The organism is Pseudomonas sp. UBA6699 (assembly GCF_002454615.1).
Classification (GTDB): Bacteria; Pseudomonadota; Gammaproteobacteria; order Pseudomonadales; family Pseudomonadaceae; genus Aquipseudomonas; species Aquipseudomonas juntendi.
In genome coordinates this window covers 1-56,392 of the sequence record NZ_DKJF01000020.1, presented here as the reverse complement: position 1 = coordinate 56,392, position 56,392 = coordinate 1, and the positions used below count along the sequence as shown (strand labels likewise).

52 protein-coding genes, 1 other RNA gene and 1 pseudogene (1 of these 54 cut by a window edge) are annotated in these 56,392 nt (G+C 62.8%); 41 read left to right on the top strand and 13 right to left on the bottom strand.

Annotation, left to right across the window (positions count from 1 at the left end; translation table 11 throughout):
• The 6 genes from rpsI to B3361_RS03740 all read left to right on the top strand — a co-directional run.
• Window positions 1-249: the 3' portion of a 30S ribosomal protein S9 gene (gene rpsI / locus B3361_RS03765; protein ID WP_003260797.1), read on the top strand. The gene continues 144 nt to the left of window position 1, outside the view; the window shows 249 of its 393 coding nt (coding positions 145-393); the start codon falls outside the window, past its left edge; its stop codon occupies window positions 247-249.
• 262 nt (window positions 250-511) lie between these two features.
• The gene (gene petA, locus B3361_RS03760) at window positions 512-1,105 is read left to right on the top strand and encodes a ubiquinol-cytochrome c reductase iron-sulfur subunit (protein ID WP_009684434.1); all 594 of its coding nucleotides are present in this window, start codon (window positions 512-514) and stop codon (window positions 1,103-1,105) included.
• Window positions 1,105-2,316 carry a cytochrome b gene (locus B3361_RS03755; protein ID WP_029886541.1) on the top strand — a complete coding sequence of 404 codons (1,212 nt, stop codon included), beginning with the start codon at window positions 1,105-1,107 and terminating at the stop codon, window positions 2,314-2,316. The genes petA and B3361_RS03755 overlap by 1 nt, the downstream gene beginning before the upstream one ends.
• Window positions 2,316-3,095: a cytochrome c1 gene (locus B3361_RS03750; protein ID WP_029886542.1), complete on the top strand. Its 780-nt coding sequence runs from the start codon at window positions 2,316-2,318 to the stop codon at window positions 3,093-3,095. The genes B3361_RS03755 and B3361_RS03750 overlap by 1 nt, the downstream gene beginning before the upstream one ends.
• A gap of 115 nt (window positions 3,096-3,210) precedes the next feature.
• On the top strand, window positions 3,211-3,834 hold the full coding sequence (locus B3361_RS03745; RefSeq protein ID WP_054905343.1) for a glutathione S-transferase N-terminal domain-containing protein: 624 nt from the start codon (window positions 3,211-3,213) through the stop codon (window positions 3,832-3,834).
• Between the two features lie 10 nt (window positions 3,835-3,844).
• Window positions 3,845-4,276, top strand: a complete 432-nt coding sequence (locus B3361_RS03740) for a ClpXP protease specificity-enhancing factor (RefSeq protein ID WP_054905342.1) — start codon at window positions 3,845-3,847, stop codon at window positions 4,274-4,276.
• 147 nt (window positions 4,277-4,423) lie between these two features.
• Here the strand turns inward: B3361_RS03740 and B3361_RS03735 are convergent, their stop codons facing one another.
• The 4 genes from B3361_RS03735 to B3361_RS03720 form a co-directional block, all read right to left on the bottom strand.
• Window positions 4,424-5,002, bottom strand: a complete 579-nt coding sequence (locus B3361_RS03735; RefSeq protein WP_009684429.1) for a BON domain-containing protein — start codon at window positions 5,000-5,002, stop codon at window positions 4,424-4,426.
• Window positions 4,999-5,592 carry a phosphoheptose isomerase gene (locus B3361_RS03730; RefSeq protein WP_029887793.1) on the bottom strand — a complete coding sequence of 198 codons (594 nt, stop codon included), beginning with the start codon at window positions 5,590-5,592 and terminating at the stop codon, window positions 4,999-5,001. Before B3361_RS03730 ends, B3361_RS03735 begins: the two co-directional genes overlap by 4 nt.
• Window positions 5,593-5,678: 86 nt before the next feature.
• Window positions 5,679-6,050, bottom strand: a complete 372-nt coding sequence (locus B3361_RS03725) for a YraN family protein (RefSeq protein WP_286920113.1) — start codon at window positions 6,048-6,050, stop codon at window positions 5,679-5,681.
• Window positions 6,050-7,867: a penicillin-binding protein activator gene (locus B3361_RS03720; RefSeq protein WP_009684425.1), complete on the bottom strand. Its 1,818-nt coding sequence runs from the start codon at window positions 7,865-7,867 to the stop codon at window positions 6,050-6,052. Before B3361_RS03720 ends, B3361_RS03725 begins: the two co-directional genes overlap by 1 nt.
• 186 nt (window positions 7,868-8,053) lie before the next feature.
• Between B3361_RS03720 and rsmI the strand changes: the two genes are divergently transcribed.
• From rsmI to lpxC, 18 genes are all read left to right on the top strand, one after another.
• Window positions 8,054-8,929, top strand: coding sequence for a 16S rRNA (cytidine(1402)-2'-O)-methyltransferase (rsmI, locus tag B3361_RS03715; RefSeq protein WP_054905341.1), 876 nt, complete (start codon window positions 8,054-8,056; stop codon window positions 8,927-8,929).
• A gap of 67 nt (window positions 8,930-8,996) precedes the next feature.
• Window positions 8,997-9,357: RNase P RNA component class A (rnpB, locus tag B3361_RS03710), an RNA gene on the top strand.
• A 308-nt stretch (window positions 9,358-9,665) separates the two neighbouring features.
• Window positions 9,666-10,121: a division/cell wall cluster transcriptional repressor MraZ gene (gene mraZ / locus B3361_RS03705; protein ID WP_004575120.1), complete on the top strand. Its 456-nt coding sequence runs from the start codon at window positions 9,666-9,668 to the stop codon at window positions 10,119-10,121.
• Complete coding sequence (gene rsmH / locus B3361_RS03700) at window positions 10,118-11,065, top strand: 16S rRNA (cytosine(1402)-N(4))-methyltransferase RsmH (RefSeq protein WP_009684422.1); 948 nt, start codon at window positions 10,118-10,120, stop codon at window positions 11,063-11,065. Before mraZ ends, rsmH begins: the two co-directional genes overlap by 4 nt.
• The gene (gene ftsL / locus B3361_RS03695) at window positions 11,062-11,355 is read left to right on the top strand and encodes a cell division protein FtsL (RefSeq protein WP_009684421.1); all 294 of its coding nucleotides are present in this window, start codon (window positions 11,062-11,064) and stop codon (window positions 11,353-11,355) included. Before rsmH ends, ftsL begins: the two co-directional genes overlap by 4 nt.
• Window positions 11,355-13,103 (top strand): peptidoglycan D,D-transpeptidase FtsI family protein, encoded by a 1,749-nt coding sequence (locus B3361_RS03690; protein WP_166524950.1) that lies wholly within the window; start codon window positions 11,355-11,357, stop codon window positions 13,101-13,103. Before ftsL ends, B3361_RS03690 begins: the two co-directional genes overlap by 1 nt.
• The gene (locus tag B3361_RS03685) at window positions 13,103-14,590 is read left to right on the top strand and encodes a UDP-N-acetylmuramoyl-L-alanyl-D-glutamate--2,6-diaminopimelate ligase (RefSeq protein ID WP_154211298.1); all 1,488 of its coding nucleotides are present in this window, start codon (window positions 13,103-13,105) and stop codon (window positions 14,588-14,590) included. Before B3361_RS03690 ends, B3361_RS03685 begins: the two co-directional genes overlap by 1 nt.
• Window positions 14,583-15,950 (top strand): UDP-N-acetylmuramoyl-tripeptide--D-alanyl-D-alanine ligase, encoded by a 1,368-nt coding sequence (locus B3361_RS03680; RefSeq protein ID WP_054905338.1) that lies wholly within the window; start codon window positions 14,583-14,585, stop codon window positions 15,948-15,950. The genes B3361_RS03685 and B3361_RS03680 overlap by 8 nt, the downstream gene beginning before the upstream one ends.
• On the top strand, window positions 15,950-17,032 hold the full coding sequence (mraY, locus tag B3361_RS03675; protein ID WP_003251852.1) for a phospho-N-acetylmuramoyl-pentapeptide-transferase: 1,083 nt from the start codon (window positions 15,950-15,952) through the stop codon (window positions 17,030-17,032). The genes B3361_RS03680 and mraY overlap by 1 nt, the downstream gene beginning before the upstream one ends.
• Before the next feature lie 6 nt (window positions 17,033-17,038).
• Window positions 17,039-18,385: a UDP-N-acetylmuramoyl-L-alanine--D-glutamate ligase gene (gene murD / locus B3361_RS03670; RefSeq protein WP_054905348.1), complete on the top strand. Its 1,347-nt coding sequence runs from the start codon at window positions 17,039-17,041 to the stop codon at window positions 18,383-18,385.
• On the top strand, window positions 18,385-19,596 hold the full coding sequence (ftsW, locus tag B3361_RS03665) for a putative lipid II flippase FtsW (protein ID WP_177331337.1): 1,212 nt from the start codon (window positions 18,385-18,387) through the stop codon (window positions 19,594-19,596). The genes murD and ftsW overlap by 1 nt, the downstream gene beginning before the upstream one ends.
• Window positions 19,586-20,665 carry an undecaprenyldiphospho-muramoylpentapeptide beta-N-acetylglucosaminyltransferase gene (gene murG, locus B3361_RS03660; protein WP_029886558.1) on the top strand — a complete coding sequence of 360 codons (1,080 nt, stop codon included), beginning with the start codon at window positions 19,586-19,588 and terminating at the stop codon, window positions 20,663-20,665. The genes ftsW and murG overlap by 11 nt, the downstream gene beginning before the upstream one ends.
• Window positions 20,658-22,106 carry a UDP-N-acetylmuramate--L-alanine ligase gene (gene murC, locus B3361_RS03655; protein ID WP_054905336.1) on the top strand — a complete coding sequence of 483 codons (1,449 nt, stop codon included), beginning with the start codon at window positions 20,658-20,660 and terminating at the stop codon, window positions 22,104-22,106. The genes murG and murC overlap by 8 nt, the downstream gene beginning before the upstream one ends.
• The gene (locus tag B3361_RS03650) at window positions 22,103-23,059 is read left to right on the top strand and encodes a D-alanine--D-alanine ligase (RefSeq protein WP_029886560.1); all 957 of its coding nucleotides are present in this window, start codon (window positions 22,103-22,105) and stop codon (window positions 23,057-23,059) included. Before murC ends, B3361_RS03650 begins: the two co-directional genes overlap by 4 nt.
• A gap of 5 nt (window positions 23,060-23,064) precedes the next feature.
• Window positions 23,065-23,934 (top strand): cell division protein FtsQ/DivIB, encoded by an 870-nt coding sequence (locus B3361_RS03645; protein WP_029886561.1) that lies wholly within the window; start codon window positions 23,065-23,067, stop codon window positions 23,932-23,934.
• 14 nt (window positions 23,935-23,948) lie between these two features.
• A complete protein-coding gene (ftsA, locus tag B3361_RS03640; RefSeq protein ID WP_009684408.1) occupies window positions 23,949-25,211 on the top strand; it encodes a cell division protein FtsA in 1,263 nt (420 codons plus the stop codon).
• A gap of 55 nt (window positions 25,212-25,266) precedes the next feature.
• The gene (gene ftsZ, locus B3361_RS03635; protein WP_009684407.1) at window positions 25,267-26,463 is read left to right on the top strand and encodes a cell division protein FtsZ; all 1,197 of its coding nucleotides are present in this window, start codon (window positions 25,267-25,269) and stop codon (window positions 26,461-26,463) included.
• Window positions 26,464-26,575: 112 nt separating this feature from the next.
• Window positions 26,576-27,487 carry a UDP-3-O-acyl-N-acetylglucosamine deacetylase gene (lpxC, locus tag B3361_RS03630; protein ID WP_003260771.1) on the top strand — a complete coding sequence of 304 codons (912 nt, stop codon included), beginning with the start codon at window positions 26,576-26,578 and terminating at the stop codon, window positions 27,485-27,487.
• Between the two features lie 53 nt (window positions 27,488-27,540).
• On the opposite strand, the gene B3361_RS03625 is transcribed toward lpxC, so the two are convergent.
• Window positions 27,541-27,996 carry a DUF721 domain-containing protein gene (locus tag B3361_RS03625; RefSeq protein WP_054905335.1) on the bottom strand — a complete coding sequence of 152 codons (456 nt, stop codon included), beginning with the start codon at window positions 27,994-27,996 and terminating at the stop codon, window positions 27,541-27,543.
• 390 nt (window positions 27,997-28,386) lie between these two features.
• Between B3361_RS03625 and secA the strand changes: the two genes are divergently transcribed.
• From secA to B3361_RS03610, 3 genes are all read left to right on the top strand, one after another.
• A complete protein-coding gene (secA, locus tag B3361_RS03620; protein WP_154211657.1) occupies window positions 28,387-31,122 on the top strand; it encodes a preprotein translocase subunit SecA in 2,736 nt (911 codons plus the stop codon).
• A 90-nt stretch (window positions 31,123-31,212) separates the two neighbouring features.
• Window positions 31,213-32,430, top strand: a complete 1,218-nt coding sequence (argJ, locus tag B3361_RS03615; protein WP_009684404.1) for a bifunctional glutamate N-acetyltransferase/amino-acid acetyltransferase ArgJ — start codon at window positions 31,213-31,215, stop codon at window positions 32,428-32,430.
• Between the two features lie 125 nt (window positions 32,431-32,555).
• Window positions 32,556-33,500, top strand: coding sequence for a Nudix family hydrolase (locus tag B3361_RS03610; RefSeq protein WP_054905818.1), 945 nt, complete (start codon window positions 32,556-32,558; stop codon window positions 33,498-33,500).
• 48 nt (window positions 33,501-33,548) lie between these two features.
• Here B3361_RS03610 and B3361_RS03605 read toward each other — a convergent pair whose 3' ends face one another.
• From B3361_RS03605 to B3361_RS03595, 3 genes are read right to left on the bottom strand one after another with little or no spacing between them, the layout of a single operon-like run.
• A complete protein-coding gene (locus B3361_RS03605) occupies window positions 33,549-34,115 on the bottom strand; it encodes a cob(I)yrinic acid a,c-diamide adenosyltransferase (RefSeq protein WP_054905817.1) in 567 nt (188 codons plus the stop codon).
• 1 nt (window position 34,116) lies between these two features.
• The gene (locus B3361_RS03600) at window positions 34,117-36,147 is read right to left on the bottom strand and encodes a sensor histidine kinase (RefSeq protein WP_054905816.1); all 2,031 of its coding nucleotides are present in this window, start codon (window positions 36,145-36,147) and stop codon (window positions 34,117-34,119) included.
• A 38-nt stretch (window positions 36,148-36,185) separates the two neighbouring features.
• Window positions 36,186-37,103 carry a putative 2-dehydropantoate 2-reductase gene (locus B3361_RS03595; RefSeq protein WP_054905815.1) on the bottom strand — a complete coding sequence of 306 codons (918 nt, stop codon included), beginning with the start codon at window positions 37,101-37,103 and terminating at the stop codon, window positions 36,186-36,188.
• 100 nt (window positions 37,104-37,203) lie between these two features.
• On the opposite strand from B3361_RS03595, the gene B3361_RS03590 reads away from it, so the two are divergent.
• The 4 genes and pseudogenes from B3361_RS03590 to B3361_RS03575 all read left to right on the top strand — a co-directional run.
• A complete protein-coding gene (locus tag B3361_RS03590; protein WP_009682794.1) occupies window positions 37,204-37,689 on the top strand; it encodes a YajQ family cyclic di-GMP-binding protein in 486 nt (161 codons plus the stop codon).
• A 112-nt stretch (window positions 37,690-37,801) separates the two neighbouring features.
• Entirely contained in the window at window positions 37,802-38,644 is an 843-nt protein-coding gene (locus B3361_RS03585; protein WP_009682793.1) for a mechanosensitive ion channel family protein, read from the top strand.
• Window positions 38,645-38,771: 127 nt separating this feature from the next.
• On the top strand, window positions 38,772-40,016 hold the full coding sequence (locus tag B3361_RS03580; RefSeq protein ID WP_009682792.1) for an MFS transporter: 1,245 nt from the start codon (window positions 38,772-38,774) through the stop codon (window positions 40,014-40,016).
• 34 nt (window positions 40,017-40,050) lie between these two features.
• Window positions 40,051-40,164: pseudogene (locus B3361_RS03575) on the top strand (IS110 family transposase); the annotation flags it as partial.
• Window positions 40,165-40,414: 250 nt separating this feature from the next.
• On the opposite strand, the gene B3361_RS03570 reads toward B3361_RS03575, so the two are convergent.
• Window positions 40,415-41,953 (bottom strand): AmpG family muropeptide MFS transporter, encoded by a 1,539-nt coding sequence (locus tag B3361_RS03570; protein WP_054905814.1) that lies wholly within the window; start codon window positions 41,951-41,953, stop codon window positions 40,415-40,417.
• Window positions 41,954-41,996: 43 nt separating this feature from the next.
• On the bottom strand, window positions 41,997-42,350 hold the full coding sequence (locus tag B3361_RS03565) for an MGMT family protein (RefSeq protein ID WP_029887494.1): 354 nt from the start codon (window positions 42,348-42,350) through the stop codon (window positions 41,997-41,999).
• Between the two features lie 151 nt (window positions 42,351-42,501).
• On the opposite strand from B3361_RS03565, the gene B3361_RS03560 reads away from it, so the two are divergent.
• The 5 genes from B3361_RS03560 to groL all read left to right on the top strand — a co-directional run bounded on the left by B3361_RS03560 (window position 42,502) and on the right by groL (window position 47,100).
• Window positions 42,502-43,512, top strand: a complete 1,011-nt coding sequence (locus B3361_RS03560; RefSeq protein ID WP_054905813.1) for a DUF481 domain-containing protein — start codon at window positions 42,502-42,504, stop codon at window positions 43,510-43,512.
• Between the two features lie 90 nt (window positions 43,513-43,602).
• On the top strand, window positions 43,603-44,334 hold the full coding sequence (locus tag B3361_RS03555; RefSeq protein ID WP_047149985.1) for a HugZ family protein: 732 nt from the start codon (window positions 43,603-43,605) through the stop codon (window positions 44,332-44,334).
• A 67-nt stretch (window positions 44,335-44,401) separates the two neighbouring features.
• Window positions 44,402-44,863, top strand: coding sequence for an FxsA family protein (locus tag B3361_RS03550; RefSeq protein ID WP_009684395.1), 462 nt, complete (start codon window positions 44,402-44,404; stop codon window positions 44,861-44,863).
• A 253-nt stretch (window positions 44,864-45,116) separates the two neighbouring features.
• On the top strand, window positions 45,117-45,410 hold the full coding sequence (locus B3361_RS03545; protein WP_009684394.1) for a co-chaperone GroES: 294 nt from the start codon (window positions 45,117-45,119) through the stop codon (window positions 45,408-45,410).
• Window positions 45,411-45,459: 49 nt separating this feature from the next.
• On the top strand, window positions 45,460-47,100 hold the full coding sequence (gene groL, locus B3361_RS03540; protein ID WP_054905812.1) for a chaperonin GroEL: 1,641 nt from the start codon (window positions 45,460-45,462) through the stop codon (window positions 47,098-47,100).
• A 102-nt stretch (window positions 47,101-47,202) separates the two neighbouring features.
• Here the strand turns inward: groL and B3361_RS03535 are convergent, their stop codons facing one another.
• Window positions 47,203-47,931: a phosphatase PAP2 family protein gene (locus B3361_RS03535; RefSeq protein ID WP_054905811.1), complete on the bottom strand. Its 729-nt coding sequence runs from the start codon at window positions 47,929-47,931 to the stop codon at window positions 47,203-47,205.
• 183 nt (window positions 47,932-48,114) lie between these two features.
• Here B3361_RS03535 and colR point away from each other — a divergent pair, with 183 nt between their 5' ends.
• From colR to B3361_RS03510, 5 genes are all read left to right on the top strand, one after another.
• Entirely contained in the window at window positions 48,115-48,798 is a 684-nt protein-coding gene (colR, locus tag B3361_RS03530) for a two-component system response regulator ColR (RefSeq protein ID WP_009684391.1), read from the top strand.
• A complete protein-coding gene (locus tag B3361_RS03525) occupies window positions 48,788-50,098 on the top strand; it encodes a sensor histidine kinase (protein ID WP_054905810.1) in 1,311 nt (436 codons plus the stop codon). Before colR ends, B3361_RS03525 begins: the two co-directional genes overlap by 11 nt.
• Before the next feature lie 107 nt (window positions 50,099-50,205).
• Window positions 50,206-50,886 (top strand): class I SAM-dependent methyltransferase, encoded by a 681-nt coding sequence (locus tag B3361_RS03520; RefSeq protein WP_009684389.1) that lies wholly within the window; start codon window positions 50,206-50,208, stop codon window positions 50,884-50,886.
• A gap of 6 nt (window positions 50,887-50,892) precedes the next feature.
• Window positions 50,893-51,591, top strand: coding sequence for a lipopolysaccharide kinase InaA family protein (locus B3361_RS03515; RefSeq protein WP_009684388.1), 699 nt, complete (start codon window positions 50,893-50,895; stop codon window positions 51,589-51,591).
• The gene (locus tag B3361_RS03510; RefSeq protein ID WP_029887498.1) at window positions 51,591-51,824 is read left to right on the top strand and encodes a hypothetical protein; all 234 of its coding nucleotides are present in this window, start codon (window positions 51,591-51,593) and stop codon (window positions 51,822-51,824) included. Before B3361_RS03515 ends, B3361_RS03510 begins: the two co-directional genes overlap by 1 nt.
• Before the next feature lie 82 nt (window positions 51,825-51,906).
• Here B3361_RS03510 and B3361_RS03505 read toward each other — a convergent pair whose 3' ends face one another.
• Complete coding sequence (locus tag B3361_RS03505) at window positions 51,907-54,951, bottom strand: multidrug efflux RND transporter permease subunit (protein ID WP_054905809.1); 3,045 nt, start codon at window positions 54,949-54,951, stop codon at window positions 51,907-51,909.
• Window positions 54,952-54,963: 12 nt separating this feature from the next.
• Window positions 54,964-56,112, bottom strand: coding sequence for an efflux RND transporter periplasmic adaptor subunit (locus B3361_RS03500; RefSeq protein WP_054905808.1), 1,149 nt, complete (start codon window positions 56,110-56,112; stop codon window positions 54,964-54,966).
• Window positions 56,113-56,392: the final 280 nt, after the last annotated feature.

The following is a 56,392-nucleotide window of genomic DNA, read 5'->3' as shown; positions in this document are numbered from 1 at the left end:
CGTCAGCCGCTCGAGCTGACCGAAACCGTTGAGAAGTTCGACATCTACGTCACCGTTTCCGGTGGTGGTGTCAGCGGTCAGGCCGGTGCGATCCGTCACGGTATCACCCGCGCGCTGATGGAATACGACGAAACCCTGCGTGGCGCTCTGCGTCGTGCTGGCTACGTCACCCGCGACGCTCGTGAAGTCGAGCGTAAGAAAGTGGGTCTGCGTAAAGCGCGTAAGCGTCCTCAGTACTCCAAGCGTTAATACCGCTTCGGCAGTCGAAAAAAGCCCGGTTCCTTGGAACCGGGCTTTTTTTTTGCCTTGAACTAACCTGTCAGCATGTCTGTGGCCGCTCGTCGCATAGACGCAGATCAAGCAAAGCGCTGGTATTGGGCCCTTGCCCGGCTAATCCCTTGTCAGTGTGTGGATTTGTTTCTTACCATGGCGACCAAATTTTAGTGCCACAGACACAACCTAAGTACAGGCCTGGTTCAACAGGCCAAGCAAGCTGATGGGAGAGGACTGAATGAGCAATGACGGCGTCAACGCAGGCCGGCGCCGCTTCCTCGTAGCCGCGACATCCGTGGTCGGGGCAGCGGGAGCAGTGGGGGCTGCGGTACCGTTCGTGGGGTCATGGTTTCCCAGTGCCAAGGCGAAAGCCGCGGGAGCACCGGTGAAGGTCAATATCGCCAAGGTCGAGGCCGGGCAGCAGATGGTAGCCGAGTGGCGAGGCCAGCCGGTGTTCATCGTCAGGCGCACCGAGGAGATCCTCGGTAACCTGAAGAAAATTACCGGCGAATTGTCTGATCCCGATTCCAAATCTTCGGTGCAGCCGACCTATGTCGACCCCGAAGTCCGCTCCATCAAGCCGGAAATCCTCATTCTCGTCGGCCTGTGCACGCACCTGGGCTGCTCGCCCACCTTCCGCCCGGAGGTTGCGCCAGCCGACCTGGGCCCTAAATGGGTGGGTGGCTACTTCTGCCCGTGCCACGGCTCCCACTACGACCTGGCTGGGCGTGTTTACAAGTCGCAGCCGGCGCCACTCAACCTGCCCGTACCGCCGCACTCGTACGAGTCGGACGATATCATCGTCATCGGCGTCGACCAGGAGAAAGCATGATGAGCAAGTTCATGGACTGGATTGATGCTCGCTTCCCCGCGACCAAGATGTGGGAAGATCACCTGAGCAAGTATTACGCGCCCAAGAACTTCAACTTCCTGTATTTCTTTGGCTCCCTGGCATTACTGGTGCTGGTCAACCAGATCGTCACCGGTGTGTGGCTGACCATGAGCTTCACGCCCTCGGCAGAAGAGGCATTCGCCTCGGTCGAGTACATCATGCGTGACGTCGAATACGGCTGGATTCTGCGCTACCTGCACTCCACGGGTGCTTCGGCGTTCTTCATCGTGGTTTACCTGCACATGTTCCGCGGCCTGCTCTACGGCTCCTACCAGAAGCCCCGCGAGCTGGTCTGGCTGTTCGGCATGTTGATCTACCTGGCGCTGATGGCCGAGGCCTTCATGGGTTACCTGCTGCCGTGGGGCCAGATGTCCTACTGGGGTGCCCAGGTCATCATTTCGCTGTTCGGTGCCATCCCGGTGATTGGTGGCGACCTCACCCAATGGATTCGTGGTGACTACCTGATCTCCGGCATTACCCTGAACCGCTTCTTCGCCCTGCATGTGGTCGCCCTGCCTATCGTCATCCTCGGCCTGGTGGTGCTGCACATTCTTGCCCTGCACGAAGTGGGTTCGAACAACCCCGATGGCATCGACATCAAGAAGAACAAGGACGAAAACGGCATTCCGCTCGATGGCATTCCGTTCCACCCGTACTACACCGTCAAGGATATTGTCGGCGTGGTGGTGTTCCTCTTCGTATTCTGTGCGGTGGTGTTCTTCTTCCCGGAAATGGGCGGTTACTTCCTGGAAAAGCCGAACTTCGAGCAGGCCAACGCCTTCAAGACGCCGGAGCATATTGCCCCAGTGTGGTACTTCACACCGTTCTACGCCATCTTGCGTGCGGTGCCTGACAAGTTGATGGGTGTGATCGCCATGGGGGCGGCGATTGCGGTGCTGTTCGTACTGCCCTGGCTCGATCGCAGCCCGGTGCGTTCCATGCGTTACAAAGGCTGGATCAGCAAGCTCTTCCTGCTGGTGTTCTGCGTGGCCTTCGTCATCCTCGGCGTGCTGGGCGTGCTGGCACCGACACCTGGGCGCACGCTGTTGTCGCAGGTGTGCACGGTGCTGTACTTCGCCTACTTCCTGTTGATGCCGTTCTACACAAGGCTCGAGAAGACCAAACCGGTTCCGGAAAGGGTGACTGGCTGATGAAAAAGTTGATTGCAGTATTTTTGCTGGCACTGATGCCTGCCTTTTGCTTCGCTGCCGAACACGGGCTGGAACTGGACAAGGTCGATATCGACCTGACCGACAAGGCCGCCATGCAGGACGGCGCGCGGACGTTCGCCAACTATTGCATGGGCTGCCACAGTGCCAAGTTTCAACGCTACGAGCGTGTGGCCGATGACTTGGGCATCCCCCACGAGCTGATGCTCGAAAAGCTGGTGTTTACCGGGGCCAAGATCGGTGATCACATGCAGATCGGCATGAAGCCCGAAGACGCCAAGACCTGGTTCGGTGCCGCGCCGCCCGACCTGACCCTGGTGGCCAGGGTACGTGGTACCGATTGGCTGTACACCTACCTGCGCAGTTTCTACGAGGACCCCTCGCGGCCTTATGGGGTGAACAACAAGGTGTTCCCGAACGTCGGCATGCCCAACGTGCTGGTCGGCCTGCAGGGCAACCAGGTAATCGGCTGCAAGCAGGTGCAGACGGTGACCGATGGGAAGAAGCAATTCGACCCGTTGACCGGTAGCCCGATTACCCATGAAGCCTGTGACCAGCTGACCGTTACGCCGAAATCCGGTACCCTGACCGCCGAGCAGTTCGACGAGAAGGTCAAGAACCTGGTGACCTTCCTGGCCTATTCGGCCAACCCGGTCAAACTGGAAAGCCAGCGCATCGGTACCTATGTGTTGCTGTACCTGGCTTTCTTCTTCGTATTCGCCTATTTGCTCAAGCGTGAATACTGGAAGGACGTGCACTGATCACGCAGTAATTTCTGGTTGTTGAACGCGCCCGGGGCGCCTGGCAGAAATGCCAGGATGCCCCGGGCGCGTTTTCATTTAAAGTTGCACAGCATCTCGTGCGAGGAGCCGCTACATGGGCGCAACCAACAGGTTAGCCTGCTATTCCGACCCCGCTGACCATTATTCTCATCGGGTACGTCTGGTGCTGGCCGAGAAGGGTGTCAGCGTGCAGGTCATCGATGTCGATCCGGCGCGCCTGCCGCCCAGGCTGGCCGAGGTCAACCCGTATGGCAGTGTGCCGACCCTGGTCGACCGTGACCTGGCGTTGTATGAATCGACCGTGGTGATGGAATACCTCGAGGAGCGTTACCCGCACCCGCCGCTGATGCCGGTATACCCGGTTGCGCGCGGCAACAGCCGTTTGCTGATACACCGCATTCAGCGCGACTGGTGTGCTCTTGCCGATAGCGTGCTCGATTCGCGCAGCAGCGAGGCTACCCGAAGTGAAGCGCGCAAGGCCCTGCGCGAAAGCCTGACCGGTGTTTCGCCATTGTTCAATGAGTTCGCCTGTTTCATGAGCGATGAGCAAAGCCTGGTCGATTGTTGTCTACTGCCCATACTCTGGCGCCTGCCAGTGTTGGGCATCGAGTTGCCCCGGCAAGCGAAACCGCTGCTGGATTACATGGAGCGCCAGTTCGCCCGCGAGCCATTCCAGGCGAGCCTGTCCTCTGTAGAACGTGAAATGCGCAAGCTTTAAGGAGCCGTTGATGAACTCCAGTCGCCCCTATCTGGTTCGAGCACTGTACGAGTGGATCGTCGACAACGATTGCACGCCCCATATGCTGGTCAATGCCGAATACGCACAGGTGCAGGTACCGGATGGTTTCGCCAATGATGGCCAGATTGTCCTGAATATTTCGCCAAGTGCTGTGCGCAACCTGCACATGGATAACGACGCGGTCAGTTTCGAGGGCCGTTTCAGTGGCGTGACCCATTTGCTGTTCGTGCCGGTTGGCGCCATCCTGGGCATCTACGCCCGCGAAAATGGCCAAGGCATGGTCTTCGAGCTGGAGCAGCCGCTGACGGATAGCGATGACCTGGAAGACGATGATGTGCAGCCGGATGACGATGGCCCGCCAGAAGGTGGTGGCCAGCCGCCGCGCCCGACTGGTCGACCAAGCCTGAAAGTGGTCAAGTAGTAAAAAAGGCGACCTTGTAGGATTAATGCCAGCAGTTAAGTAATTTGGGGCCGCAAAGCAGCCCCAATAACGCTTAACTGACAGGCATCAACCTTGAAGGGTCGCCTTTTTTAGGCCGGGATTGTTGTCTTGCCGGCCCAGGGTTCTTCAGTCGATGTACTCGAAGAGTTTGACGATTTTTTGCACACCCGATACGCCCTGCACTACGGCAGTGGCGGAATTGGCCTCCTGCTGGGTCACCAGGCCGAGCAGGTAGACGATACCGTTCTCGGTAATGACCTTGATTCGCGAACTGGGCACGGCGCTGTCAGTCAGCATCTGGGTCTTGATCTTGGTGGTCAGCCAGGCATCGTTGTTGCGCGCCAGAATCGAAGACGGCTGCATGACCTGCAGCTCGTTGTGCACCTTTTTCACCCGTTGTACCTGGCTGGCGGTTTGCTCGGCAAGGCTCTTGAGGTCAGCGCGTGGGGTTTGGCCAGCGAGCAGGACGATACCGTTGTAGCTGCTGACAACGATGTGCGAGCCCTTGTCCAGGTCCGGGTTGGCCTTGGAGATGTTGACCGCGGCTTTGGTTTCGATCAGCGAGTCGTCGATCTTGCTGCCGATGGTGCGCGTGCCGCGGTCGTCTTCAATGGGCGAATTGCGGGCAGAGGTGAGTACCGAGCTGCAGCCGGTAACGCTCAGGCACAGAGTCAGGGCCAGCAGGCCAAGGCGCATAGGGGTCATTCTTCACTCCCGAACAGTTGGCTGTCGATCAGGTCGCACAGGCAGTGGATCGCCAGCAGGTGGACTTCCTGGATGCGCGCGGTCACTGTCGAAGGTACGCGGATTTCCACGTCCTCTGGCAGCAGCAGCGAGGCCATGCCGCCGCCGTCGCGCCCCGTCATTGCTACGACAATCATTTCGCGGTCATGCGCGGCCTGGATCGCCTGGATCACGTTGGCCGAGTTACCGCTGGTGGAGATCGCCAGCAGAACATCGCCCGGTTGGCCCAGTGCGCGGATCTGCTTGGAAAAGACTTCGTTATAGCTGTAGTCATTGGCGATCGAAGTCAGGGTCGAACTGTCGGTGGTCAAGGCGATGGCCGGCAAACTCGGGCGTTCGCGCTCGAAGCGGTTGAGCAGTTCCGAGGAGAAGTGCTGGGCGTCGCCGGCCGAGCCGCCGTTGCCACAGGCGAGCATCTTGCCCTCATTGAGCAGCGCATTGACCATGACCAGGCTGGCCTGCTCGATGTGCGGTGCCAGGATGTCCATCGCCTGTTGCTTGGTTTCGATGCTGGCCTGGAACAGCCGGCGAATTCGGGATTGCATGTCCATCTGGTGACCTTAAATGGGGCGGTGGCCTTTGTTACGCGCAACAACGACCAGCCCGCGATACATAGAGCAAAAAAAACGTAGAGGGTTCAGCACTCGAAGGCGTTTTTCAGCCACTGAAGCGGTTTGCCTGCATGGTGGCTACCCTGCAGGGCGACAACGTCGAAGCGGCAGGGGTGGTTGCCCCATTGGGGCTCCTTGAGCAGGAACAGGCTGGCCGCATGCACCAGCCGTTTCTGCTTGCGCCCATCGATACTGGCGAGGGCGCCTCCGAAGGCCGCGTGCAACCGGTAGCGGACTTCGACGAATACTACTGTATCGGCGTCGAGCATGACCAGATCAAGCTCGCCGCCTTTGCATCGCCAGTTGCGCGCCAGCAGCCGCAGGCCTTGCCCCTGAAAGTACTCAAGGGCTTGGGTTTCTGCAGCGTGGCCGGCGCCGGTCGGTGATGCTGCAGCCATCAGCGCGGGGTATCAGGCAGGCGCTTGACCTGGCCGCCAGCGAATTCAGCCCATGGCAGTTGGCGCTCCACACGCTGGTTGGCGTTGATGCTCAAGCTGCCGGAAAGGCCCTGGACGCGGTTATCCGGCAGCGCCTTCAGTTGGCCCAGTCGCGGTGCCAGGCTGTAGGCATCGACGCCCATGGCGTACAGGCGGCCCAGGCTGCCGGCGGCTTGCGGCCACTGCTGAACCACCTGTTGGCGCAGGCTGTTGCTGGTATCGAGCAGCCACGGGGTTTCGCAGAAGCGGATGCCGTTCATGTCGTTGTACTGGTTGACGTCACCGCTGGCGCTGTACAGGTTGGAAGTGGCGTACACCGGTACGTCACCGGCGTACTGGAAATTCAGGGTCGGCTTGATCTGCTGCGCTTGCTGAGGGGTAGAGGCAAGGAAGAGGAAGTCGATGTCCTGGCGGCGCGACGGTTGTGCGGCGATGTTGCCGCCAACCGTGCTCTGCAGGCTCTTGGCGCGGCTTTCGCTCTGGCGCAGCTGGAACAGGTCGGCAATCTGCTGGGCCAGCGCAACCGGTTGCGCGATGCGTTGGGCTGCGAGCACGGTGCCGCCATTGCCTTCCCAGTCCTGGCGGAAGGCGGCCAGCACGCGATCACCCCATTCGCCGCTCGGCACCAGGGCTACGGCGCGGACCATGCCATCGGCACGGGCGCGACGGGATACTTCGCGTGCTTCGTCTTCGGCCGCCAGGCCGAACTGGAACAATTGCGGTGGGGCCACCTGGCCAGCATCGGCGTAGTTGAGCGCAAGGGTGGTGATCGGCAGTTGCGGTTTGCTGGCCAATTGCTTGACCAGCGGTTTTTCCAGCGGGCCGATGACCAGCTGCACGCCTGCGGCCTGGGCCTGGCGGTAGAAGTCGTCGAGCGAGCCGATGCGCGAGCTGTCGAACACCTGCACCGCAGGGGCGGCTTGGCCAGCCTGCTGGGCCTGGAAGTGGGCGGCCATGAAGCCGTCACGCAGGGCCCGGGCAACCCCGGCCAGTGGCCCTTCCTGGGGCAGCAGCAGGGCGATTTTGGTCAGCGGTTGGCTGGCCAGTTCCTTGAGCTTGACCAGTGGCACTGGCAACTGTTTGGCAGCCGGGTGGTCCGGGTGCTGTTTGACCCAGCTCTCGATGGCGCTCTGTTGCTGCTCAAGGGTGCCGGCACTTTTCACCGCCAGGGCCAGGCTGGTCCAGCCGGCCAGAGTCTGGTCAGTGGCCGGCTGCTGCAACTGCTCGGCCGGCAGCGAGGCGACCAAGGCCCAGATGGCGTCGTTGTTTGCGCTGGCGGCCTGGTCGCTGAGCAATGGGGCCAGCAGTACGCGCTGTTGCGCGGCGGCCAGGGCCTGGCCATCGGCCTCCAGCGCGGCGGCGTGCACGTAGTAGGTGCGCGCCTGCTGTTCCTTCGGCAGCTCGGGAACGTGCTGCAGGCTTGGGTGGGCCAGGGCGGCCAGGGCAGCCTTGGGTTGGTTGCGGCTCATGGCCAGTTCGGCCGCCAGGGTGCTGGCGAACACTTGCTGGGCCGGCTTGAGCGTGTCCAGCGGGACCTGCTCGAGAATGCGTGCGGCGCGGGGGAAGTCCTTCTGCTTGTAGGCCAGGTCGGCTGCGCTCAGGCGCAGCAGGGCGGCGTCTTGCGCAGACTTGCTGGAAGCAGCCTGCTCGAGCAGTTGCTCGATGCTGGCATCCGGGGTGCGTGGCAGTTCGCCCAGGCTGGATGAGGGCGAGCTGGCGCAGGCTGCCAGCAGGGCAGCGAGGCAGAGGGCTGTGAGCAGCCGCAGGCAAGCGATCATGTAAAGGTCCTGTTACTCGATCAAGTTGGCCGGCAATTGTACCCAAGCACTGGCCGGGGCGCGATGTTGCCGTGTCGATCCTTCACTATAGGTGGCTTGCCGCCGGTCGCGTATGAAGTTCTTTGCGCCCTGTTGCGGGCGCTCGGGCTACAATGGCGCCTTTGATCCGAATGACAGGTGTGCGCAGTGACTGATGTGGCAGGGGCTTCTAAATCCACCGTGGGAACGCTGTATGTGGTGGCAACTCCCATCGGCAACCTCGATGACATGAGCGCCCGAGCGCTCAAGGTGCTGGCAGACGTGGCGCTGATCGCAGCCGAAGACACCCGCCATTCAATCCGCCTGCTGCAACATTTTGGCATCGATACACCACTGGCGGCCTGCCACGAGCATAACGAGCGGGACGAAGGCGGGCGCTTTCTCGGCAAGCTGTTGGCCGGCGAAGATGTGGCGCTGGTTTCCGATGCCGGTACCCCGTTGATTTCCGACCCTGGCTACCACCTGGTGCGCCAGGCGCGGGCTGCCGGGGTCAGCGTGGTGCCGGTGCCGGGCGCCTGCGCCTTGATCGCGGCATTGTCGGCGGCGGGCCTGCCCTCGGACCGTTTCATTTTCGAAGGTTTCCTGCCGGCCAGGCAGGCGGGGCGCCTGGCACGCCTGGAGCAAGTGCGCGAAGAGCCGCGCACGCTGATTTTCTATGAAGCGCCGCACCGTATCCTCGAGTGCCTCGAGGACATGGAAACGGTGTTTGGCGGGGAGCGCCCGGCGTTGCTGGCGCGCGAACTGACGAAAACCTTCGAGACGCTCAAGGGCTTGCCCCTGGCCGAGTTGCGTGCGTTCGTCGCCGGTGATAGCAACCAGCAGCGCGGTGAGTGCGTGGTGCTGGTCGGTGGCTGGACTGCACCGGAGGGCGAGCAGGCCATCAGTAGCGAGGCCCAGCGCGTGCTCGACCTGTTGCTGGCCGAGTTGCCGCTGAAGCGGGCGGCGGCGCTTGCCTCGGAAATTACCGGCGTGCGCAAGAACCTGTTGTATCAACGTGCCCTGGATAAACAGAAGGCCCAGTAGTGGCAAATTGATATAAATGCTGCTGGCGCTTGTTCTTGAGCGCGTGTGCCGTTAACCTTGTCGGCGGAGAGTCGATCGGACAGTCGCTGCCGTCTTTTGTTCCGCAAAAGTTCGGGGGAGGAAAGTCCGGGCTCCATAGGGCAGAGTGCCAGGTAACGCCTGGGAGGCGTGAGCCTACGGAAAGTGCCACAGAAAATAACCGCCTAAGCACTTCGGTGCCGGTAAGGGTGAAAAGGTGCGGTAAGAGCGCACCGCACGGCTGGCAACAGTTCGTGGCTAGGTAAACCCCACTCGGAGCAAGACCAAATAGGGTTCCATCAGGCGTGGCCCGCGTCGGAACCGGGTAGGTTGCTAGAGGCGTCCAGTGATGGCCGTCGTAGAGGAATGACTGTCCTCGACAAAACCCGGCTTACAGATCGACTCTCCACCTTTCTTTTCTGCATCTTTCGATAGCAGACCCCCCTTTGGTAATACCGAAAAAATCTTACTCTTAATAAATCACTTTAAGTTCAAGCCCCAGTGGCTTGTGCGGGTTTGATTTTTCTCGTGTTTTTTTCATTGTGAAATACCTTTCACAATCCTTTAACGCGCTAAATCTCGGTCCTGTAAGGCTTTTCCTTCCGAACGTGCCTTGACGGTGCCTCCGGCGGATTCCTATAGTGTGCGCAAGTGGCAGAAAGTGGGATGAAGTGGGTTTTCTGGCACAAAAAAGATAACATTGTGGGGAATCGCAGCCGTGTTCCGCGGAGCCAACGCCGTCAGTCTCGATGCCAAGGGCCGTCTCGCCATGCCGAGCCGGTACCGTGACGAGCTCGATTCGCGTTGCAACGGTCAGCTGATCGTGACCATCGACGCCGTGGACCCGTGCTTGTGTGTTTATCCCCTCGATGAGTGGGAACAGATAGAAGCCAAGTTGCGTGCCTTGCCATCGTTGCGTGAGGAAAACCGCCGCCTGCAGCGATTGCTGATTGGCAATGCGGTAGACCTGGAACTCGACGGCAGTGGGCGTTTCCTGGTGCCGCCCCGTTTGCGTGAGTACGCCAAGCTCGACAAGAAGGCGATGCTGGTGGGGCAACTGAACAAATTCCAGCTGTGGGATGAAGATGCCTGGAACGCGGTTTCGGCAGCCGACCTTGCAGCTATTCAACAACCGGGCGCCATGCCCGACGAATTGCGTGACCTGATCCTGTGACCATAGATAGCGGCTTCAACCACATTACCGTCCTGCTCGACGAAGCTGTCGAGGCATTGGCCTTGCGCGCCGACGGTTGCTATCTGGACGGCACGTTTGGCCGTGGCGGACACAGCCGCCTGATCCTCAGCAAGCTCGGGCCGCAAGGGCGGCTGCTGGGCTTCGACAAAGACCCACAAGCGATTGCCACAGGGCAAGCGCTGGCGGCCGAAGACGGCCGCTTTGTCATTGTGCAGCGCAGCTTTGCCGAGCTGGGCGCAGAAGTGGCCGAGCGCGGCCTGCATGGCAAGGTCAGCGGCGTGTTGCTGGACCTTGGCGTGTCCTCGCCGCAACTGGACGACCCCGAGCGGGGCTTCAGCTTTCTCAATGATGGCCCGCTGGACATGCGCATGAACCCCGATCAGGGCGTCAGCGCTGCCGAATTCATTGCCACCGCACCGGTGGAAGAAATTGCCCGCGTGTTCAAGGAATACGGCGAAGAGCGCTTTGCCGGGCGCATGGCGCGTGCCGTGGTCGAGCGCCGCGAAAAGCAGCCGTTCACCCGCACTGCCGACCTGGCAGAGGTGCTCAAGGTGGCCAACCCGGCCTGGGAGAAGGGCAAAAACCCGGCCACCCGCGCCTTCCAGGGCTTGCGCATCCACGTCAACAACGAACTGGGTGACCTGGAAGCGGGGCTTGAGGCCGCGCTCGACGCGCTCGAAGTCGGCGGTCGGCTGGCGGTCATCAGCTTCCACTCGCTGGAAGACCGCATCGTCAAACTGTTCATGCGCAAGCTGGTCAAGGGCGAGGCCGACAACCTGCCACGCAACCTGCCGGTACAGCACAAGGTCTTCGAGCCCAAGGTCAAGCTCATCGGCAAGGCCCAGTTCGCCTCCGAAGCCGAGCTCAAGGCAAACCCGCGGTCGCGCAGCGCCGTGATGCGTGTGGCGGAGAAGTTGCGGTGAGCAGGCTGTTCGCCAAGCCCTTGCCAGGCGGGAGCTTCCTGATGCTCCTGCTGTTCGTTGCCGTGCTGGTTTCGGCCATTGCGGTGTCCTACAGCGCGCACTGGAACCGCCAGTTGCTCAATACCCTGTACGGTGAGCTGAACGAGCGTGACAAGGCCCAGGCCGAGTGGGGCCGGTTGATCCTCGAGCAGAGCACCTGGACCGCGGCCAGCCGTATCGAAAACCTTGCGTCCGAGCAATTGAAGATGCGCGTGCCTGCGGCTGACGAAGTGCGGATGGTGGCGCCATGATGAAACTCGAAGGCGCACTGTACCCATGGCGTTTCCGCGTGGTCATCGGCCTGCTGGCACTCATGGTCGGCGCCATCTGCTGGCGCATCATCGACCTGCAGGTGGTCGACCGTGACTTCCTCAAGGGCCAGGGCGACGCGCGCAGCCTGCGCCATATCTCGATCCCGGCCCACCGTGGGCTGATTACCGACCGCAACGGTGAGCCATTGGCGGTCAGTACCCCGGTCACGACCCTGTGGGCCAACCCCAAGGAAATGCAGGCCTCCAAAGAGCGCTGGCCGCAATTGGCAGCAGCGTTGGGGCAAAACCCGCAGCAGCTGAACGAGCGCCTGACCCAGCAGGCCAACAAAGAGTTCATCTACCTGGTCCGCGGCCTGACCCCGGAGCAGGGCCAGCATGTGCTCGACCTGAAAGTGCCCGGCGTGTACGGGCTGGAAGAATTCCGCCGGTTCTACCCGGCCGGTGATGTCACTGCGCATATGGTCGGCTTCACAGACCTGGACGACCACGGGCGCGAAGGGGTCGAGCTGGCCTATGACGAGTGGCTGGCCGGCGTGCCTGGCAAGCGCCAGGTCATCAAGGACCGGCGCGGCCGGCTGATCAAGGATATTCAGGTCACCAAGAACGCCAAGGCCGGGAAGACCTTGGCGTTGTCGATTGACCTGCGTCTGCAATACCTGGCTACACGCGAGCTGCGCAACGCCATTGCCGAACAGAACGCCAAGGCCGGCAGCCTGGTGATCATGGACGTCAAGACCGGTGAGGTCCTGGCCATGGTCAACCAGCCGACCTACAACCCCAACAACCGCCGCAGCATGTTCCCGGCGGCCATGCGTAACCGGGCGATCATCGACGTGTTCGAGCCAGGTTCGACGGTGAAGCCGATCTCCATGAGCGCAGCGCTGGAAAGCGGCCGCTGGAAACCTACCGACAAGGTCGAGGTATACCCCGGCAGCCTGCAGATCGGCCGCTACACCATCAAGGACGTGTCGCGCAGCGAGGGTCCGATCCTCGACCTGACCGGCATCCTGATCAACTCCAGTAACGTGGGCATGAGCAAGATCGCCTTCGACATCGGTGGCGAGGCCATCTACCGCGTGATGTCCCAGGTCGGCCTGGGCCAGTACACCGGCCTTGGCTTCCCGGGTGAGCGTGTCGGCAACCTGCCGAACCACCGCGAGTGGCGCAAGGCCGAGACGGCCACCCTGTCTTACGGCTACGGCGTGTCGGTGACCGCCCTGCAGCTGGTGCATGCCTACGCGGCATTGGCCAACGACGGCAAGATGGTCCCGCTGTCGATCCTCAAGGTGGACAAGGCGCCCGAGGCCGTGCAGGCCATTCCGAAGGAAACCGCGGAAACCATCCAGGGCATGTTGCAGCAGGTGATCGAGGCGCCGCGTGGGGTATTCCGCGCCCAGGTGCCGTTCTACCACGTGGCCGGCAAGTCCGGTACTGCACGTAAAGCCACGGTGGGTTCCAAGGGGTACACCGAAAATGCCTACCGCTCGCTGTTCGCAGGCTTCGGCCCGATGAGCGATCCGCGTTACGCCATCGTCGTGGTGATCGACGAACCGGGCAAGGGTGGCTACTTCGGTGGCCTGGTTTCGGCACCGGTGTTCAGCAAGGTCATGTCCGGCACCCTGCGCCTGATGAACGTGCCGCCAGACAACCTGCCGCCGCCAGCTGCTGTTGCACCTGCCGGGCAACCCCAAGTCAATGCTGCCGCTGCCAAGGGAGGGCGTGGGTGATGACAATGCCATTGAGCAAACTGTTTGCACACGCCAGCCGCGATCCGATGATCCGCGAACTGACCCTGGACAGCCGCAACGTGCGCCCGGGTGACTTGTTCCTGGCAGTGCCGGGGGCCAAGGTCGATGGCCGTGGGCACATTGCCGATGCCTTGGCCCGTGGTGCTGCCGCCGTGGCTTATGAAGAGCAGGGCGCCAACGTGCTGCCGTTGACCGATGTGCCGCTGATCCCGGTCAAAGGCCTGATCGCTCAGCTGTCGGATATTGCCGGCCGCTTCTATGGCGAGCCCAGCCGGCAGCTGGACCTGGTCGGCGTGACCGGTACCAACGGCAAGACCAGTGTCACCCAGTTGCTGGCGCAGGCGTTGGAGCTGCTCGGCAAGCGCTGCGGCCTGATCGGCACCCTCGGTACCGGGTTCTACGGTGAACTGCAAAGTGGCCGCCTGACCACCCCTGACCCGATTGCCGTGCAGTCGACGCTGTATGGCCTGAAAAAGGCTGGCGCCAAAGCCGTGGCCATGGAGGTGTCCTCCCATGCCCTGGAACAAGGCCGCGTGGCTGCACTGGCTTTCGACATTGCGGTGATGACCAACCTGTCCCGCGATCACCTCGACTATCACGGCAGCATGCAGGCGTACGAAGCGGCCAAGGCCAAGCTGTTCGCCTGGCCGAGCCTGCGCTGCCAGGTGGTGAACCTGGACGACGAGTTCGGTCGGCGCCTGGCTCAAGCTTTCGAGGATAGGGCGCCGGCAGATCCTATCGAGTCACGGCTGCTCAGCTATAGCCTGGAAAACCCGGACGCGGCGCTGTTCTGCACCAAGGCCAAGTTCGATGACGATGGCGTGCGCGCCACATTGGTCACTGCCCAGGGTGAGCGCATTCTGCGCAGCCAGTTGCTCGGCCGTTTCAACCTGAGCAACATGCTGGCGGCGGTGGCAACCCTGCTGGCAATGGACTTTGCCCTTGACGAGATCCTCGGCGTCATCCCCAAACTGCAAGGGCCGGTAGGCCGCATGCAGCGCCTGGGTGGCGGCGCCAAGCCACTGGTGGTGGTCGACTACGCACATACGCCAGATGCGCTGGAGAAGGTTCTGGAAGCCCTGCGCCCGCATGCTCACGGCCAGCTGCTGTGCCTGTTCGGCTGCGGTGGCGACCGTGATCGCGGCAAGCGCCCACTGATGGCCGAAGTGGCCGAGCGCCTGGCGGACCGCGTCCTGGTTACCGACGACAACCCGCGTAGCGAAGACCCGCTGCGTATCTTCGACGACATTCGCCCCGGTTTTGCCAAGCCTGCCGAGGTGGAATTCATCGCTGGCCGCGGCGCGGCCATTGCGCACCTGATTGCTACCGCTGCTGCCGACGACGTGATCGTGTTGGCTGGCAAGGGGCACGAGGATTACCAGGAGATCAACGGCGAGCGCCATGATTTCTCCGACTTGATCGAAGCCGAAAAGGCACTTGCAGCCTGGGAGGCTCCACATGCTTAAGCCCATGTCACTCAGCCAGCTGGTCCCGCTGCTGAACGGTCAGCAGATCGGCGCCGATGCGGCGTTCACCGGCGTCAGCATCGACAGCCGCAGTGTCAGTGCCGGGCAACTGTTCGTCGCCTTGACCGGCCCGCGTTTCGACGGCCACGACTACCTGGCCGATGTCAAAGCCAAGGGTGCCGTCGCGGCGCTGGTCGAGCGCGAGGTGGCCGATGTCGACCTGCCGCAATTGCGCGTGGCTGACTGCCGCCTGGCCCTGGGCCAGCTCGGGGCACTGAACCGTGCTGCCTATGACAAGCCAGTGGTGGCCATTACCGGTTCCAGCGGCAAGACCACAGTCAAGGAAATGCTTGCCAGCATCCTGCGCACCCGTGGTCTTGTGCACGCCACCCGTGGCAACCTCAACAACGACCTCGGTGCGCCGCTGACACTGCTGGAAATCGCTGCGCAGCACAGTGCTGCGGTGATCGAGCTGGGCGCTTCGCGCATCGGTGAAATTCGCTACACCGTCGGCCTGACCCGGCCGCAGGTGGTCGTCATCAACAACGCCGGTACCGCCCATGTTGGCGAGTTCGGCGGCCCGGAGAAAATCGTCGAAGCCAAAGGCGAGATCCTTGAAGGCCTGGGCGAGGGCGGTATCGCCATTCTCAACCTGGACGACAAGGCCTTCGCGACCTGGAAGGCCCGTGCCGGGGCGCACAAGGTCATCAGCTTCGCCCGCAGCGACGCCCGTGCCGACTTCCATGCCAGCGCCATTGGGCGCGACGCCCGTGGTTGCCCGTCATTCCAGCTGCATGGCGCCGGCGAGGTGGCCCAGGTGCAGCTCAATGTGCTCGGTGAGCACAATGTCAGCAACGCCCTGGCCGCTGCCGCCGCTGCCCATGCCGTTGGTCTGAGCCTGGCTGGCATTGCAGCTGGCCTTGCGGCGGTGCAGCCGGTCAAGGGCCGCACCGTGGCGCAGATCGCGCCCAGTGGTGTGCGTGTGATCGACGACAGTTACAACGCAAATCCCACCTCGATGTGCGCGGCCATTGATATACTCGCCGGCTTCTCCGGCCGCACCGTCCTGGTGCTTGGGGATATCGGCGAACTGGGGCAGTGGGCGGAAGAAGGCCACCGGCAGGTGGGTGACTACGCGCGCGGCAAGGTCGACGCCCTGTACGCAGTGGGTTCCAACATGAAACATGCGGTCGAGGCGTTCGGCGCCAATGGCCGTCATTTCGCTACTCAAGCTGAGCTGATCGACGCGGTTAGTGCCGAAAACGCCAGCGACACCACTATTTTGATCAAGGGCTCGCGCAGCGCTGCGATGGAAAACGTCGTGGCGGCTTTGTGCGGTGCCAGCGGGGAGAAACATTAATGCTGCTGCTGTTGGCCGAGTATCTGCAACAGTTCCACAAAGGCTTCGCGGTCTTTCAGTACCTGTCCCTGCGCGGGATTCTGGGTGTACTGACCGCGTTGTCCCTGGCGCTGTGGCTGGGGCCGTGGATGATCCGTACGCTGCAAATTCGCCAGATCGGCCAGGCCGTACGTAACGACGGCCCGCAATCGCACCTGTCCAAGTCCGGCACCCCGACCATGGGCGGCGCACTGATCCTGTCGGCCATCGCTGTCAGCACCCTGCTGTGGGCCGACCTGAGCAACCGCTACGTCTGGGTGGTGCTGATCGTCACCCTGGCCTTCGGTGCCATCGGCTGGGTCGACGACTACCGCAAGGTGATCGAAAAGAATTCGCGGGGCCTGCCAAGCCGCTGGAAGTACTTCTGGCAGTCGGTGTTCGGCCTGGCGGCGGCGGTGTTCCTGTACAAGACCGCACCGACCAGCGTCGAAACCACGCTGATCCTGCCCTTCATCAAGGACGTCACCATTCCGCTGGGCGTCGGCTTCGTGGTGCTGACCTACTTCGTCATCGTCGGCTCCAGCAACGCGGTCAACCTCACCGACGGCCTCGACGGCCTGGCGATCATGCCCACGGTGATGGTCGGCGGCGCGCTGGGCATCTTCTGCTACCTGTCGGGTAACGTGAAATTCGCCGAGTACCTGCTGATTCCCTACGTGCCTGGCTCGGGCGAATTGATCGTGTTCTGTGGCGCCTTGATCGGTGCCGGCCTGGGCTTTTTGTGGTTCAACACCTACCCGGCACAAGTCTTCATGGGTGACGTCGGCGCGCTGGCGCTGGGCGCTGCCCTGGGCACCATCGCGGTGATCGTGCGCCAGGAAATCGTGCTGTTCATCATGGGCGGCATCTTTGTAGTGGAAACCCTGTCGGTGGTGATTCAAGTCGCCTCGTTCAAGCTGACCGGCAAACGGGTGTTCCGCATGGCACCGATCCACCACCACTTTGAACTCAAGGGCTGGCCAGAGCCACGCGTGATCGTCCGCTTCTGGATCATCACCGTGATCCTGGTGCTGATCGGCCTTGCCACCCTGAAACTGAGGTAGATGAGCGTGTCTTTGATCGCTTCCGACCAATTCCGCATCGTTGTCGGCCTCGGCAAGAGCGGCATGTCCCTGGTTCGCTTCCTGGCGAGCCGGGGCATTGCCTTTGCGGTCGCCGACACCCGCGAGCAACCGCCGGAACTGGACACCCTGCGCCGTGATTACCCGCAGGTGGAAGTGCGTTGTGGTGAACTGGACGTGGACTTCCTGTGCCGCGCCAACGAGCTGTACGTGAGCCCTGGCCTGGCCCTGGCTACCCCGGCCCTGCAGCAGGCCGCAGCGCGGGGCGTGCAACTGTCGGGGGATATCGAGCTGTTCGCCCGCCATGCCAAGGCGCCGATCATCGCCATCAGCGGTTCCAACGCCAAGAGCACCGTGACCACGCTGGTGGGTGAAATGGCAGCCAAAGCCGGCAAGCGCGTGGCCGTGGGCGGTAACCTGGGGACCCCGGCACTGGACCTGCTGGCCGACGACGTCGAGCTGTACGTGCTGGAGCTGTCGAGCTTCCAGCTGGAAACCACCGACCAGCTCAATGCCGAAGTGGCCACCGTGCTGAACATCAGCGAAGACCACATGGACCGCTACAGCGGCCTGCCGGCCTATCACCTGGCCAAGCACCGCATCTTCCGCGGTGCCAGGCAGGTGGTCGTGAACCGCCAGGACGCCCTGAGCCGGCCACTGCCGGTAGAAGGCCGACCTTGCTGGTCCTTCGGCCTCAACCAACCAGACTTCAAGGCATTCGGCCTGCGCGAAGTGGATGGCGAGAAATACCTGGCGTTCGAATTTCAGGCATTGCTGCCGGTGCGCGAGCTGAAGATTCGCGGCGCCCATAACCAGAGCAATGCACTGGCGGCGTTGGCCTTGGGCCATGCTGCCGGGTTGCCGTTCGAGCCGATGCTCGAAGCGCTGCGCGAATTCGCGGGCCTGGCCCACCGTTGCCAGTGGGTGCGCGAGCGTGACGGCGTGAACTGGTACGACGATTCCAAGGCCACCAATGTCGGTGCTGCATTGGCCGCCATCGAAGGCCTGGGGGCCGATATCGAGGGCAAGCTGGTGTTGATCGCAGGTGGCGACGGCAAAGGCGCCGAGTTCGGCGCCCTGCGTGAACCGGTCAAGCGGTTTTGCCGCGCCGTGGTGTTGCTGGGCCGTGATGCCGAGCGCCTTGCCCAAGCCTTGGGTGATGACGTGCCGCTGGTGCGGGTAAAAACCCTCGACGACGCCGTGCAACAGTGCGCCGACCTGGCCCGGGCCGGGGATGCCGTGCTGTTGTCGCCAGCCTGCGCCAGCCTCGACATGTTCCGGAACTTCGAAGAACGCGGGCGGCTGTTCGCCCAGGCAGCGGGGGCCCTGGCATGATCTTCGGTGTGCTCAAGCCGTATCCGTCGCCGCTGATCAGCGGCCGTGGCATCGACCTCGACTTCGCGATGCTGGCCGGCTGCCTGGCCTTGCTCGGCCTGGGCCTGGTGATGATCACCTCGGCCTCCTCGGAAGTGGCTGCAGCGCAGTCGGGCAACCCGCTGTACCACATGTTCCGCCACCTGGTGTACGTGTTCCTGGGCCTGGTGGCTTGTGGTGCGACCCTGATGATCCCGATCGCCACCTGGCAGCGCATGGGCTTCCTCATGTTGCTGGGCGCCTTCGGCTTGCTGGTGCTGGTGCTGGTGCCGGGGATCGGCCGCGAAGTGAACGGCTCCATGCGCTGGATCGGCTTCAGCTTCTTCAACGTGCAGCCTTCGGAAATCGCCAAGGTGTTCGTGGTGGTCTACCTTGCCGGGTACCTGGTGCGCCGCCAGACCGAAGTCCGCGAGACCTGGATGGGCTTCTTCAAACCCTTCATCGTGTTGCTGCCGATGGCTGCGCTGCTGCTGATGGAACCGGACTTCGGCGCCACCGTGGTGATGATGGGCGCGGCCGCGGCCATGTTGTTCCTTGGCGGTGTCGGGCTGTTCCGCTTCAGCCTCATGGTGCTGCTGGCAGTGTTGGCGGTGTTCGTTCTGGTGCAGGCGCAGCCTTACCGCATGGCGCGCCTGATCACCTTTACTGACCCATGGTCCGACCAGTTCGGCTCCGGTTACCAGTTGACCCAGGCGTTGATCGCGTTCGGCCGTGGCGAGTGGCTGGGCGTTGGCCTGGGCAACAGCGTGCAGAAGCAGTTCTACCTGCCTGAAGCGCACACCGACTTCGTGTTCTCGGTACTGGCCGAAGAGCTGGGCGTGGTCGGCTCGCTGGTGACCATCGCCCTGTTCGTGTTCGTGACCGTCCGCGCCCTGTACATCGGCCTGTGGGCGGAGAAGGCCAAGCAGTTCTTCGCCGCGTACATGGCGTTCGGCCTGGCCTTCCTGTGGATCGGCCAGTTCCTGATCAACATCGGGGTGAATGTCGGCTTGCTGCCGACCAAAGGCCTGACCCTGCCGTTCCTCAGCTACGGGGGCAGCTCGCTGGTCATCTGTTGTGCTTGCGTGGGCTTGTTGTTGCGTATCGAGTGGGAAAGCCGTACGCACCTGGGCAGCGAGGAGCACGAATTCAGCGAAAGCGATTTTGCCGAGGAGACCAGTCATGGCCGCTGACGGCAAGAACGTACTGATCATGGCCGGCGGTACCGGCGGGCACGTGTTCCCGGCCCTGGCCTGCGCCCGTGAGTTCCAGGCGCGCGGGTACAGCGTGCACTGGCTGGGCACCCCGCGCGGCATCGAGAATGAACTGGTGCCCCAGGCCGGCCTGCCGCTGCACCTGATCCAGGTCAGCGGCCTGCGCGGCAAAGGCAAGCTGTCGTTGCTCAAGGCACCCTTGACCCTGGTCAAGGCCGTTCTCCAGGCAAGGCGGATCATTCGCCAGCTCAAGCCGGTGTGCGTGCTTGGCTTTGGTGGTTATGTGACCGGCCCCGGCGGCGTGGCCGCGCGGCTGTGTGGCGTGCCGCTGGTGATCCATGAGCAGAACGCCCGCGCCGGTACCGCCAACCGCTTGCTGGTGCCGCTGTCTGCGCGGGTTTGCGAGGCGTTCCCGAACACCTTCGAGGCCAGCGACAAGCGCCGCACCACCGGCAACCCGGTGCGCCCCGAGTTGTTCCTGGATGCGCCGCGCGCGCCCCTGGCCGAACGCCGGGCACGGCTGTTGGTGCTGGGCGGCAGCCTGGGGGCGGAACCATTGAACAAATTGTTGCCTAAGGCCCTGTCCGAAGTGCCTGCTGCCGTGCGGCCCGAGGTGTTTCACCAGGCCGGCAAGCAGCACGCGCAGATCACCGCCGAGCGTTATCACGAGGCCGGCGTCGAGGCTCAGGTCGAGCCTTTCATCAAGGACATGGCCCAAGCCTATGGCTGGGCCGACATGGTGGTGTGTCGGGCGGGTGCGCTAACCGTCAGCGAGCTGGCGGCGGCAGGCCTGCCTTCGGTGCTGGTGCCGTTGCCTCACGCAATCGACGATCACCAGACCCACAACGCCCAATATCTGGCTCGCGAAGGTGCTGCCTTCCTGATGCCACAAGCGACAACTGGCGCAGCGCAGCTCGCTGAACGCCTGAATGAGGTGCTGATGCAACCCGAGAAACTCAATGTCATGGCAGGTACCGCTCGGCGCCTGGCCAAACCTGCAGCAACCAGCACCGTGGTCGATATCTGCCTGGAGGTGGCCCATGGTTGAGAGCCAGAAAGCCATGCCCCAGCCGAAAATGGGTCGTATCCGTCGCATTCACTTCGTCGGTATCGGCGGCGTGGGTATGTGCGGCATTGCCGAAGTGTTGCTGAACCTGGGCTATGAAGTGTCCGGTTCCGACCTGAAAGCCTCGCCGGTCACCGAGCGCCTGGAGTCATTCGGTGCCGAGATCTTCGTCGGTCACCGTGCCGAGAACGCTGCCACTGCCGATGTGCTGGTGGTTTCCAGCGCCATCAACCCGGCCAACCCGGAAGTGGCCACCGCCCTCGAGCGGCGCATTCCGGTGGTACCGCGTGCCGAGATGCTCGCCGAACTGATGCGCTACCGCCATGGTGTGGCAGTCGCCGGTACACACGGCAAGACCACCACCACCAGCCTGCTGGCCTCGGTATTCGCCGCAGGCGGTCTGGACCCGACCTTCGTCATCGGTGGTCGCCTGACCGCGGCCGGCACCAATGCCCAGCTGGGCACCAGCCGCTACCTGATCGCCGAAGCCGATGAAAGCGATGCCAGCTTCCTGCACCTGCAGCCGATGGTGGCTGTGGTCACCAACATCGACGCCGACCACATGGCGACCTATGAAGGCGACTTCAACAAACTGAAGAAAACCTTCGTCGAATTCCTGCACAACCTGCCGTTCTATGGCCTGGCGGTGATGTGCCTGGACGACCCGGTGGTACGCGAGATTCTGCCGCAGGTGAAGCGCCCGACCGTGACCTACGGTTTCAGCGAAGAGGCCGACATCCGCGCCATCAATGTGCGCCAGCAGGGTATGCAGACCCATTTCACCGTGCTGCGCCGCGACTGCGAGCCGCTGGACGTGTCGGTGAACATGCCGGGCAACCACAACGTGCTCAATGCCCTGGCCACCATCGCCATTGCCACTGACGAAGGCATCGCTGACGAAGCCATCGTGCAGGGCCTTTCCGGCTTCCAGGGCGTTGGCCGTCGCTTCCAGGTTTACGGCGAGCTGCCGGTCGAAGACGGCAGCGTGATGCTGGTCGATGACTACGGCCACCACCCGACCGAAGTGGCCGCCGTGATCAAGGCTGTGCGTGGTGGCTGGCCAAGCCGCCGCCTGGTGATCGTCTACCAGCCGCACCGCTATAGCCGCACCCGCGACCTGTACGACGATTTCGTTCAGGTGCTGGGCGATGCCAACGTGCTGCTGCTGATGGAGGTGTACCCGGCTGGCGAAGAGCCAATCCCCGGTGCCGACAGCCGGCAGCTGTGCCACAGCATTCGCCAGCGCGGCAAGCTCGACCCGATCTACATCGAACGTGGCGCCGAGCTGGCGCCACTGGTCAAGCCGTTGCTGCGCGCTGGCGACATCCTGCTCTGCCAGGGTGCCGGTGACGTTGGCGGCCTGGCCCCGCAACTGATGAAAAGCCCGCTGTTCGCTGGCGCCAAGCAGGAGAAGTCGAAATGACCAGCGCCTACGACAAGCTGCACTCTACCCTCGACGTGAAAGCGTTTGGCCGCGTTGCCGTGCTGTACGGCGGCAAGAGTGCCGAGCGCGAAGTGTCGCTCAAGTCCGGCGCCGCCGTGATCGATGCGCTGACCACCGCCGGTGTGGACGTCGTTGCCATCGACGTCGGTGACGACCTGCTCGACCGCCTGCAGAACGAGAAGATCGACCGCGCCTTCATCATCCTCCACGGCCGTGGCGGTGAGGATGGCAGCATGCAGGGGCTGCTGGAGTGCCTGGGCATCCCTTATACCGGTAGCGGCATCCTCGCTTCGGCCCTGGCCATGGACAAGCTGCGTACCAAGCAGGTGTGGCAGAGCCTGGGCATTCCTACCCCGCGCCACGCGGTGCTGGCGAGTGAAAGCGATTGTTTGCAGGCCAGTACGGAACTGGGCTTCCCGCTGATCGTCAAACCCGCCCATGAAGGCTCTAGCATCGGCATGGCCAAGGTGAACAGCGCCGAGGAACTGATCGCCGCCTGGCAAGACGCTGCCCAGTACGATTCCCAGGTACTGGTAGAGCAGTGGATCCACGGCCCGGAGTTCACCATTGCGGTGCTGCGCGGCCAGGTGCTGCCGCCGATCGCCCTGGGTACACCGCACGTGTTCTACGACTACGACGCCAAGTACATCGCCAACGATACCCAGTACCGCATTCCGTGCGGCCTGGATAGCGCCAAGGAACAGGAACTGATCGACCTGACCGCCCGTGCCTGTGATGCCGTTGGCATCGAGGGCTGGGGGCGGCTGGACGTGATGCAGGACGAGCAAGGCCGGTTCTGGCTGCTCGAAGTAAACACCGCACCCGGCATGACCGATCATAGCCTGGTGCCCATGGCGGCCCGCGCGGCTGGCCTGGACTTCCAGCAACTGGTGCTGGCAATCCTGGCCGAAAGCGTGGCGACGCGAGGTTAATCATCATGCAAGGCGCAATGATACGTCAGCAGCAACCCGTAACCGGCCGTAGCAAGCCGGTGCCGCGTGGTGCCAGCAGGCTGGTGGCCGACGAGCCCGTATCGGCGCGCCTGCCGCGGCCCAGCCTCGGCGGCCTGAAGCGCCTGCTGTGGCCGGTATTGCTGGTGGCAGCAGGCTTCGGTGCCTACGAAGGGGCCATCCGCCTGATGCCTTATGCCGACCGGCCCATCGCCAAGATCGATGTGCAGGGCGACCTCACCTACATCAGCCAGCAGTCGGTGCAGCAGCGTATCGCCCCTTACGTGGCCGCGAGCTTCTTCAGTGTCGACCTGCCGGCGATGCGTGCGGAGCTCGAACAGATGCCCTGGATCGCCCACGCCGAAGTGCGCCGGGTGTGGCCTGACGAGGTGGTCATCCGCCTGGAAGAACAGCTGCCGGTGGCGCGCTGGGGCGACGAAGCCTTGCTCAACAACCAGGGCCAGGCATTCACCCCGCGTGAGCTGGCCAACTATGAGCACCTGCCGCAGCTTGCCGGGCCGCAGCGTGCCCAGCAACAAGTCATGCAGCAGTATCAGGTATTGAGCCAGATGCTGCGCCCCTTGGGCTTTTCCATCGCTCGCCTGGAGCTGCGCGAGCGAGGCAGCTGGTTCCTGACCACTGGCGCGAGCAGCGCCGGGCCGGGCATCGAGCTGCTGCTGGGGCGCGACCATCTGGTGGAGAAGATGCGCCGTTTCATTGCCATTTACGACAAGACACTCAAAGACCAGATCAGCACTATCGCCCGCATTGATCTGCGTTATTCCAACGGACTTGCCGTTGGTTGGCGGGAACCGATTGCACCGACGACGGCCCAACCCGCCGTTGCGAAGAATTAGAGAGAGGCAGGACCATGGCAAACGCGCATAGCGGCAAAATGATCGTCGGGCTGGATATTGGCACCTCCAAGGTGGTGGCGCTGGTCGGCGAAGTGGGCGAAGACGGTACCCTGGAGATCGTCGGTATCGGCACACACCCGTCCCGCGGCCTGAAAAAAGGCGTGGTGGTGAACATCGAGTCGACCGTGCAATCGATCCAGCGCGCCGTCGAAGAAGCGCAGCTAATGGCCGGCTGCCGCATCCACTCGGCGTTCGTGGGCGTCGCCGGTAACCATATCCGCAGCCTGAACTCCCACGGCATCGTCGCCATCCGTGACCGCGAGGTCAGCCTGGCCGACCTGGAGCGGGTACTGGACGCGGCCCAGGCGGTGGCCATTCCGGCAGACCAGCGCGTGCTGCACACCCTGCCGCAGGACTACGTGATCGACAACCAGGAAGGCGTCCGCGAGCCGCTGGGCATGTCTGGCGTGCGTCTGGAAGCCAAGGTTCACGTGGTGACCTGCGCGGTCAACGCGGCACAGAACATCGAAAAGTGCGTGCGCCGCTGCGGCCTGGAAATCGACGACATCATCCTCGAGCAGTTGGCTTCGGCCTATTCGGTGCTCACCGACGATGAAAAGGAACTGGGCGTGTGCCTGGTCGACATCGGTGGCGGTACCACCGACATCGCCATCTTCACCGAAGGCGCGATCCGCCACACCGCTGTCATTCCGATTGCCGGCGACCAGGTGACCAACGACATCGCCATGGCCCTGCGTACCCCGACCCAGTACGCCGAAGAAATCAAGATCCGCTACGCCTGCGCCCTGGCCAAACTGGCGGGCGCTGGCGAGACCATCAAGGTGCCGAGCGTGGGCGACCGCCCACCGCGCGAGCTGTCGCGTCAGGCCCTGGCCGAGGTGGTGGAGCCGCGTTACGACGAGCTCTTCACCCTGATCCAGGCCGAACTGCGCCGCAGCGGGTACGAGGACCTGGTGCCAGCGGGCATCGTCCTCACCGGCGGTACCGCGAAGATGGAAGGTGCCGTGGAACTGGCCGAGGAAATCTTCCACATGCCGGTACGCCTGGGCGTACCGCACAGCGTTCGGGGCCTGAGCGACGTGGTTCGCAACCCCATTTATTCCACCGGCGTGGGCTTGCTCACCTACGGCCTGCTCAAGCAGTCCGAGGACATGGTCCTGACCGGCAGCAGCAACAGCAGCAACAACAGCTATGGCGATGAACCGAAGGCCCCAGTGCTTGAACGCTTCAAGCGCTGGGTACAGGGCAACTTCTAAGTTTCAAAGCAGTAGTGGTAGGCGCAACAACTAGAGAACTGTAAGGAGAGGGAAAATGTTCGAGCTCGTAGACAACGTCCCGCAAAGCCCGGTCATCAAAGTGATCGGCGTTGGTGGTGGTGGCGGCAACGCCGTCAACCACATGGTCAAGAGCAGCATCGAAGGCGTGGAATTCATCTGCGCCAACACGGATGCTCAGGCCCTGAAAAACATTGGTGCACGCACCATCCTGCAATTGGGCACTGGCGTGACCAAGGGCCTGGGTGCTGGCGCCAATCCGGAAGTCGGCCGTCAGGCCGCACTGGAAGACCGTGAGCGCATCGCCGAAGTACTGCAAGGCACCAACATGGTGTTCATCACCACTGGCATGGGCGGCGGTACCGGTACCGGTGCTGCACCGATCATCGCCGAAGTGGCCAAGGAAATGGGCATCCTCACCGTAGCCGTGGTGACCCGTCCGTTCCCGTTCGAGGGCCGCAAGCGCATGCAGATCGCCGATGAAGGCATCCGCATGCTGGCTGAAAGCGTCGACTCGTTGATCACCATCCCCAACGAGAAACTGCTGACCATCCTGGGCAAGGATGCCAGCCTGCTGTCCGCCTTCGCCAAAGCCGATGATGTACTGGCCGGTGCCGTGCGCGGTATCTCCGACATCATCAAGCGCCCGGGCATGATCAACGTCGACTTCGCCGACGTGCGCACCGTCATGGGTGAAATGGGCATGGCGATGATGGGTACTGGTTGCGCCAGCGGCCCGAACCGTGCACGCGAAGCCACCGAAGCAGCCATCCGCAACCCGCTGCTGGAAGATGTCAACCTGCAGGGCGCCCGCGGCATCCTGGTGAACATCACCGCTGGCCCGGACCTGTCGCTGGGTGAATACTCCGACGTGGGTAGCATCATCGAAGCCTTCGCCTCTGACCACGCCATGGTCAAGGTCGGTACCGTGATCGATCCGGACATGCGTGACGAACTGCACGTGACCGTTGTGGCCACCGGCCTGGGCGCGCGTATCGAGAAGCCTGTGAAAGTGGTCGACAACACCCTGCAGACTGCCCAGCAGGCGTACGAAGCGTCCAACCCGGCGCCAGTTCGTCAGGAGCAGCCAGCCGTGAACTACCGTGACCTGGAGCGCCCGACCGTAATGCGCAACCAGGCCCACGCCGGTGCTGCGGCAGCCGCGAAAATGAACCCTCAGGATGACCTGGATTACCTGGATATCCCGGCATTCCTGCGTCGTCAGGCTGATTAATGGAATTTATCAGGGGTATAAAGGTGATTGGTATTCATCAAAGGTTGGGTCTGTTATCATCCCCAGCCTTTGTTGATACCTGTTCGCAATTTGCGCTGAAGCGGCCAATGCCATGATTAAACAACGCACCCTGAAGAATACCATCCGTGCCACAGGTGTCGGCCTGCACTCCGGGGAGAAGGTTTACCTGACCCTCAAGCCTGCACCTGTTGACACCGGCATCGTCTTCCGCCGCGCCGACCTCGACCCTGTGGTCGAGATCCCTGCGCGTGCGGCCAACGTCGGCGAGACCACCATGTCGACGACGCTGGTCAACGGTGACGTCAAGGTCGATACGGTCGAGCACCTGCTCTCCGCCATGGCGGGCCTGGGCATCGATAACGCCTACGTCGAGCTCTCCGCCTCGGAAGTGCCGATCATGGATGGCAGCGCCGGTCCCTTCGTATTCCTGATTCAGTCTGCCGGCCTGGAAGAACAGGACGCAGCCAAGAAGTTCATCCGCATCCTGCGTGAGGTGACTGTGGAAGAGGGCGACAAGCGCGCCACTTTCCTGCCTTTCGACGGTTTCAAGGTGAGCTTCGAGATCGACTTCGATCACCCGGTCCTCAAGGGCCAGACCCAGAGCGCGGTTGTCGACTTCTCCAGCACCTCGTTCGTGAAGGAAGTCAGCCGCGCCCGCACGTTCGGTTTCATGCGTGACATCGAGTACCTGCGCAAGCACAACCTTGCGTTGGGTGGCAGTGTCGAGAATGCCATCGTGGTCGACGAGACAGGTGTGCTCAACGAAGACGGCCTTCGTTCCGATGACGAATTCGTCAAGCACAAGATCCTCGACGCCATTGGCGACCTCTACCTGCTGGGCAACAGCCTGATCGGCGAGTTCAAGGGCTACAAGTCCGGCCATGCGCTGAACAACCAGCTGTTGCGCAAGCTGATTGCCGAAACCGATGCCTGGGAAGTGGTCACGTTCGAAGATGCCAGTACGGCACCGATCTCGTACATGCGCCCTGTTGCGGCCGTGTAAGTTCGAACACTCTCTCTAGTGTTGTAATCAAGGCCACCTTCGGGTGGCCTTTTTTATTGCTTGTCGCCAGCGTGGGCGGCCAAGCGCTCCAGTGCAGCGCGCAGCTTGGGGTCGGCGATGCCCTCGGCGGTGTCACGCAGGCTTGCCGCGGCGCTGGTGGACAGCTCGGCAGCATGCCCGCCGCGTTTGGCCGGTACCAGGGGCGGCTGCACCTTGTAGAGGATGCGCCGGAGGTTGCCAAAGGCTTCCATGGCCTGCAATGCGGCCAGCAGGCGCTTCTGCTGGTAGCGCAGGCGGGTAGCCCAATGGCCATCGGTCACCACCAGCAACAAGGTGCCATCGCGCCATGAGGCCACGTGGCAATGCTCGCGGGCAGCCGGTTGCAGCTGGCTTTCCAGCAGGCGCTGCAGGTGTTCCAGGCGTTCGGCGTGGTTCAGCAGCAGGCGCAGCGGGCGCACCTGGCGCAGCAGGGCCGAGGGTGGCTGGGCGGGGGAGGGTTTGTAGGCCATGGGGGTACGCATGAGGTTACAAGATCGGCAGTTTAACACCTGTAGAACCTGTGCTGGCCGCTTCGCGGGCACGCCCGCTCCCACAGGGATTGCGCAACACTCAGGCCTGTAGTGATCCTGTGGGAGCGGGCGTGCCCGCGAAGAGGCCAGCACAGGCAACGCAAGATAAGACTGGTTCTCGATACCTTTCATGTTGCCAAACCTTGAACTCAGGGAAAATGCCCCTATCTAAACCAAGCCCCTGCCAAAGCGCTGTGCCAGCATCGTGGAAATCCACCACTTTCCTCACCATCGTTTCCGGGTAGAATGCTCGTTCGCATGCGGCCTCAGGGCTGCACGGGCGACTCATGGGGCCGCCCTCCATCCCTACGTGTGGAAGATCCTGCCGATATGTTTGCGCCTTTGTTAAAAAAACTTTTTGGAAGCAAGAACGAGCGTGAAGTAAAACGCATGCTCAAGACGGTGAGTATCGTCAATGCCTTCGAAGAGAAGATGGTGGCCCTCTCCGACGAGCAACTGCGGGGCAAGACTGCAGAGTTCAAGGAGCGCCTGGCCAAAGGCGAGACACTGGACCAATTGTTGCCCGAAGCCTTTGCCGTGGCCCGCGAGGCCGGCAAGCGCGTGATGGGCATGCGCCACTTCGACGTTCAGTTGATTGGCGGCATGACCCTGCACGAAGGCATGATCGCAGAAATGCGTACCGGTGAAGGCAAGACCTTGGTCGGTACCCTGGCCGTGTACCTCAACGCACTGTCCGGCAAGGGCGTGCATGTGGTTACCGTCAACGACTACCTGGCCCGCCGCGACGCCAACTGGATGCGCCCGCTGTACGAGTTTCTCGGCCTGTCGGTCGGTATCGTATCGGCCTTCCAGCCGCCGGAAGAAAAGCGTGCTGCCTATGCGGCCGACATCACCTACGGCACCAACAACGAATTCGGTTTCGACTACCTGCGCGACAACATGGCGTTCAGCCAGGACGAGAAGTTCCAGCGTGAACTGAACTTCGCCGTGATCGACGAAGTGGACTCCATTCTCATCGACGAAGCGCGTACCCCGCTGATCATCTCCGGCCAGGCCGAAGACAGCTCCAAGCTGTACATCGAGATCAACCGCCTGATCCCGCGCCTGACCCAGCACATCGAAGAAGTCGAAGGCCAGGTCACTCAGGAAGGCCACTTCACCATCGACGAGAAGAGCCGCCAGGTCGAGCTCAACGAGGCCGGTCACCAGTTCATCGAAGAGATGCTGACCCAGGCCGGGTTGCTGGCTGAAGGCGAGAGCCTGTACTCGGCGCATAACCTGGGCCTGCTGACCCACGTGTATGCCGGCCTGCGCGCGCACAAGCTGTTCCACCGCAACATCGAGTACATCGTCCAGGACGGCCAGGTACTGCTGATCGACGAGCACACCGGCCGGACCATGCCGGGCCGGCGCCTGTCCGAAGGTCTGCACCAGGCCATCGAGGCCAAGGAAAACCTGAACATCCAGGCCGAGAGCCAGACCCTGGCCTCGACCACCTTCCAGAACTACTTCCGCCTGTACACCAAGCTGTCCGGCATGACCGGTACCGCCGACACCGAAGCCTTCGAGTTCCAGTCGATCTACGCGCTGAACGTGATGGTCATCCCGCCGAACAAGCCGCTGGCGCGCAAGGACTTCAACGACCTGGTGTACCTGACCGCCGACGAGAAGTACGCCGCGATCATTGCCGACATCAAGGAAAGCATGAAGCAGGGCCGGCCGATTATGGTTGGTACCGCGACCATCGAAACGTCCGAACACATGTCGAACCTGCTGAAGAAAGAAGGTATCGACCACAAGGTACTGAACGCCAAGTACCACGAGAAAGAAGCCGAAATCATCGCCCAGGCAGGTGCGCCGGGTGCCCTGACCATCGCCACCAACATGGCCGGCCGTGGTACCGACATCCTGCTGGGCGGTAACTGGGAAGCCGAAGTGGCCGCCCTGGAAAACCCGACCGCCGAGCAGATCGCCCAGATCAAGGCCGACTGGCAGAAGCGTCACCAGCAGGTGATCGAGGCCGGTGGCCTGCACGTGATCGCCTCCGAGCGCCACGAGTCGCGCCGTATCGACAACCAGTTGCGTGGCCGTTCCGGCCGTCAGGGGGACCCGGGCTCCAGCCGCTTCTACCTGTCGCTGGAAGACAGCCTGATGCGTATCTTCGCCTCCGACCGAGTGAAGAACTTCATGAAGGCCCTGGGCATGCAGGCGGGCGAGGCCATCGAACACCGCATGGTCACCAATGCCATCGAGAAGGCGCAGCGCAAGGTCGAAGGCCGCAACTTCGACATCCGCAAGCAGTTGCTTGAATACGACGACGTGGCCAACGAGCAGCGCAAGGTGATCTACCACATGCGCAACAGCCTGCTGGCGGCCGAGAACATTGGCGACACCATCGTCGAATTCCGCAAGGAAGTCCTCGACGCTACCATCAGCCAGCACATTCCGCCGCAGTCGCTGCCCGAGCAGTGGGACGTGGCCGGCCTGGAGGCATCGCTGGCCAGCGACTTCGCCATCAAGCTGCCGATCCAGCAGTGGCTCGACGAAGACGATCACCTCTACGAGGAGACGCTGCGCGAGAAGCTGCTGAACGAGATCACCACGGCCTACACCGAGAAAGAAGACCAGGCCGGCCTCGACGCCCTGCGTACCTTCGAGAAGCAGATTCTGCTGCGTGTGCTGGACGACCTGTGGAAAGACCACCTGTCGACCATGGACCACTTGCGCCACGGTATTCACCTGCGTGGCTATGCGCAGAAGAACCCCAAGCAGGAGTACAAGCGCGAGTCGTTCAGCCTGTTCCAGGAACTGCTGGAGTCGATCAAGCGCGATACCATCCGCGTGCTGTCGCACGTTCAGGTACGCCGCGAAGACCCGGTCGAAGAGGAAGCTCGCCTGCGCCGCGAGGCCGAGGAGCTGGCCAGCCGCATGCAGTTCGAGCACGCCCCAGCCCCTGGCCTGGAAGGCGAGCAGCTGAGCGAGGAGGAGACCGAAGTGGCCGTTGCCTCGGCGCCGGTGCGCAACGAGCAGAAGCTGGGCCGCAACGAGCCTTGCTGGTGTGGTTCGGGCAAGAAGTTCAAGCATTGCCACGGGCAGATCGAATGATCTGACCTGGGTGTTGTAACCTGATACATCCTGGGGCCGCTTTGCGGCCCCGTTTTTTGTACATCCACCGAATTTTCTAGGAGCGCTCTAATGGCTGTTGGTCTTGGTCCTTTGCCCACCCTGCACCCGGTTGCGGGTTTTGAACTCGGCATCGCTTCTGCCGGCATCAAGCGTCCTGGGCGCAAGGATGTGGTGGTCATGCGCTGCGCCGAAGGCTCCAGCGTGGCGGGCGTGTTCACCCTCAACGCGTTCTGCGCGGCACCGGTGATCCTCTCCAAGCAGCGTGTACAGGGCACCGTGCGCTACCTGTTGACCAACACCGGTAATGCCAACGCCGGTACCGGCGCCCCTGGGCTGGCAGCCGCCGAACGCACCTGCGCCAAGCTGGCTGAACTGGCCGGCGTACCCGCCGAATCGGTACTGCCGTTCTCCACCGGGGTGATCGGCGAGCCACTGCCGGTCGAAAAGATCGAAGGCGCGCTGCAGGCCGCCCTCGATAACCTGTCGGAGAACAACTGGGCCGAAGCGGCCACCGGCATCATGACCACCGATACCTTGCCCAAGGGCGCCAGCCGCCAGTTCCAGCACGATGGCGTGACCGTGACCGTGACCGGTATCAGCAAGGGCGCCGGCATGATCCGCCCGAACATGGCCACCATGCTTGGCTACATCGCCACCGACGCCAAGGTTGCCCCGGCGGTGCTCAAGGACCTGATGCTGGACGGCGCCAACAAGTCGTTCAACCGCATCACCATCGATGGCGATACCTCGACCAACGATTGCTGCATGCTGATCGCCACCGGCAAGGCCAACCTGCCAGAAGTCACCGAAGCCAGTGGTGCGCTGTTCGAGGCCCTGAAAAAAGCCGTGTTCGAAGTGTGCATGGACGTGGCCCAGGCCATCGTGCGTGACGGCGAAGGTGCGACCAAGTTCGTGACCGTGCAGGTCAACGGCGGTGGCAACCACCAGGAATGCCTGGACGTGGGTTACGCAGTGGCCCACTCGCCGCTGATCAAGACCGCACTGTTCGCGTCGGACCCCAACTGGGGCCGTATTCTCGCCGCGGTGGGCCGTGCCGGTGTGCCGGAGCTGGACGTGAGCCTGATCGACGTCTACCTGGATAACGTGTGCATCGCCAGCCAGGGCGGCCGCAGCCCCAGCTACACCGAAGCCCAGGGCTCGGCAGTGATGGCCCAGGAAGAGATCACGATCCGGATCGAACTGGGGCGTGGCCAGTGCAGCGAAACCATCTGGACCACCGACCTGTCGCACGAGTACGTGAAGATCAACGCCGAATACCGTACCTGATGCAGTGATGGGGTCGGGCAACGGCCCCACAATTCCAGAACCAGGAGACGAACCATGAGCGATCACCTGAACTTCGGCGACACGTTGCGCGCCTTGTTGCAGGCTGGCCTGGCGGAGCGTGAAGTGTGAAACGGATTCATGTTGTAGCAGCGGTCATTCGTGGCGCCGATGGCCGCATTCTGATCGCGCGGCGGGCCGCCACCCAGCACCAGGGTGGCCTGTGGGAGTTTCCCGGCGGCAAGGTCGAAGCCGGTGAAAGCGTGGAAGCGGCACTGGCCCGCGAGCTGCGCGAAGAGCTGGGTATCGAGGTGAGCCGTTCGCGTGCGCTGATCAAGGTCAGCCACGACTACCCGGACAAGCAGGTGTTGCTGGACGTGCGTGAAGTGCAGGCCTTTACCGGCGAAGCGCATGGCGCCGAGGGTCAGCCGCTGGCGTGGGTTGCCCCGCGCGATTTGCCGCAGTACGAATTTCCCGAGGCCAACCTGCCGATCGTGGCTGCCGCGCGCCTGCCGGACCAGTACCTGATTACCCCCGATGGCCTGGAAGTGCCGCAACTGCTCAAGGGCATACAGAAGGCGGTTGCCAGTGGCATTCGCCTGATTCAGTTGCGCGCCCCGGACATGTACGACCCCAAGTACCGCGACGTGGCGGTGGATGCGGTTGGGCTGTGTGCGGGCAAGGCGCAGTTGATGCTCAAGGGGCCGCTGGAATGGCTGGGCGATTTCCCTTCGGCCGGCTGGCACCTGACCGCGGCGCAGTTGCGCAAGTACGCCGCCAAAGGTCGGCCGTTTCCCCGCGAGCGGTGGTTGGCGGCTTCCTGCCACTGCGCCGAGGAGCTGGCACTGGCCGAGCAGATGGGCGTCGACTTCGTCACCCTGTCGCCAGTCCAGGCAACCCAGACCCACCCCGAGGCGGCGCCGTTGGGCTGGGACGAAGCTCGACGTTTGCTGGCCGGGTTCAGCAAGCCGGTGTACTTGCTGGGCGGGGTAGGGCCGGGTGAGCGCGAGCGAGCCTGGGAAGCCGGGGCCCAGGGTGTGGCCGGCATCCGGGCATTCTGGCCCGAGGCCTGAGCCATTGGGGCGGCCCTGCGCGACACCGCGCAGGCCGCCCCGAACCTGTCAGCCCTGCGGCTTTTCAGCAGGCTGCCACAACACCTCGGCCACCCCCTGTCGCCGCCCGATGATCCGCGCCGCCACGAACAGCAGGTCGGACAGGCGGTTGATGTACGCCAGACCTACCCCTTCCAGTGGTTCCAGCGCATGCAGCTGCTGGCAGCGCCGCTCGGCGCTGCGCGCCAGGCTGCGGCACACATGGGCCTGCGCCACCAGCATCGAACCACTGGGCAGGATGAAGTTCTTCAGCGGCCCCAGCTCTTCGTTCCACACATCGATGACCGCCTCCAGGCGCTCCACTTCTGCCTGGTTCAAGGCCTGGTAGCTGGGCATGGCCAGCTCGCCACCCAGGTCGAACAAGCGGTGCTGACACGGCGCGAGCACCGTAGTGACCTCTTCCAGGCCTTGCTCGGCCAGGCCTGCCAAAAGCACGCCAAGCTGGCTGTTGAGGCTGTCTACCTCGCCAATGGCTTCTATGCGCGGGTGGCTCTTCGGCACCCGCCGGCCGTCGCCCAGGCCGGTTTCGCCCTGGTCGCCGGTACGGGTGTAGATCTTCGATAGGCGGTTGCCCATGTCATTGCTCCGGTAAGGTCGGCACCGCTGCTGCCGGCTGGCCGAGGGGCAGGCGCAGGGTGAAGCACGTACCCTGGCCAGGCGTGGAGTGCACCTCCATCTGCCCCTTGTGGTTGTTGGTGATGATGAAGTACGAAACCGACAGGCCCAGCCCGGTGCCCTGGCCGATTTCCTTGGTGGTGAAGAACGGCTCGAAGGTGCGCTTGCGCACGGCCTCTGGCATGCCGACGCCATTGTCCTCGACCTGGATCTCCGCCCACGGCGGGTTCAGCCGGGTGCGCAGGGTGATCCGCCCCGGCTCGCTCGGTTGCGGGCGCAGGTGGATGGCCTGGGCGGCGTTCTTCAACAAGTTCAACAGTACCTGTTCCAGTTCGTTGGCAGTGCACGGCACAGGACCCAGTTCAGGGTCGAACTGCCGCACGATGGCCTGCCCCTTGAAGTCGAAACCGATCGCCAGGTCGAAGTCGTTGCCGGCAATTTCCACCGCCTGGTCGATCAGCGCCGGCAACTCGCAAGGCTCCAGCTGTCGGTTGCTGCGGCGGCTGAAGCTGAGCATGTGGGTGACGATCTTCGCCGCGCGGGCCCCGGCCTGCTGGATGCCATCGAGCAGTTGCGGCACTTCGCGGCTGGCCAGGTAGCGGTTGATCATGGCCAGGTCGAGGCCAAGCTCGCTGGCCTGTTCCTGGTTGCGGGGCAGGTCTGCCGACAGGCGTCGGCGGATGTTCTGTACGTTGTGCAGGATGGCGCCCAGCGGGTTGTTGATTTCGTGAGCCATGCCCGCCGCCAGGCCGCCGACCGAGAGCATTTTTTCCGACTGGACCATCATTTCTTCCAGCGACAGGCGCTGGGTGATGTCGTCGATGCGGATCACCACGCCGCGCCCGCCGCCGCCGGTGAGCGGGTAGAAGGTGAGGGCGTAATGGCGCAGCTCGTCGCCCTTGGGCCAGGTGACCCGCTCGATCTTGGCCACCCGGTGCTTTTCCACGGTTTCCTTCAGTTGCGGCAGGAACGGCTTCAGCGGCTCGAAGGCGATGAACACCGGCTGGTTCAGCGCCTCATGCAACGGCGTGCCGGAGAGGACCGTGGCTTCGTGATTCCACTGGGTGACATAGAGCTGTTCGTCCAGGGCGATCAATGCCGAAGGCATCGAGTCGATGATACTGTTGAGGTAGTTCTGGAAACCGGTGAGTTTTTTCTCGATCTTGCTGCGCACCTGCACTTCCAGTTCCAGCTTGCGGTTGGTATGGCGGGTTTCCTCGGCCAGACCCTGGGCCTGGTCATAGGCATCCTGGAACTCGTCACGGGCGCGTTTGAGTTGCTGCTCACGGGCCTCGATGCGCGAAAGCATGGTGTTGAAGGCGTCGGCCAGGCTGCCGATCTCATCGTCGTTGCCACGCCGGGCGCGCAGGGCGTAGCTCTCTTCGCGGGTGACCTGGCGGCTGAGTTCTTCAAGCTGGTTGATCGGTTGGGTGATCAGGCGTTTGATCTGGCGGGCGATGAAGATCCACAGCAGGATGCTGAACACCAGGATAGCCAGGCTGGCACTGAGCGTGCCGGTGTAGAACGCGGTGGGCAGCTCGCTGCTGGCCACCAGCAACAGGTGGGCCGGCGGGTTGGCCTCGCGCGGGATGCGGATCAGTTGGGTGCTGCGAAACTCCATCAGGCGCCAGCCGTCGATGTTGCGAAAGCGCTTGGGCAAGGTCAACGGGTCGCCATGCTGGAGTTGCGCCAGCATGCGACCGTCCCCCCCGTACACGGCTGCCGCGCGCAGCGGGGTGTAGCTGTCCAGCTCCTTGAGCAGGGCACTGGCGGTGTCTGGGGTGTCGCCAGCGCGCTCGGCCAGTTGCGGGTTGGCCACCAGCCGGCCGATGGTCTGCAGGGCCTGGGGTGCCATGCTCTCCTGGGTGATCCAGTAAGCCGCGCTGATGAAGGTGAGGTTGGCCACCAGCAGGATGGTCACCAGCAATACCAGCAGGGCCGCCAGCAGCTTCTGCCCGACCGGGAGGTTTTCCAGGCGATGGCGCAAGGTCATGGGCTAGGCAGTGTCCGTATCCAGGTAATAGGACTGCGTCAGTCGCAGGGCAAGCCACGTAAGCGCAGGTGTTCGACCAGGCGTTGCAGCAGGTGTTCCAGTTGCGGCAGCTGCAGGCCGTGCCGCGCGGCAACCCGGCAGGCATGGCCGAGCAGGTAATGCACCTCGGTGCGTCGGCCTGCGTGCACGTCCTGGTACATGGAAGAGTAGTTGGCTGCGGTGGCCACGATCACCCGTTGCACTTCTTCGTCCAGGCCCTCGGCCGCTTGCGGCTGGCCACAGCGGCGCAGCAGTGCGGCCAGTTCGGTGCACAGGCCATGTACTTCCGCCAGGTGGCCCAGCAAGCCGCCGTTCTGGCAAGCGTGCAGCACGGTCAGCGGGTTGATCGCGCAGTTGAGGGCCAGCTTGCGCCACAGGCGGGTGAGAATATCCACCGTCCATTCGGCAGGGATGCCTGCTTCGTGCAGGTCATCGAACCAGGCCGGCAGCGCCGGGTTGCGCGGGTCGCCCAGCCAGTTGAAGCCATGCCCGGCAAAACGCACCTGCCAGTCGCCTTCGCGGAAGGCGCCTTCGGTGCTGGAGGCGAAAACGCAGCGCGCCTGTGGCAGCAGGTCTGCCACCGCGTCCTGGCTGCCCAGGCCGTTCTGTAGCAGTAGCACGTCTGCGCCCTCGGCCAGGCGTGGTACCAGGCCGGCAATCGCCGGGGCCGCGTCGTAGGCCTTGCAGGCCACCAGCAGGCGATGGATCGGCCCGTCAGCCTGGGCGGTTTCGGCGGGTATGGCGTAGTGCCGGGGCTGTTCTTGCTCGATCAACGTCAGGCCGCCAGCCTGCTCATAGGCCTGCAGCCGTTGCCGATCGCGCAGCACCAGGCGCACTGCCTTGCCCGCGCGTGCCAGGCGGCAAGCCCACAGGCTGCCGAGGCTGCCGGCGCCGAGAATATGCCAGGTGCTGCTCATATGCGTTTCGCAACCCGTTATAATGAGCCCGCATTTTAACCGTCAAACCCGGCGCGCTCCATCGTCAGCCTGAGCGCGCTTTTATTTTGGGAGAACAACCATGCCTTCGTTCGACGTGGTATCGGAACTGGACAAGCACGAAGTGCAGAACGCGGTGGACAACGCCATCAAGGACCTGGACCGCCGTTACGACCTCAAAGGCAAGGGCTCCTTCGAGTTCAAGGACAAAGAGCAGACCGTGATGCTCACCGCCGAGGAAGAGTTCCAGCTCGAAGCCATGCTGGAAATCCTGCGCCTGGCGCTGGTCAAGCGCAAGATCGACGTGAAATGCCTGGAAACCAAGGACCCGTATGCGTCCGGCAAGGAAAAGAAACAGGAAGCCAAGTTCCGCGAGGGTATCGACAAGGACCTGGCCAAGAAGATCGTCGCCACCATCAAGGACGGCAAGCTGAAGGTGCAGGCCGCCATCCAGGGTGAGCAGGTGCGGGTAACCGGCAAGAAACGCGACGACCTGCAGGAGGCCATTGCCTTGCTGCGGACCAAGGAATTCGAGATGCCGCTGCAGTTCAACAACTTCCGCGACTGATGCGGGTTTGGCCAGGAACCCCCATGGCTCAATGATGTCCATGGGGGCCGGGGCCGTGTGTTAGCGCGGTCTGTTCTACCGTGTACTTGCCGTTCGGCATCAGGAGATGAATATGGATTTGAACGCTGAAGTCGATCAGCTGGTTCGCCAGTCGCAAACCTGGATCCCCTTGATCATGCAATACGGCAGCCGTGTGCTGCTGGCGCTGGTGACCCTGGCGGTCGGCTGGTGGATCATCAACAAGGTCAGCGCCCGCCTGGGCAAGCTGGTCGGCCTGCGCAATGCCGACCTGGCGTTGCAGGGCTTCATCAGCACCCTGGCCAACATCGTGCTGAAGGTGCTGCTGCTGGTCAGCGTGGCGTCGATGATCGGCATCGAGACCACCTCGTTCGTCGCGGCTATCGGTGCCGCCGGCCTGGCCATCGGCCTGGCGCTGCAGGGTAGCCTGGCCAACTTCGCTGGCGGCGTGCTGATCCTGATGTTCCGCCCGTTTCGCATCGGCGACTGGATCGAGGCACAAGGCGTTGCCGGCACTGTCGACAGCATCCAGATCTTCCACACCGTGCTGCGCACCGGTGATAACAAGACGGTGATCATGCCCAACGGCAGCCTGTCCAATGGCATCATCACCAACACCAACCGCCAGCCCACGCGCAAGGTGGTGTTCGATGTGGGCGTGGATTACGAGGCCGATTTGCAGAAGGCCCGCAATGTGTTGCTGGAGCTGGCCCAGGACCCTCGCGTGCTGGCCGACCCCGCTCCGCAAGCGGTGGTGGCGACGCTGGGTGACAGTTCGATCACCGTGTCGCTGCGCTTGTGGACCAAGACCGCCGATTACTGGGATGTGATGTTCATGCTCAACGAGCAGGCGCGTGACCGCCTGAAGGCCGAAGGGATCGACATTCCGTTCCCGCAGCGGGTCATTCGGGTCGTGCAGGAAACTGCTGCCCAGTAACAGCGCATCAGCGCCGGGGCTGCACAGCGGCCCCGCTTTTTTTGCCCCGATTACACTTGTTCACAGCAAACCCCTGCAATTTCTGGCATATACCCTGCTCCTGCCTGTCACCCCCTCATATGCCATCATGAAACCACTGCTGTACATCACCCCCCTGCGGGCCTTGCTGTTTGGCCTGACCCTGGCCCTGTTCGAACTGCTGACCTACCTGGCCAGTGACGCGGTGATGCCGGCCATGCCGGTCGTGGTCGGCGACCTGAACGCCAGCCCTGAATACATCCCCCATGCCCTCAACCTGTACTTGCTCGGTGGCGTTGTGCTGCAGTGGCTGATCGGCCCGCTGGCAGACCGCTATGGTCGGCGCCCGTTGCTGCTGGCCGGCTGCGCGTTCTTCGGCCTGGCCTGCCTGGCGACCTTCTGGGCCCATGATATTGGCCTGTTCAACCTGCTGCGCCTGTTGCAGGGGATAGGCCTGGGCTTTGTGGTCACGGTCAGCTACCCGGCGCTGAATGAGGCATTCAGCGAGGCGGATGCCGTGCGGATGATGGCGCTGCTGGCCAACATCGCCCTGCTGTCGCCGCTGCTTGGCCCGCTGGTCGGGGCCTTGCTGTTGCAGTGGCTGGACTGGCGTTGGCTGTTCGTGGCTTTCGCCGTGGGGGCCGTGGTGTGCTGGGGGCTGCTGTACCGGCTCATGCCCGAAACCCTGGGTGTAGAGCGTCGCGACGGTTCGCGCCTGGCGTTCACGCCGATCCACCTGTTGCCATTGTTGGCAGGCTACGGCCAATTGCTCGGCAACCGCCGCTTTGTCGCGGGCAGCGCCGCCCTGGGCCTGGTCGGGTTGCCGCTGATTGGCTGGATTGGCCTGTCACCGGTATTGCTCATTCACGATGAGGGCCTGACGACCCTGGAATATGCGCTGTGGCAACTGCCGGTGTTTGGGGGGTTGATCCTGGGCAACCTGATCATCAACCGTATTGCCGACCGCTACCCGCTGCCGGCCTTGGTCCGTGGTGCCCTGTGGCCGTACCTGGCAGGGTTGAGCGTGATGGTGCTGGCGACATGGTATTGGCCGAGTGTGACCAGCCTGGTGGCAGGCATGTCGTTGTATGCACTGGGCCTGGGTGTGGCCAACGCGGTGCTGTACCGCATGACGCTGTTTTCCAGCGAGCAAAGCAAAGGCCTGGTCTCGGCCATGCTGGGGATGATCACCATCGCCCTGTTGGGGCTGGGTGGGGCGTTGCTGGCCATGATCGGCGCCGGTGCCAGCTTGCTGCATTTCGCACTGGCGGCGGGGCTGGCGGGCGCGCTGGCGCTGTGGCCGTTGTGGTTTGTGGTGGGCGGCCGGCCGGGGCAAGGGGCCGTGGCTGACTGACCTGCAGTACCTGTGCCTTGTCGATCTGTAACTTGCCAATGTCGCTACCGTGGCCTGCATGCGGGTCTTCCTGGTCCGACTCAATGCCATGCTCAGGACTGGCGAGCCTTGGCTGGATCTGGTGTTGCCTCAGCCGAAGAGGGGGTAGATCAACAGCTAAAATGCAGGACTAGAAGATTTCACGGTTCCTGTGGGAGCGGGCGTGCCCGCGAACACCGGCGCAGCCGGTGCCAGACACCGCGTCGCCTGCTTCGCGGGCAAGCCCGCTCCCACAATGAATCGCGCAGGCTTTTCAAATTCTGAGAAAGACAGTTGCTCCTACAGGCGGGGCTGGCGGGCGTACTGACGCTGTGACAGCCACACACAATCGCAATGTGGCTTTTTACCCGCGTTGCCCATCAGGCCGCCGCGCCTGGCTCTGCCAGCGGTTTACCGCGGCCAGCCTCGTGGCGCCACTGCAAGGCGATCAGGATCAGCGTAGGCACGCCCAGCAGGGCGGTAATCAGGAAGAAGTCGTGGTAACCGAACTTCTCCACCATCACCCCCGAGTACCCCCCGATCAACCGCGGCAGCAACAGCATGATCGAGCTGAGCAGCGCGTACTGGGTGGCCGAGAACTTCAGGTTGGTCAGGCTCGACAGGTACGCCACGAACGCAGAAGTGGCCATGCCGGAACTGAAGTTGTCCAGCGAGATGGTGACCACCAGCATTTCCAGGTTAGGCCCCATGTCCGCCAGCATCAGGAACAGGATGTTGGTGCCCGCCGATGCCGCGCCACCAATGAACAGGATGGGCATGATGCCGAAGCGCACGATCAGCAGCCCGCCGATACCGGCACCGACCAAGGTCATGATCAGGCCGAAGATCTTGCTGACACTGGCGATCTGGTCTTTGGTGAAGCCCATGTCGATATAGAACACGTTGGCCATCACGCCCATGACCGTGTCCGACATGCGGTAGGTGGCGATCAGGCCTAGCAATAGCAAAGCCTGCCAGCGGTAGCGGGCAATGAAGTCGTTGACCGGGGTCAGCACCGGGGCCAGGCCGCGGCGGCCCAGGCTCGACAGGCATGCCCAGGTCAGCAGCACATAGAGGATCAGGCGCAGGAAGGCGCGGTCTTCGAGCAACAGGTCGAGCGGCGTGGCATCCCCGGAGATGACCGTGGACCAGCCGGTATTGAACATCTGGGTGAAACTGGCGGGCACCGACACCAGCAGGATGATCAGCACGAACACCGAGGCCATCTGGTGCACCAGGCCGTAGCGCGCAGCCGACAGCTGGGTGCGCAGCGGCACCGGCGGTTCGCGCATGACCAGGGTCGTGAACAGCGCGGGCAGCATCATCACCCCGAACATCACGTAGGTGCCGGCCCAGGCTTTATGCAGGTAACTGAAGCCGGTAGACCCGAACCACTCGGCGAAGAACAGCGCGCCGGCGGTGGCGAGCAGGGCGGCGACCCGATAGCCGGCCATGTAGCTGGCGGCCAGGGCGGCCTGGCGCTGGTCGTCGGCGATTTCCAGGCGGTAGGCATCCACCGCGATGTCCTGGGTGGCCGAGGCAAAAGCCACCAGCACGGCCATGGCGATCAACCAGGATAGATGTTGTTGCGGGTCGCACAGGCTCATGCCGACCAGGCCGATCACCACCAGTGCCTGCGACAGCAGCAGCCACGAGCGCCGGCGCCCCAGGCCGCCGAGCAGCGGCAGGCGCCATTGGTCGAGCAACGGTGACCACACCCACTTGAAGGCGTAGGCCAGGCCGATCAGGCTGGCGTAACCAATGGTTTCGCGGGCCACCCCAGCTTCGCGCAGCCACACCGACAGGGTCGAGAACACCAACATGTAGGGCAGGCCGGCGGCGAAACCGAGCAGCAAAAGTACCAGGGTTGACGGGCTGGCATAGGCAGCGAGCGCAGCGCGCCAGGTTTTACGGGGCATGGGCCAACATCTGCCTCAAGTTTTCGAAAACAAAGCGCGCACTCTAACCGCTGTGATCTGTCGGGCGCCAGCCATGGCGCGTCATATCCACACGATTGTTGGTCACATTCACGCCTTCTGCACGCAGCCGCGCCCGTTGTTCATCCCCGGCCGGTGTGCCCAGCGCCAGGCTCAGGCGGCCCCCTGCGCCCAGCACCCGGTGCCATGGCAGGCGGGTTTGCGCAGGCAGTTGCCCGAGGGTGCGCCCTACCCAGCGGGCTGCGCGGCCAAGCCCGGCCAGCGCTGCGAGCTGGCCATAGCTCACGACTTTGCCCGCCGGTACTTGGCCAAGCACCGAATACAATGCCGTTCGTCGACCTTCGGCCGATTCCGGCATGTGCTCAGGTCCCCCAGACATGGCGCCCCCCTTGGGCTGTGGATGAAACCGGACAAATGGTCAGGTAAATGCGTATTGAACTCAATGCCAGGCTGCCGGTCTGTGCTTGCTCTGGTCGGCGGTAGCTGGATAATGCCCGGCTTTTTTCTTCGAATCGAACCGTATTACATCTATGCATTCTAGATCCCTGTTGTGCCTGCTCGCTGCTTCCCTGTGCGCCTCACCGGCGTTGGCCGATACCGTGTGGATGAAGAACGGTGACCGGCTCAGTGGCAAGATCAAAGTTTTCGATGGCGGCAAGCTGCTGCTGGAAACGCCCTACGGCGGCTCCATTGCCCTGGACTGGAAACAGGTGCAGACCCTGGAAAGCGACCAGGAACTGCTGGTCAAGCAGGATGCCTACACGGGCGAGAAGGCCAAGTCGCTGAAGGCCGCTGAACCGGGCAAGGTGACCTTGGCCAACGGCGAGGCACCCAAGACCGTGGAGCTGGCCAGCATCGAGCAAATCATTAAGCCCAAGCCCCTGGTCGAAGACTTCGTGTGGAAAGGCAACGTGGATGTGGCGCTGGACTACAAGCGCGCCGAAAACGATACCGACGACTACGATGTCAGCTTCAAGACCACGGCCCGCCACGGCCGCTGGCGGCACAACGCCGAAGGCGAGTACAACCGCGAAACCAAGGACGACGTCACCACCACCGACAACTGGAGTGCCGAATACGCGCTGGACCGCTTCATTACCGAGAAGTGGTTCTGGCAGGGGCGGGCGGAATACAAGCGTGACCGCATCGAAGACCTTGCCCGCCAGCGCACCGTCGGTACCGGCCCGGGTTACCAGTTCTGGGACAATGAACTTGGCGCATTCTCGCTGGGGTCGCTGATCAACCGCACCGACTTCGAGTACCAGGACGGCAGCAAAGACAACTTCTATTCCGCTGCCGTGAAGTGGGACTACACCCGTTACCTGATCGGCAAGAACGTGCAGCTGTTCACCAACGGCGAGCTCGCCAAACCGCTGGGTGGGGTGGCCGACTATTCGCTGGATGCCGAGGTGGGGCTGCGCTACAAGGTTACCGAATGGGCTTCGCTCAACCTCAAGGCGGAGCGCGACATCATCAGCGGCACGAGTGAAAGTGATCTGGAGAAGACGCGCTATACCGCGGGCTTTGGCGTGACCTGGTAAACCGCCGGGCCGCACCGCGGCCCCATTGGCACCCGGTGTGATAATGCTTATCTTGTCACCCATCCCGTTTGCCACCAGGAGCCGCACCCAGTGAGTACCAACGCCATTCGCCCAGCCCGGGAACTGCTGCTCAAGGAATACCGCGGCGTGCTCTCGACGCATTCCAAGTCGATGCCCGGCTACCCGTTCGGCTCGGTGGTGCCGTACTGCCTGGACGCTCACGGCAACCCGCTGATCCTCATCAGCCGCATTGCCCAGCATACCCACAACCTGCAAAAAGATCCCAAGTGCTCGCTGCTGGTAGGTGAGCGCGAAGCTGAGGATGTGCAGGCGGTGGGGCGCCTTACGGTAATGGCCGAAGCGCACAAGCTGGTCGAGGCAGACGCCATCGAGGCTGCCGCCGAGCGTTACTACCGCTACTTCCCGGACGCTGCCGGCTACCATAAGGCTCACGATTTCGACTTCTGGGTGCTGCAGCCGGTACGCCACCGTTACATCGGCGGCTTCGGCGCGATCCACTGGCTCGACCAGGTCACCCTGGCCAACCCGTTCGCCGGCACGGCCGAGGCCAGCATGGTCGAACACATGAACAGCGACCACGCCAATGCCATAGCCCACTATGTGCAACTGACCGGCCTGCCGAACCATGCCACAGCGCAACTGGCCGGGGTGGACAGCGAAGGTATGCACCTGCGCATCGGCCAGGGGGTGTACTGGTTACCCTTCCCGCATATTTGCAATACGCCGACACAAGTCCGCGAAGCCCTGGTTTTGCTGGCGCGGGCCGACCAGTGGCCCATGCCGGCAGGGGGCGAGGGTTGAAAAAGCGTGCACTTGCATCCACTTGATGGTCTTAAAGGAAGGTTCTCTTCCGACGAGGAATGCTTTGATGCGTGCTTTTCTACTGTTGCTTCTGCTGTTTCCAGTGCTGGAGCTGTTCGTATTCGTCAAGGTCAGCGCGGCCATCGGTTTCTTCCCGGCGCTGTTGCTGATCATTGCCGGTTCCGCCTTGGGTGTGCTGGTCATGCGCGTGGCTGGCCTGGCCACCGCCCTGCGCGCCCGGGAAAGCCTGCAGCGCGGTGAGCTGCCCGCCGAGGACATGTTCCAGGGCATGATGCTGGCGGTGGGCGGTGGTTTGCTGCTGCTGCCGGGCTTTATCAGCGACGTGCTGGGCCTGCTGTGCCTGCTGCCGTTCACCCGCCATCTGGCCGCGCGCAAGCTGCGCGAACGCGCCGAGGCCCAGGCCATGCGCCAGCGCGCGTTCCAGGACGACCCGTTCCAGGCCCAGCCGCGCGATGGCGGCCACCGGCCGAACGTGATCGAGGGCGAGTACGAGCGCCGCGACAAGTAACCACCGCTTTCCACTACGGGGCCGCACATGCGGCCCCGCGTTTTTTCCGCGAGCTGAAAAATTTTGTAGGGCAAGCCTTGTAATTGGATATGGCGGCCTCATGTATGTGGTCACCGCAAGGTTTCTGGCATTAACGCCAGACATTACTCAGGTGGCTTGCCCTTGGCGGGCTACCTTCCGGCAACGCCGGACAGCCTCAACCCGCCGGTTTCGATACCGGCCGATGAAAACCACAATTTGGGAGAGATCGACAATGAAGCTTCGTCCTCTGCATGACCGCGTAGTCATCCGTCGCAGCGAAGAAGAATCGAAAACCGCTGGCGGTATCGTCCTGCCGGGTTCGGCCGCTGAAAAACCTAACCGCGGCGAAGTCGTTGCTGTTGGCACCGGTCGCGTTCTGGAAAACGGCGAAGTCCGTGCACTGGCCGTCAAGGTCGGTGACAAAGTGGTTTTCGGCCCTTACTCGGGCAGCAACACCGTGAAAGTCGATGGCGAAGACCTGCTGGTCATGGCCGAGAATGAAATCCTCGCCGTTATCGAAGGCTGATTTCCCCGACTTCCCGTTACTCCAAAGAATTTCCAAGGATTAAACGATCATGGCTGCTAAAGACGTAAAATTCGGCGACTCCGCTCGTAAAAAAATGCTGGTTGGTGTCAACGTTCTGGCTGACGCGGTAAAAGCTACCCTCGGCCCGAAAGGTCGTAACGTGGTTCTGGCCAAGAGCTTCGGCGCGCCAACCATCACCAAGGACGGCGTTTCCGTCGCCAAAGAAATCGAGCTGAAAGACGCCTTCGAGAACATGGGCGCCCAGCTGGTCAAGGAAGTCGCTTCCAAGGCCAACGACGCCGCCGGTGACGGCACCACCACCGCTACCGTACTGGCCCAGGCCATCGTCAACGAAGGCCTGAAAGCCGTCGCTGCCGGCATGAACCCGATGGACCTGAAGCGCGGTATCGACAAGGCCACTGCTGCCGTTGTCGCCGAGCTGAAGAGCCTGTCCAAGCCATGCGCCGATTCCAAGGCCATCGCTCAGGTCGGTACCATCTCCGCCAACTCCGACAGCTCCATCGGTGAAATCATCGCCGAAGCCATGGAAAAAGTCGGTAAAGAAGGCGTGATCACCGTTGAAGAAGGCTCGGGCCTGGAAAACGAACTGTCCGTCGTAGAAGGCATGCAGTTCGACCGCGGCTACCTGTCGCCTTACTTCGTCAACAAGCCAGACACCATGGTTGCCGAGCTGGAAAGCCCGCTGCTGCTGCTGGTTGACAAGAAAATCTCCAACATCCGCGAGCTGCTGCCAGTGCTGGAAGCCGTTGCCAAGGCCGGCCGCCCACTGCTGATCGTTGCCGAAGACGTCGAAGGCGAAGCGCTGGCTACCCTGGTAGTCAACAACATGCGCGGCATCGTCAAGGTTGCTGCGGTCAAGGCACCTGGCTTCGGCGACCGCCGCAAGGCCATGCTGCAGGACATCGCCGTTCTGACCGGTGGCCAGGTCATCTCCGAGGAAATCGGCCTGTCGCTGGAAACCGCTACCCTGGAGCACCTGGGTAACGCCAAGCGCGTGATCCTGTCCAAGGAAAACACCACCATCATCGATGGTGCTGGCGCTGACACCGAGATCGAAGCACGCGTCAAGCAGATCCGTGCCCAGATCGAAGAAACCTCTTCGGACTACGACCGTGAGAAGCTGCAAGAGCGTCTGGCCAAGCTGGCCGGCGGTGTTGCCGTGATCAAGGTCGGTGCTGGTACCGAAGTTGAAATGAAAGAGAAGAAAGCCCGCGTTGAAGACGCCCTGCACGCTACCCGTGCAGCCGTTGAGGAAGGCGTGGTGCCTGGCGGTGGTGTTGCCCTGGTTCGCGCCCTGGCAGCCATTATCGACCTCAAAGGCGACAACGAAGACCAGAACGTCGGTATCGCCCTGCTGCGCCGCGCTGTCGAAGCGCCGCTGCGCCAGATCACTGCCAACGCCGGCGACGAGCCAAGCGTTGTCGCTGACAAGGTCAAGCAAGGTTCGGGTAACTTCGGTTACAACGCTGCCTCCGGCGAGTACGGCGATATGATCGAGATGGGTATCCTGGACCCAGCCAAGGTCACCCGTTCGGCGCTGCAAGCTGCTGCTTCGATCGGCGGTCTGATGATCACCACCGAAGCCATGGTTGCCGACCTGCCAGAAGACAAGCCAGCTGCTGGCATGCCTGACATGGGCGGCATGGGTGGCATGGGCGGCATGATGTAAGCCAGCCTTACCCCCTGCACCATGAGAAAGCCCCGGTTCGCGAGAACCGGGGCTTTTTTTATTCTCCTGTGGGCGCCATTGGGCCGCTAAGCGGCCCCGGCTTCAGGCAACGCTGTTTTTGACCGCGGGCACTTCTGCCATGCCCCGGCGATACAGCACCAGATAATACGACCCCAACCCGATCAACCAGCAGAACACCGCCGTCCACACGTTGTGCGACAGGAAGTGCGCCCCTTGCAGCATGCGCCCAACGCCAAGCAGCGAACCTGCCAGCAAGGCCACCACGAATGCCGCCCGCGCCAGGCGCGGCTTGCGGTCACGCAACATGAAGAACAGGCCGAACAGGCAGAACCCGGTCGCGGCATGCCCGCCCGGCCAGCACAGCCCGGGCTTGTCGGTGGCCGGCCGTTGTTGCAGCAGCTTGCTGTAGGTTTCGGTACCGCCAAACTGGGTGAGGCTCCAGGGGCACTGCACCTGCGTCACCTTCTTCAGGGGCGTGACAAACGCGGTGGACAAACCCAGCGCCAACACCAGGCAGCCCAGCTCGCGGCGCCAGCCAAATAGGCGCTTTACGAAAAAGCTGGCGGCGAAGGTCAGCAGCGCTATCAGCCCCAGCAGGATGACCCCCTGTTTGACCCGGTCATGCAGGATGTTTTCCAGCCAATAACTGTGGCGGCCAATGAACTGCCCGGCTACAGGGTCGAAGAACAGCTTGGCGAGGTCCATGTCGATCGACGTCAGCTCCAGCAGAATCAGGGCCAACGCGGTCGCCAACGGAATACCCAGGTACAGCCAGTAATTGATCGGGCGAGGGCGGGTTGCTTGCTGCATGGCGGCTCCAGGGCGGAAAAAAGATCGGCCATTGTCGTCGGCCCGCTATCCTGTGTCCGTGAAGGATCAGTGAAAAAACCGTCAAGTGCGGTGAATTTTTCCGGGGGCTGGCACCCTGCAGGCATAGGCCGTAAGCTGCGCCTGCCGCGCACCACAGCGAGAAGCGCCGCACAGGAGAAACCGATGCGCATTCTTTTGGTTGAAGACAACCGCGATATCCTGGCCAACCTGGCCGATTACCTGGGCATGAAGGGCTATACCGTCGACTGCGCCCAGGATGGCCTGTCCGGGCTGCACCTGGCTGCCACCGAGCACTATGACCTGATCGTGCTCGACATCATGTTGCCCGGTATCGATGGCTACACGCTGTGCAAGCGCCTGCGCGAAGACGCCCGCCGCGACACGCCGGTGATCATGCTTACCGCCCGCGACCAGTTGGACGACCGCCTGCAAGGCTTCCGTTCCGGGGCCGACGACTATCTGCTCAAGCCTTTCGCCCTGTCCGAGCTGGCGGCACGCATCGAAGCCGTGCTGCGCCGGGCCCAGGGCGGCGGGCGGCGCAGCCTGCAGGTGGCTGATCTGAGCTATGACCTCGACACCCTGGAGGTCACCCGCCAGGGCCGCATGCTCAAGCTCAACCCGGTCGGCCTCAAGCTGTTGGCCGTGTTGATGCAGAAGAGCCCTCATGTACTGCGTCGCGAAGTGCTGGAAGAAGCCCTGTGGGGGGACGACTGCCCCGACAGTGACAGCCTGCGCAGCCATGTGCACCAACTGCGCCAGGTGATCGACAAACCGTTCGAAAAACCGCTGCTGCATACCGTCCATGGCGTCGGCTATCGCCTCGCCGAGGGTCGTGATGGAGTTTAAGCAAAGCCTTGCCCAGCGCATCATCATCGCCTTTGCCCTGATGAGCGCGCTGGTGGCCGGGGCCTTCGCCTTCGGTATCGTCGGCACCGTGCACCTGGTCGAAGAGCGGCTGATTTCATCGGTACTGGGCGGTGACTTGCAGCGCCTGCTGCGCATGGACAGCGTCAGCGACTGGAGCCACCGCCCGCGCCCCGACCAATTGTTCTACTTCAGCGGCGGGCGCGACGACTTTGAGCTGCCCAAAGACCTGCGCCATCTGGACCGTGGCTTCCACGAAGTATTCCGCGACCAGCTTTCCTACCACGCGATGGTCGAGATCGTCGATGGCCGCCGCTATGTATTGCTGCAGGACCAAAGCGACTTCGAGGAGCGCGAGCGTGTGCTGTTCGCGGTGGTGCTGGTGGGCTTCGTGCTCAGCCTGGTGCTGGCGGTGATCCTGGGCTGGCTGGTGGCGCGGCGGGTGATGGCACCGGTGATTCGCCTGGCGCGGCAAGTTCGCCACCGTGACCAGCTGCTGGGCCTGGCGCCGCCGTTGGCGCCGGACTATGCGGCGGACGAAGTTGGCCAGCTGGCGGTGGCGTTCGATGACACGCTGGGCCGCCTGCGTGATGCGCTGACCCGTGAACGGCTGTTCACCAGTGACGTCAGCCATGAGTTGCGCACCCCATTGATGGTGCTGGCCACGTCCTGCGAGCTGCTGCAGGAAAACCCCAACCTCGACACCCGCGCGCGCAGCCAGGTGGAGCGCGTGGCGCGGGCAACCGAAGAGATGCGCGAGCTGGTCAAGACCTTCCTGATGCTGGCCAGGGCGCAACGTGATGAAGGCGCAGTAGCCTCCCGGGCGACCCTGCGCGAAGTGGCCAACGAGCTGATCGGGGTGTGGCGCGACACCATCGAACAGAAGGGCCTGACCCTGTATTTCGATGGCCAGGCCAGTGCCAGCGCAGTGCTGTACAACGCGACCTTCCTGCAGTCGGTGATGGGCAACCTGCTGCGCAATGCGGCGCACTACACCGATGCCGGCTACATCCGCCTGAGCCTGGAAAGCCATGGCTTCAGCGTGGAAGACAGTGGCGTGGGCATACCGGAAGAACAGCGCGAAGCCATGTTCAAGCCGTTCGTGCGCGGTGACGAGCGGCGCGGCGAGGGCCTTGGGCTGGGCTTGTCGCTGGTGCAGCGCATCTGCGACGACCAGGGCTGGCGGGTGACCTTGACCTCTTCTGTACCCCATGGCTGCCGTTTCCATGTCGACTTGAGCAATACGCGGGTGAAAGAAGAGCCGGACGTCGTGGCTGGGTAATGTGTTGTTACACGTGTTACCGTGGCCAACACTTTTTTCACATCAGCATGACCTGATTCCTACGCGCATTTACCTAATGTGAGCGCAATGGAATCAGGAGATGCTCAATGCGTAGCCCTATCAAGCTTGAATTTTCCGAGAAGTACGACAAAGACCATGCCCGAGAGTATTTTCTCAAGCACCAGGATGGCTTGGCCCGCCGGCTGTCTCACAAGCGAGATGAGCAGCTGGCCCGCCGCGCACTGGCGCTGGCGGGTGAGCCTGGCCTGGTCCTGGACTTGCCCTGCGGCGCTGGTCGTTTCTGGCCGCTGCTGGCAGAAAAGAACAACCGGGTCATCATCGGTGCCGATAATTCCCAGGCGATGATCGACACCGCCTGTGCTGCGCAACCGCCAGAAGTGGTCGCGCGGGTACGGCCTTTGCAGACATCGGCATTCGACATCGACTTGCCAGACAACTCCGTCGACAGCATTTTTTGCATGCGGCTGTTTCACCATATTGGCGAGGCAGCCCACAGAAAGAAAATTCTTTCTGAATTTCAACGAGTTAGCCGTGATAGTGTGATCTTGTCACTGTGGGTGGACGGCAACTTCAAGGCTTGGCGGCGCAGGAAACTGGAACAGCGCCGCAGCACCAAAGCCGAGCAGAACCATTACCAGAACCGGTTTGTGTTACCGGCCGACACGGTCGAAGAAGAATTCCGCGCCGCCGGTTTCAGGATCCAGGAACGCCTCGACTTCCTGCCGTTCTATGCCATGTGGCGGGTTTATGTATTGCGTAAGGGGTAGTGTTTGATGGCTGTAGCCCAGAATGGGGAGTCGCGCTTCGATTTTTACTGGCGCCAGCAAGGCGAGTGGGTAGAGGAGCCTAACCAGCGCCGGGGTGGCGAAAGTGGTGTGCAACGGCTCAACGATGCCAACGGCAAACTGCTGTATGCAAAGCGTCAGGTCGGGCATATTTATCGCAGCCTGTTGCACCCCTTCGGCCGGCCAACCGTGCTGCGTGAACTCGATGCGCTGAACAGCTTCGAGCAACTCGGGGTGCGTGTACCGCGCCTGGTGTTCTGTGGTGCCCAGCGCGATGCCGACCACCAGTGGCGGGCGCTGCTGGTCAGCGAAGCACTGGACGGGTTTGTGGAGCTGGACACCTGGCATGCCCAAGGTGCCCGAGACCGTTACCCACAGGTGGTCCACGAGCGCATGCTCAAGGACCTTGCCGAAAACCTGGCGCGCATGCACCTGGGCCATTGGCAGCACGGCTGCCTGTACGGCAAGCATGTGTTCGTCAAGGTGCTGGGCGAGGGCGAGCAAGCCCGTGTCGAAGTGGCGCTGCTCGACCTCGAGAAGTGTCGGCGACGTTTCAGTTGCCAGCGCGCGGCGGGTAACGACCTGCGCCAATTGCGCCGCCATTCGTCGCTCAACGAGGCGGAATGGCAGACGCTACTCTACTTTTACAAGGTGGCGTTTGGCAGCGCTGTCAAAGGGTTAGGGTAATGAAACTAGAAATAGCTCGAGCTTTGTTCCTGGTAGCGGGCCTGGCGGTGACCACTGTAGCGGTGGCTGCCTGGGAAGAGCCGAGGCCGACGGTATTCAGCAAGGCTGAGATGGCCGCCCAGTGCGCACTGCCGCGGGACGTGAAACCGCAGCAGAAGGCCAGGGTAGAGCCGGATCAGGATCTGTTGCTGTTGCTGTTCGGCCTGCGCCAAGGGTTGCGGCCATTTGGTTGAAACCGGTGGAGCTGTACATGCCAGAGGCCTCGCAAGCGCGAGGCCTCTGGCGTTTCTGCAGGTGGCCCTCGGTGGGCGGGTTTCAGGCGGCAGCAGGTTCCTTGGCCACCGTCTTGTGCGCCAGCAGGGTGTAGATACAAGGCAGCACGAACAGGGTGAACAACGTGCCGATCGACATGCCGGTCGCGATCACGGCACCGATGTCGAAGCGGCTTACCGCCCCGGCCCCGGTCGCGAGGATCAGCGGCACCATGCCGAATACCATTGCCGCCGTGGTCATCAGCACCGGCCGCAGGCGAATCGCCGCCGCTTCTTCGATTGCCTCGCGCGCGCCCAGGCCAAGCTCATCACGTAACTGGTTGGCGAACTCGACGATCAGGATGCCGTGTTTGCTGATCAGCCCGATCAATGTCACCAGCCCGACCTGGGTGTAGATGTTCATGCTCGACAGGCCCAGGAACAGTGGCAACAGCGCCCCGCAGATCGACAACGGTACCGTAACCAGGATCACCAGCGGATCCCGGAAACTTTCGAACTGGGCCGCCAGGACCAGGAAGATGATCGCCAGTGCCAGGCCAAAGGTCACCCACAGTGCGCTGCCTTCCTGCACGTACTGGCGGGCCACGCCGGCATAGTCGAAGGCGTAACCTTCCGGTGCCTCTTCGCGGGCGATGTCCTGCACGGTCTTCAGCGCTTCGCCCAGGCTGACCATCGGTACGCCTTGAATGATGGCCGAGTTCAACTGCTGGAACTGGTTGAGCTGCCGCGGGCGAGCGCGGTCGGTGAGGGTGACCAGGGTCGCCAGCGGCAGCAGCTTGCCCTGGTCGTTCTTCACATAGTAGTTGTTCAGCCAGCCGGGGTTGTCGCGGTATGCGCGCTCGGCTTGGGCAATGACCTTGTAGCTGCGCCCCTCGAGGGTGAAACGGTTGATTTCGGCTTCACCCAGCAAGGTGGCCAGGGTACTGCCGAGAACGTCCATCGATACCCCCATTTGCGCCGCCTTGGCCCGGTCGATATCGACCACCACCTCGGGTTTGTCAAAGGCCAGGTCGATGTCGAGGAAGGCGAACTTGCCCGATGCCTGGGCCCGAGCCTTGATGCGTTGGGCCACCTCCAGCAGTGCCGGGTAGTCGCCTGCGGTGTTGATCACGAACTGGAACGGCAGGCCTTCGCCGGTGCCGGGCAGCGACGGCAGGTTGAAGCCGAAGATCTGCAGGCCGGCGACCTCTTCCAGCTTGGCCTGTACCAGTGGCAGCAGCTCCATTTGCGTACGCTCGCGCTCGTTCCAGGGCTTGAGCAGGAAGCCACCGATGCCGCTCTGCACACCATTGAAACCGTTGATCTGGAACGACGAATAGTATTCGGGGAAGGTCTTGAACAGAGGGGTGAACTGGTTGGTGTAGGCGTTGAGGTAGTCAAGGTTGGCTGGCTGCGGGGAACTGCTGATCATGAAGATCACCCCCTGGTCCTCGTTGGGGGCCAGTTCGTTCTGGGTGAACTTCAGCAGTAGCGGAATCAGGCACAGGATGATCACGGCAAACACCAGTACCACCGGCCGGCTGTCGAGCGTGCCGTGCAGCAGGCGCTGGTAGCGTACCTTCAGGCGCGCGAACTGCCGATCGAGCCAGTGGGCCAGGCCGCTGGAATTCTGCTCGCGGCGTAGCAGCAGGGCGCACATCATCGGTGACAGGGTCAGGGCGACGATACCGGAAATGACCACTGCGCCGGCCAGGGTCAGGGCGAACTCCTTGAACAGTGCCCCGGTGAGCCCGCTGAGAAAGCCGATGGGCGCATACACCGCTGCCAGGGTGATGGTCATCGACACCACCGGCATGGCGATCTCGCGCGCGCCTTCCAAGGCTGCATCGAACGGCGACTTGCCTTCTTCGATATGCCGGTGAATGTTTTCCACCACCACGATCGCATCGTCCACCACCAGCCCGATGGCCAGGACCATGGCGAGCAGTGTGAGCAAGTTCAGCGAGTAGCCCATCATCTGCATGAAGAACAACACGCCAATCATCGACAGCGGAATGGTCACCACAGGGATCAGCACCGAGCGCAGGGCGCCAAGGAACAGGAACACCACTAGGATGACGATCAGCACCGCTTCGCCGAGGGTCTTGATCACTTCGTCGATGGAGGCCTGGATGAACAGCGTGGCGTCGTAGGCGATAGACACCTTCAGCGCCGAGGGCAACTGGCTTTCCAGGTCGGGCATGACCCGCCGCACTTCCTTGATCACCTCCAGCGGGTTGGCGGCGGGCGTGGCCTTGATGCCGATGTACACCGAGGGCGTGCCGTCGAATGAGCTGACGGTGTCGTAGTTCTCTGCCCCCATCTCCACACGCGCCACGTCACCCAGCAGTACGCGGCTGTCGCCACTGGTCTTGACCGGCAGGGCGGCGAACGCCTCGGCTGACTTCAGCTCGGTGCTGGCGTTGATGCTGGTGACCACGTATTCGCCTTTGACTTCGCCGGCAGCGGACAGGAAGTTGTAGCGGCGCACGGCGTCGGTCACGTCGCTGGCCGCCAGGCCGAAACCGGCCAGTTTCACTGGGTCCAGCCACAGACGCATGGCAAATACCTGGTTACCGAGGATTTCTGCCTCGGCCATGCCGGGTAGCGTGGCCAGCTTGGGCTGGATCACCCGTGACAGGTAGTCGGTGATTTGCGGGTTGCTCATCTGTTCGCTGTAGAAGCTGATGTACATCAGCGCCGAAGCATCGGCGGCTTCCTTGCTGAGTACCGGGTCTTCGGCGTTCTGCGGCAGCTTGTTGCGCACTTCGTTGGCCTTGGCCAGCAGTTCGGTGAACAGCCTGTCGCTGTCGGCACCGATGCGCGCGTAGATGGATATGACGGAAAAATTCTGCCGGCTCACCGAGGTCATGTAGTCGATACCTTCGGCGCTGGCCAGGCTTTGCTGCAGCGGCTGGGTGATGTAGCCCTGGATGGTTTCGGCGTTGGCCCCGGGGTAGGCCGTGGTGACGGTGATCAGGGCGTTTTCCATGCGCGGGTACTGGCGGATCTGCAGCGTGTGCCAGGCCTGGATACCCAGCAACAGGATCAGCAGGCTGACCACGCTGGCCAGCACCGGGCGACGGATGAACGGGTCGGTGAACGCCATGCCAGCCTCCAGTCAGTCCTTGGTCGCGGCGCCCGGGGCGGGCTTGACGGCCTGGTCCTGGCCGATTCGGATTGCGGCGCCGGGGGTCAGCTTCAGCTGCCCGGCAGTGACTACCTGTTCCCCGGCCTGCAACCCTTTGCTGACCACCACCACGCCGTCACGGCGCTCGCCGGTCTGCACGGTGCGCTGTTCGGCGACCCATTGGGGTTGGCCCTGTTCATCGTGCTGCGGCTTGCCGTGCTGGTCCTTTTTCGCGGTGGCGACATATACCGAGTTGCCGTACAGGGTGTAGGTAATGGCACTTTCCGGCACCACCACCTGCAACTGCGGATCGGGCAGCAGTACCTGCAGGCTGGCGAACATGCCCGGCAGCAATTTGCCGTCGGGGTTGGCCAGGGTCGCGCGCACCAGCAGGTTTCGCGTGGTTTCATCGACCTTGGGGTTGATGGCGCTGAGGCGGGCGGGGAAGGTCTGGTCCGGGTAGGCAGCCACTTGCACCAGCACCTGCTGGCCGAGGTTCAGCTGGGGCAAGGCCTGTTCCGGCACGTTGAAGTCTACGTACAGGCCGGAGGTGTCCTGCAGGGTCGCGATGACGGTGCCTGGCGCCAGATAATCGCCTACATCCACCTGGCGGATGCCCAGGGTGCCACTGAAGGGCGCGCTGATGCTTTTCTTGTTCTTCGAAGCCTTGAGCTGCTCGACCACCGCCTGGTTGCGCTGGTACTGGGCATTGAGGCGATCATATTCGCCACGGGAGATCGCCGAGTCACCCACCAGTTGCCGCCCGCGGCCGAAGTCGACCTTGGCCAGGCCCAGGTCGGCCACGGCGGTGCCTAGCAATGCGGTTTCCTGGTCATCGTTGAGCCGCAGCAGCAGCTGCCCGGCCTTGACCGTTTGCCCAGAGTCGAAATACAGGGCCTTGACGATGCCTTCTACCTCCAGGCTCAGCTCGACACCCTGCAGCGCCTTGAGGCTGCCGACCGCGGGCAGGCGCTGTTGCCACTGGCGTTGTTCGGCCAAGGCTGCCGCCACGGTGATAGGCGGCTTGGGGGCAGTGAACATCTGGATCTGCTGGTAGATCGAGAAAGCCTTGTAGCCCCCCAGGGCCAGCACGATCAGCAGAACCACGGCCAACATGATGAGCATGCGGCGGCGCAGCATAGGTCCGGTTCCTTGGATGCAGTTGTTATTCGTTCTGGCACGACAACGGGCGATCCTGCCCACGTGTGGATGGGGGAAGTATTGACTGTTTTTTGTCTGAAGGGGAGTAAATTGTCTGCACCGGCCCTATCGCCGGCAAGCCGGCTCCCACAGGGATCGCCGCAGGGCTGATAGATGCTGTGGCGAGCAGCTGGCAAGGGTAGCCGCAGTATCTTCAGCGCCTGTGAGATCGAGCGCCGCCCGCGCGGCGCATCGCGAGCTGCGCTCGCTCCTACGTTTG

Excerpts from the sequence above, each read along its gene's own strand:
- petA (WP_009684434.1), top strand. The coding sequence starts at position 512 with ATGAGCAATGACGGCGTCAACGCAGGCCGGCGCCGCTTCCTCGTAGCC.
- B3361_RS03755 (WP_029886541.1), top strand. The coding sequence starts at position 1,105 with ATGAGCAAGTTCATGGACTGGATTGATGCTCGCTTCCCCGCGACCAAG.
- B3361_RS03750 (WP_029886542.1), top strand. The coding sequence starts at position 2,316 with ATGAAAAAGTTGATTGCAGTATTTTTGCTGGCACTGATGCCTGCCTTT.
- B3361_RS03745 (WP_054905343.1), top strand. The coding sequence starts at position 3,211 with ATGGGCGCAACCAACAGGTTAGCCTGCTATTCCGACCCCGCTGACCAT.
- B3361_RS03740 (WP_054905342.1), top strand. The coding sequence starts at position 3,845 with ATGAACTCCAGTCGCCCCTATCTGGTTCGAGCACTGTACGAGTGGATC.
- B3361_RS03735 (WP_009684429.1), bottom strand. The coding sequence starts at position 5,002 with ATGACCCCTATGCGCCTTGGCCTGCTGGCCCTGACTCTGTGCCTGAGC.
- B3361_RS03730 (WP_029887793.1), bottom strand. The coding sequence starts at position 5,592 with ATGGACATGCAATCCCGAATTCGCCGGCTGTTCCAGGCCAGCATCGAA.
- B3361_RS03725 (WP_286920113.1), bottom strand. The coding sequence starts at position 6,050 with ATGGCTGCAGCATCACCGACCGGCGCCGGCCACGCTGCAGAAACCCAA.
- B3361_RS03720 (WP_009684425.1), bottom strand. The coding sequence starts at position 7,867 with ATGATCGCTTGCCTGCGGCTGCTCACAGCCCTCTGCCTCGCTGCCCTG.
- B3361_RS03690 (WP_166524950.1), top strand. The coding sequence starts at position 11,355 with ATGAAACTCGAAGGCGCACTGTACCCATGGCGTTTCCGCGTGGTCATC.
- B3361_RS03685 (WP_154211298.1), top strand. The coding sequence starts at position 13,103 with ATGACAATGCCATTGAGCAAACTGTTTGCACACGCCAGCCGCGATCCG.
- B3361_RS03680 (WP_054905338.1), top strand. The coding sequence starts at position 14,583 with ATGCTTAAGCCCATGTCACTCAGCCAGCTGGTCCCGCTGCTGAACGGT.
- mraY (WP_003251852.1), top strand. The coding sequence starts at position 15,950 with ATGCTGCTGCTGTTGGCCGAGTATCTGCAACAGTTCCACAAAGGCTTC.
- murG (WP_029886558.1), top strand. The coding sequence starts at position 19,586 with ATGGCCGCTGACGGCAAGAACGTACTGATCATGGCCGGCGGTACCGGC.
- murC (WP_054905336.1), top strand. The coding sequence starts at position 20,658 with ATGGTTGAGAGCCAGAAAGCCATGCCCCAGCCGAAAATGGGTCGTATC.
- B3361_RS03650 (WP_029886560.1), top strand. The coding sequence starts at position 22,103 with ATGACCAGCGCCTACGACAAGCTGCACTCTACCCTCGACGTGAAAGCG.
- B3361_RS03645 (WP_029886561.1), top strand. The coding sequence starts at position 23,065 with ATGCAAGGCGCAATGATACGTCAGCAGCAACCCGTAACCGGCCGTAGC.
- ftsA (WP_009684408.1), top strand. The coding sequence starts at position 23,949 with ATGGCAAACGCGCATAGCGGCAAAATGATCGTCGGGCTGGATATTGGC.
- ftsZ (WP_009684407.1), top strand. The coding sequence starts at position 25,267 with ATGTTCGAGCTCGTAGACAACGTCCCGCAAAGCCCGGTCATCAAAGTG.
- lpxC (WP_003260771.1), top strand. The coding sequence starts at position 26,576 with ATGATTAAACAACGCACCCTGAAGAATACCATCCGTGCCACAGGTGTC.
- B3361_RS03625 (WP_054905335.1), bottom strand. The coding sequence starts at position 27,996 with ATGGCCTACAAACCCTCCCCCGCCCAGCCACCCTCGGCCCTGCTGCGC.
- secA (WP_154211657.1), top strand. The coding sequence starts at position 28,387 with ATGTTTGCGCCTTTGTTAAAAAAACTTTTTGGAAGCAAGAACGAGCGT.
- argJ (WP_009684404.1), top strand. The coding sequence starts at position 31,213 with ATGGCTGTTGGTCTTGGTCCTTTGCCCACCCTGCACCCGGTTGCGGGT.
- B3361_RS03605 (WP_054905817.1), bottom strand. The coding sequence starts at position 34,115 with ATGGGCAACCGCCTATCGAAGATCTACACCCGTACCGGCGACCAGGGC.
- B3361_RS03600 (WP_054905816.1), bottom strand. The coding sequence starts at position 36,147 with ATGACCTTGCGCCATCGCCTGGAAAACCTCCCGGTCGGGCAGAAGCTG.
- B3361_RS03595 (WP_054905815.1), bottom strand. The coding sequence starts at position 37,103 with ATGAGCAGCACCTGGCATATTCTCGGCGCCGGCAGCCTCGGCAGCCTG.
- B3361_RS03590 (WP_009682794.1), top strand. The coding sequence starts at position 37,204 with ATGCCTTCGTTCGACGTGGTATCGGAACTGGACAAGCACGAAGTGCAG.
- B3361_RS03585 (WP_009682793.1), top strand. The coding sequence starts at position 37,802 with ATGGATTTGAACGCTGAAGTCGATCAGCTGGTTCGCCAGTCGCAAACC.
- B3361_RS03580 (WP_009682792.1), top strand. The coding sequence starts at position 38,772 with ATGAAACCACTGCTGTACATCACCCCCCTGCGGGCCTTGCTGTTTGGC.
- B3361_RS03570 (WP_054905814.1), bottom strand. The coding sequence starts at position 41,953 with ATGCCCCGTAAAACCTGGCGCGCTGCGCTCGCTGCCTATGCCAGCCCG.
- B3361_RS03565 (WP_029887494.1), bottom strand. The coding sequence starts at position 42,350 with ATGTCTGGGGGACCTGAGCACATGCCGGAATCGGCCGAAGGTCGACGA.
- B3361_RS03560 (WP_054905813.1), top strand. The coding sequence starts at position 42,502 with ATGCATTCTAGATCCCTGTTGTGCCTGCTCGCTGCTTCCCTGTGCGCC.
- B3361_RS03550 (WP_009684395.1), top strand. The coding sequence starts at position 44,402 with ATGCGTGCTTTTCTACTGTTGCTTCTGCTGTTTCCAGTGCTGGAGCTG.
- B3361_RS03545 (WP_009684394.1), top strand. The coding sequence starts at position 45,117 with ATGAAGCTTCGTCCTCTGCATGACCGCGTAGTCATCCGTCGCAGCGAA.
- groL (WP_054905812.1), top strand. The coding sequence starts at position 45,460 with ATGGCTGCTAAAGACGTAAAATTCGGCGACTCCGCTCGTAAAAAAATG.
- B3361_RS03535 (WP_054905811.1), bottom strand. The coding sequence starts at position 47,931 with ATGCAGCAAGCAACCCGCCCTCGCCCGATCAATTACTGGCTGTACCTG.
- colR (WP_009684391.1), top strand. The coding sequence starts at position 48,115 with ATGCGCATTCTTTTGGTTGAAGACAACCGCGATATCCTGGCCAACCTG.
- B3361_RS03525 (WP_054905810.1), top strand. The coding sequence starts at position 48,788 with ATGGAGTTTAAGCAAAGCCTTGCCCAGCGCATCATCATCGCCTTTGCC.
- B3361_RS03520 (WP_009684389.1), top strand. The coding sequence starts at position 50,206 with ATGCGTAGCCCTATCAAGCTTGAATTTTCCGAGAAGTACGACAAAGAC.
- B3361_RS03515 (WP_009684388.1), top strand. The coding sequence starts at position 50,893 with ATGGCTGTAGCCCAGAATGGGGAGTCGCGCTTCGATTTTTACTGGCGC.
- B3361_RS03510 (WP_029887498.1), top strand. The coding sequence starts at position 51,591 with ATGAAACTAGAAATAGCTCGAGCTTTGTTCCTGGTAGCGGGCCTGGCG.
- B3361_RS03505 (WP_054905809.1), bottom strand. The coding sequence starts at position 54,951 with ATGGCGTTCACCGACCCGTTCATCCGTCGCCCGGTGCTGGCCAGCGTG.
- B3361_RS03500 (WP_054905808.1), bottom strand. The coding sequence starts at position 56,112 with ATGCTGCGCCGCCGCATGCTCATCATGTTGGCCGTGGTTCTGCTGATC.